General features: G+C 34.5%; 50 protein-coding genes and 1 CRISPR repeat array (1 of these 51 running past the window's edge). Of the genes, 27 read left to right on the top strand and 23 right to left on the bottom strand.

Features of this window, described 5'->3' with window-relative positions:
* Both fliE and J6569_RS04335 read left to right on the top strand, forming a co-directional pair.
* Positions 1-174, top strand: the 3' portion of a protein-coding gene (gene fliE / locus J6569_RS04340; RefSeq protein ID WP_296317780.1) for a flagellar hook-basal body complex protein FliE. 135 nt of this gene lie to the left of the window's left edge; the window shows 174 of its 309 coding nt (coding positions 136-309); its start codon lies off the left edge, out of view; it ends in the stop codon at positions 172-174.
* 283 nt (positions 175-457) lie between these two features.
* Positions 458-1,582, top strand: coding sequence for a hypothetical protein (locus J6569_RS04335; RefSeq protein ID WP_296317778.1), 1,125 nt, complete (start codon positions 458-460; stop codon positions 1,580-1,582).
* A 68-nt stretch (positions 1,583-1,650) separates the two neighbouring features.
* On the opposite strand, the gene fliT is transcribed toward J6569_RS04335, so the two are convergent.
* From fliT to fliD, 3 genes are read right to left on the bottom strand one after another with little or no spacing between them, the layout of a single operon-like run.
* Complete coding sequence (fliT, locus tag J6569_RS04330; RefSeq protein WP_296317777.1) at positions 1,651-1,998, bottom strand: flagellar protein FliT; 348 nt, start codon at positions 1,996-1,998, stop codon at positions 1,651-1,653.
* A 12-nt stretch (positions 1,999-2,010) separates the two neighbouring features.
* On the bottom strand, positions 2,011-2,391 hold the full coding sequence (fliS, locus tag J6569_RS04325; protein ID WP_034909484.1) for a flagellar export chaperone FliS: 381 nt from the start codon (positions 2,389-2,391) through the stop codon (positions 2,011-2,013).
* 9 nt (positions 2,392-2,400) lie between these two features.
* Positions 2,401-3,834 (bottom strand): flagellar filament capping protein FliD, encoded by a 1,434-nt coding sequence (gene fliD, locus J6569_RS04320; protein ID WP_296317776.1) that lies wholly within the window; start codon positions 3,832-3,834, stop codon positions 2,401-2,403.
* Between the two features lie 329 nt (positions 3,835-4,163).
* Here fliD and J6569_RS04315 point away from each other — a divergent pair, with 329 nt between their 5' ends.
* From J6569_RS04315 to flgL, 8 genes are all read left to right on the top strand, one after another.
* On the top strand, positions 4,164-4,976 hold the full coding sequence (locus tag J6569_RS04315; RefSeq protein WP_065609921.1) for a flagellin: 813 nt from the start codon (positions 4,164-4,166) through the stop codon (positions 4,974-4,976).
* A gap of 181 nt (positions 4,977-5,157) precedes the next feature.
* Positions 5,158-5,874: an RNA polymerase sigma factor FliA gene (locus J6569_RS04310; RefSeq protein WP_296317774.1), complete on the top strand. Its 717-nt coding sequence runs from the start codon at positions 5,158-5,160 to the stop codon at positions 5,872-5,874.
* 181 nt (positions 5,875-6,055) lie between these two features.
* Positions 6,056-6,385 (top strand): flagellar transcriptional regulator FlhD, encoded by a 330-nt coding sequence (gene flhD / locus J6569_RS04305; RefSeq protein ID WP_034909475.1) that lies wholly within the window; start codon positions 6,056-6,058, stop codon positions 6,383-6,385.
* A 13-nt stretch (positions 6,386-6,398) separates the two neighbouring features.
* Positions 6,399-7,007 (top strand): flagellar transcriptional regulator FlhC, encoded by a 609-nt coding sequence (flhC, locus tag J6569_RS04300; protein ID WP_296317772.1) that lies wholly within the window; start codon positions 6,399-6,401, stop codon positions 7,005-7,007.
* Between the two features lie 51 nt (positions 7,008-7,058).
* A complete protein-coding gene (gene motA / locus J6569_RS04295; protein ID WP_065590619.1) occupies positions 7,059-7,946 on the top strand; it encodes a flagellar motor stator protein MotA in 888 nt (295 codons plus the stop codon).
* On the top strand, positions 7,946-8,839 hold the full coding sequence (motB, locus tag J6569_RS04290; protein WP_065590618.1) for a flagellar motor protein MotB: 894 nt from the start codon (positions 7,946-7,948) through the stop codon (positions 8,837-8,839). Before motA ends, motB begins: the two co-directional genes overlap by 1 nt.
* A gap of 142 nt (positions 8,840-8,981) precedes the next feature.
* Positions 8,982-10,625: a flagellar hook-associated protein FlgK gene (flgK, locus tag J6569_RS04285; RefSeq protein WP_296317771.1), complete on the top strand. Its 1,644-nt coding sequence runs from the start codon at positions 8,982-8,984 to the stop codon at positions 10,623-10,625.
* Between the two features lie 14 nt (positions 10,626-10,639).
* Positions 10,640-11,596 carry a flagellar hook-associated protein FlgL gene (flgL, locus tag J6569_RS04280; RefSeq protein WP_085164723.1) on the top strand — a complete coding sequence of 319 codons (957 nt, stop codon included), beginning with the start codon at positions 10,640-10,642 and terminating at the stop codon, positions 11,594-11,596.
* Between the two features lie 331 nt (positions 11,597-11,927).
* Here flgL and flgJ read toward each other — a convergent pair whose 3' ends face one another.
* Genes flgJ through flgB form a run of 9 tightly spaced genes read right to left on the bottom strand, consistent with a single transcriptional unit; the run spans position 11,928 to position 19,149 of the window.
* Positions 11,928-12,953 carry a flagellar assembly peptidoglycan hydrolase FlgJ gene (gene flgJ / locus J6569_RS04275; protein WP_296317768.1) on the bottom strand — a complete coding sequence of 342 codons (1,026 nt, stop codon included), beginning with the start codon at positions 12,951-12,953 and terminating at the stop codon, positions 11,928-11,930.
* 11 nt (positions 12,954-12,964) lie between these two features.
* On the bottom strand, positions 12,965-14,074 hold the full coding sequence (locus J6569_RS04270; RefSeq protein WP_296317766.1) for a flagellar basal body P-ring protein FlgI: 1,110 nt from the start codon (positions 14,072-14,074) through the stop codon (positions 12,965-12,967).
* A gap of 11 nt (positions 14,075-14,085) precedes the next feature.
* Positions 14,086-14,763 carry a flagellar basal body L-ring protein FlgH gene (locus J6569_RS04265; protein WP_081296853.1) on the bottom strand — a complete coding sequence of 226 codons (678 nt, stop codon included), beginning with the start codon at positions 14,761-14,763 and terminating at the stop codon, positions 14,086-14,088.
* A gap of 22 nt (positions 14,764-14,785) precedes the next feature.
* On the bottom strand, positions 14,786-15,568 hold the full coding sequence (flgG, locus tag J6569_RS04260; RefSeq protein WP_065590612.1) for a flagellar basal-body rod protein FlgG: 783 nt from the start codon (positions 15,566-15,568) through the stop codon (positions 14,786-14,788).
* Positions 15,569-15,597: 29 nt separating this feature from the next.
* Positions 15,598-16,353, bottom strand: a complete 756-nt coding sequence (locus J6569_RS04255) for a flagellar basal body rod protein FlgF (protein WP_065590611.1) — start codon at positions 16,351-16,353, stop codon at positions 15,598-15,600.
* 14 nt (positions 16,354-16,367) lie between these two features.
* Positions 16,368-17,579: a flagellar hook protein FlgE gene (gene flgE, locus J6569_RS04250; RefSeq protein ID WP_296317764.1), complete on the bottom strand. Its 1,212-nt coding sequence runs from the start codon at positions 17,577-17,579 to the stop codon at positions 16,368-16,370.
* A 16-nt stretch (positions 17,580-17,595) separates the two neighbouring features.
* Complete coding sequence (locus J6569_RS04245; RefSeq protein ID WP_034909450.1) at positions 17,596-18,315, bottom strand: flagellar hook assembly protein FlgD; 720 nt, start codon at positions 18,313-18,315, stop codon at positions 17,596-17,598.
* A gap of 13 nt (positions 18,316-18,328) precedes the next feature.
* Positions 18,329-18,736 (bottom strand): flagellar basal body rod protein FlgC, encoded by a 408-nt coding sequence (gene flgC, locus J6569_RS04240; protein ID WP_034909448.1) that lies wholly within the window; start codon positions 18,734-18,736, stop codon positions 18,329-18,331.
* A gap of 2 nt (positions 18,737-18,738) precedes the next feature.
* Positions 18,739-19,149, bottom strand: coding sequence for a flagellar basal body rod protein FlgB (flgB, locus tag J6569_RS04235; protein ID WP_034909444.1), 411 nt, complete (start codon positions 19,147-19,149; stop codon positions 18,739-18,741).
* A 152-nt stretch (positions 19,150-19,301) separates the two neighbouring features.
* Between flgB and flgA the strand changes: the two genes are divergently transcribed.
* The 5 genes from flgA (at position 19,302) to flhA (ending at position 24,173) form a co-directional block, all read left to right on the top strand.
* The gene (gene flgA, locus J6569_RS04230; protein ID WP_296317762.1) at positions 19,302-19,961 is read left to right on the top strand and encodes a flagellar basal body P-ring formation chaperone FlgA; all 660 of its coding nucleotides are present in this window, start codon (positions 19,302-19,304) and stop codon (positions 19,959-19,961) included.
* A 78-nt stretch (positions 19,962-20,039) separates the two neighbouring features.
* Entirely contained in the window at positions 20,040-20,333 is a 294-nt protein-coding gene (flgM, locus tag J6569_RS04225; protein WP_296302133.1) for a flagellar biosynthesis anti-sigma factor FlgM, read from the top strand.
* A 28-nt stretch (positions 20,334-20,361) separates the two neighbouring features.
* Positions 20,362-20,796 (top strand): flagellar export chaperone FlgN, encoded by a 435-nt coding sequence (flgN, locus tag J6569_RS04220; RefSeq protein WP_034909433.1) that lies wholly within the window; start codon positions 20,362-20,364, stop codon positions 20,794-20,796.
* A gap of 141 nt (positions 20,797-20,937) precedes the next feature.
* Complete coding sequence (gene flhB, locus J6569_RS04215; protein ID WP_296317761.1) at positions 20,938-22,068, top strand: flagellar biosynthesis protein FlhB; 1,131 nt, start codon at positions 20,938-20,940, stop codon at positions 22,066-22,068.
* A 17-nt stretch (positions 22,069-22,085) separates the two neighbouring features.
* The gene (flhA, locus tag J6569_RS04210) at positions 22,086-24,173 is read left to right on the top strand and encodes a flagellar biosynthesis protein FlhA (protein WP_296317759.1); all 2,088 of its coding nucleotides are present in this window, start codon (positions 22,086-22,088) and stop codon (positions 24,171-24,173) included.
* A gap of 222 nt (positions 24,174-24,395) precedes the next feature.
* On the opposite strand, the gene J6569_RS04205 is transcribed toward flhA, so the two are convergent.
* Positions 24,396-25,775, bottom strand: a complete 1,380-nt coding sequence (locus J6569_RS04205; protein WP_296317757.1) for a hypothetical protein — start codon at positions 25,773-25,775, stop codon at positions 24,396-24,398.
* Between the two features lie 615 nt (positions 25,776-26,390).
* Positions 26,391-26,719: direct repeats of the CRISPR family, unit length 29 nt; unit sequence TTTTCTAAACCGCCTACACGGCGGTAAAC.
* A 321-nt stretch (positions 26,720-27,040) separates the two neighbouring features.
* On the opposite strand from J6569_RS04205, the gene J6569_RS04200 reads away from it, so the two are divergent.
* Both J6569_RS04200 and J6569_RS04195 read left to right on the top strand, forming a co-directional pair.
* On the top strand, positions 27,041-27,535 hold the full coding sequence (locus J6569_RS04200; RefSeq protein ID WP_085163926.1) for a GNAT family N-acetyltransferase: 495 nt from the start codon (positions 27,041-27,043) through the stop codon (positions 27,533-27,535).
* A gap of 43 nt (positions 27,536-27,578) precedes the next feature.
* Complete coding sequence (locus tag J6569_RS04195; RefSeq protein ID WP_065609006.1) at positions 27,579-28,310, top strand: rhomboid family intramembrane serine protease; 732 nt, start codon at positions 27,579-27,581, stop codon at positions 28,308-28,310.
* A gap of 54 nt (positions 28,311-28,364) precedes the next feature.
* Here J6569_RS04195 and lolE read toward each other — a convergent pair whose 3' ends face one another.
* Genes lolE through lolC form a run of 3 tightly spaced genes read right to left on the bottom strand, consistent with a single transcriptional unit; the run spans position 28,365 to position 31,515 of the window.
* The gene (lolE, locus tag J6569_RS04190) at positions 28,365-29,609 is read right to left on the bottom strand and encodes a lipoprotein-releasing ABC transporter permease subunit LolE (protein WP_366941241.1); all 1,245 of its coding nucleotides are present in this window, start codon (positions 29,607-29,609) and stop codon (positions 28,365-28,367) included.
* A gap of 6 nt (positions 29,610-29,615) precedes the next feature.
* Positions 29,616-30,320 carry a lipoprotein-releasing ABC transporter ATP-binding protein LolD gene (lolD, locus tag J6569_RS04185; RefSeq protein ID WP_296301139.1) on the bottom strand — a complete coding sequence of 235 codons (705 nt, stop codon included), beginning with the start codon at positions 30,318-30,320 and terminating at the stop codon, positions 29,616-29,618.
* Positions 30,313-31,515, bottom strand: coding sequence for a lipoprotein-releasing ABC transporter permease subunit LolC (gene lolC / locus J6569_RS04180; protein ID WP_366940463.1), 1,203 nt, complete (start codon positions 31,513-31,515; stop codon positions 30,313-30,315). Before lolC ends, lolD begins: the two co-directional genes overlap by 8 nt.
* 158 nt (positions 31,516-31,673) lie before the next feature.
* Between lolC and mfd the strand changes: the two genes are divergently transcribed.
* The 5 genes from mfd (at position 31,674) to mmuM (ending at position 40,704) form a co-directional block, all read left to right on the top strand.
* Positions 31,674-35,132 (top strand): transcription-repair coupling factor, encoded by a 3,459-nt coding sequence (gene mfd, locus J6569_RS04175; protein ID WP_296317749.1) that lies wholly within the window; start codon positions 31,674-31,676, stop codon positions 35,130-35,132.
* Positions 35,133-35,168: 36 nt separating this feature from the next.
* On the top strand, positions 35,169-36,677 hold the full coding sequence (locus J6569_RS04170) for a YdgA family protein (protein WP_296317747.1): 1,509 nt from the start codon (positions 35,169-35,171) through the stop codon (positions 36,675-36,677).
* 313 nt (positions 36,678-36,990) lie between these two features.
* On the top strand, positions 36,991-38,283 hold the full coding sequence (locus tag J6569_RS04165; protein ID WP_296317746.1) for a DUF945 family protein: 1,293 nt from the start codon (positions 36,991-36,993) through the stop codon (positions 38,281-38,283).
* 89 nt (positions 38,284-38,372) lie between these two features.
* Positions 38,373-39,776, top strand: coding sequence for an S-methylmethionine permease (gene mmuP, locus J6569_RS04160; protein ID WP_085163920.1), 1,404 nt, complete (start codon positions 38,373-38,375; stop codon positions 39,774-39,776).
* On the top strand, positions 39,763-40,704 hold the full coding sequence (gene mmuM, locus J6569_RS04155; RefSeq protein ID WP_296317744.1) for a homocysteine S-methyltransferase: 942 nt from the start codon (positions 39,763-39,765) through the stop codon (positions 40,702-40,704). The genes mmuP and mmuM overlap by 14 nt, the downstream gene beginning before the upstream one ends.
* A 520-nt stretch (positions 40,705-41,224) precedes the next feature.
* Here mmuM and J6569_RS04150 read toward each other — a convergent pair.
* Positions 41,225-43,195, bottom strand: coding sequence for a TonB-dependent receptor (locus J6569_RS04150; RefSeq protein ID WP_034911754.1), 1,971 nt, complete (start codon positions 43,193-43,195; stop codon positions 41,225-41,227).
* 168 nt (positions 43,196-43,363) lie between these two features.
* On the opposite strand from J6569_RS04150, the gene J6569_RS04145 reads away from it, so the two are divergent.
* The 4 genes from J6569_RS04145 to J6569_RS04130 all read left to right on the top strand — a co-directional run bounded on the left by J6569_RS04145 (position 43,364) and on the right by J6569_RS04130 (position 49,221).
* A complete protein-coding gene (locus J6569_RS04145) occupies positions 43,364-44,290 on the top strand; it encodes an ABC transporter substrate-binding protein (RefSeq protein ID WP_296317742.1) in 927 nt (308 codons plus the stop codon).
* A 314-nt stretch (positions 44,291-44,604) separates the two neighbouring features.
* Positions 44,605-45,936, top strand: coding sequence for a 30S ribosomal protein S12 methylthiotransferase RimO (gene rimO / locus J6569_RS04140; RefSeq protein WP_366941240.1), 1,332 nt, complete (start codon positions 44,605-44,607; stop codon positions 45,934-45,936).
* Positions 45,937-45,944: 8 nt separating this feature from the next.
* Complete coding sequence (locus J6569_RS04135) at positions 45,945-47,333, top strand: MATE family efflux transporter (protein WP_065608778.1); 1,389 nt, start codon at positions 45,945-45,947, stop codon at positions 47,331-47,333.
* A 316-nt stretch (positions 47,334-47,649) separates the two neighbouring features.
* Positions 47,650-49,221: a phosphoethanolamine transferase gene (locus J6569_RS04130; RefSeq protein WP_296317737.1), complete on the top strand. Its 1,572-nt coding sequence runs from the start codon at positions 47,650-47,652 to the stop codon at positions 49,219-49,221.
* A 72-nt stretch (positions 49,222-49,293) separates the two neighbouring features.
* Here J6569_RS04130 and tkt read toward each other — a convergent pair whose 3' ends face one another.
* The 5 genes from tkt to J6569_RS04105 all read right to left on the bottom strand — a co-directional run bounded on the left by tkt (position 49,294) and on the right by J6569_RS04105 (position 55,596).
* Positions 49,294-51,300 carry a transketolase gene (gene tkt, locus J6569_RS04125; protein ID WP_296317735.1) on the bottom strand — a complete coding sequence of 669 codons (2,007 nt, stop codon included), beginning with the start codon at positions 51,298-51,300 and terminating at the stop codon, positions 49,294-49,296.
* Between the two features lie 137 nt (positions 51,301-51,437).
* Positions 51,438-52,388 (bottom strand): transaldolase, encoded by a 951-nt coding sequence (gene tal / locus J6569_RS04120; protein ID WP_296317733.1) that lies wholly within the window; start codon positions 52,386-52,388, stop codon positions 51,438-51,440.
* 321 nt (positions 52,389-52,709) lie between these two features.
* Entirely contained in the window at positions 52,710-52,946 is a 237-nt protein-coding gene (locus J6569_RS04115; RefSeq protein ID WP_065575337.1) for a FeoC-like transcriptional regulator, read from the bottom strand.
* 83 nt (positions 52,947-53,029) lie between these two features.
* Positions 53,030-55,357: a Fe(2+) transporter permease subunit FeoB gene (gene feoB, locus J6569_RS04110; protein ID WP_065589914.1), complete on the bottom strand. Its 2,328-nt coding sequence runs from the start codon at positions 55,355-55,357 to the stop codon at positions 53,030-53,032.
* Entirely contained in the window at positions 55,354-55,596 is a 243-nt protein-coding gene (locus tag J6569_RS04105; RefSeq protein WP_065589913.1) for a FeoA family protein, read from the bottom strand. The genes feoB and J6569_RS04105 overlap by 4 nt, the downstream gene beginning before the upstream one ends.
* Before the next feature lie 776 nt (positions 55,597-56,372).
* Here J6569_RS04105 and J6569_RS11230 point away from each other — a divergent pair.
* Positions 56,373-56,528 carry an integrase core domain-containing protein gene (locus J6569_RS11230; protein WP_366941238.1) on the top strand — a complete coding sequence of 52 codons (156 nt, stop codon included), beginning with the start codon at positions 56,373-56,375 and terminating at the stop codon, positions 56,526-56,528.
* A 44-nt stretch (positions 56,529-56,572) separates the two neighbouring features.
* Here J6569_RS11230 and J6569_RS04100 read toward each other — a convergent pair.
* A partial coding sequence (locus tag J6569_RS04100) for a hypothetical protein (protein ID WP_296317731.1) occupies positions 56,573-57,671 on the bottom strand: 1,099 nt, incomplete at its 5' end.

The raw sequence follows: 57,671 nt of genomic DNA, 5'->3' as shown, positions 1-57,671 counted from the left end.
ATACAAATACAGGCAAATAATGAAGCAAAAGCTTTTGAAATGGGAGATGCAAATATTTCATTGAATGAAGTCATGGTTAATATGCAAAAATCATCGGTTTCATTGCAGTTTGGTATTCAAGTACGCAATAAACTAGTTGCTGCTTATCAAGAAATTATGAATATGAATGTTTAATTAATGACATCGAATACAATTCCTATATTCTAAATTTTGCATTTTACTTTTACAGATAACCATTCATTCTGGTCTAAATGCGATAATCAACTCATCACACGATTCAAGTTTAAAATAAGCATCGGTCATATTTTTGATGCTTGTTTCCCTACTAAATATATTATTTTTGTTATCAACTGATGGTAAAAAAACTTTACCATTTTTACTGTACTATTAAAAAAAATAACGACATAATGCCGTCATTTAATAAAAAATAATCAATTAAATACATAAGGGATTCAAAGTGATAACACTAAAAAAGACCAATATTTCTTTAAATGAACAGCGTCTCAATTACCCAACATTAGGGCAACTCATTGTTCTGACAACATCGCTTGATGGTTTTTCTATAACTGAGGCTATTTGTTATCAAAAGAAGCTTGTGATTTCTGCTAAATTTTATCCTCAAAACAAGTACGATTATAAAGTTATATATGTCGTAATTGATCTGGATAAAAAAAACACGCATTATTATCATGAATCAGATGGAATTAACCCCCAATTTTTTGTCAGCCCTACTGGTAAGTATTATGTGTCTATTGATGTATACCATCCAGATAAAGATTTAGGTATTATGCTTCCATTATTTGATAGAGAAAATATCACCTATCCAAAGCCCAAACGTCCTATTGTCGGCGATTTTAAGGGAATATGTCATGATTTTTCTATTTTCCATTATGTTGATCTTTTTTCAGAGACAAAACCAGATAAATTGATTGCAGTTGAATTTAAAAATGATGATATAAAAAAAACCTATACCAATAAAATTCCGCTTCCAAAACATAACAAACTTTTTATTGATTCTTTGAATAATCAAATACATCTACTTGCTTGTGTTGACAATGGTTGGTTACATCGTCAAATTGATGAAATGGGGAGCGATTTACAATCAAGAAATATAAACATAGGAAAACGTTTTTATCTAACTTGCGTATTGAATTTAAGTTTTACTTATACATCAAGTATCTTAGGTATTGATGAAGAAGGTAAGTTTTATTTAATCAATATTTCACCCGAAGGAGAAATCGAACAAAATCTATTGCTTGATATGGAAAGACAAATTTATTCTATTTGGGAACCAATAAAAATCGCCGCAGAAACGTTTGTTATTCGATTCACTGATGAAATCGGTAATGGTTGGATTACAATTCAAAATAATCAGGTGATCGAAGCCTTTTCTCAAGAAACCGTAGGTTGTTATATAAACTTGCACACAAAAGAAGTTTTTAAATTATCTACAAAAGAATTAATCATTAGTGAGATCGTCAAAACCAAAGATGCCAATTATACTGTTGTTTTTTACGGAAAAGAAGAAGACAATCACTCAAAAACCAAAGAGTTAATTATTTTAAATCGCAATATTGATTAAGGTTGTTTAACGGGATGCTTTCTTGGTTCCTATCGATAAATAAGATTCAAGCAAAGCAATCCACAAACTTACATTAAACAGGCCATTTTTTGATAGCTACCAATTTTAGTTTGATAATTGGCATGCTTACCAATCAACTCTCTAAGCTGAGAATGACGAGTAATCATTAATTGGGTTAACTGCTGCTGATAGCTAAGTATATTTTTGATATACATTCGAATCAGGTCTTGATGTTGCAATGGTAAGTTTTCAATTTTTGCAAAATCATCAACCAACATAATACCTTTCGATAATTGAAGGTATTTTGCCTGCCAACTCAACAATAAGTCCCATTTTCCATTCTGTGCATTAACCAACATTTGTTCCACAACATAGTTGAATTGTTCGTATTGTTCTAATAAGTTATTTCCTTGCATAATCATCCTTTTTTACTTAGCTATCTCACGCCACGACTCAGCAATATTGTTAAGTAAATCGAAACAAGTCTGTAATTTTTCTTGATCATTATGTAAATTAGCCAATAACAATTGTTGGCTAATATAGTGATATAAACGATCTAAATTTTCGGCAATTTCACCGCCTTTTTCTAAATCTAGACAGCTTTTAAGACCATTATCAACAATATTAATCGCTTTAGAAATTGCGTTACCTTTACCAACAATATTGCCTTTTTGAATATATAAGCTAGCCAATTTAATGGCGTTAAGTGCACCATCAAATAATAAGACAATCAATTGATGGGGAGACGCTTGACTAATACGTGTTTCTAAATTCACTTGCTCGTAAGCATGAGATCCCATTTTATACATTACTATTCTCTATTTTTTTAAATTTGCCATCATATCAAATTGGGTAGTTAAATAATTACTCATACTATCTAATGAGTTGATTAAAATATCCAATTTAGTAAATTGAACTCGGTAACGCTCAATAGTTTGCTCAATAGAACTGCTTACTTGTTCATGCCGTTTATCTAATGATTTTAAGGTAGAATTTAAGCCATTGGTTGCTGAATCAATCATGCCATCACTATCAATAAACCCTCTCACTTTGGAAAAAATTTCATTAGCAATACCCGTTGTTTTACCATCACCAGTAAATAATATTGCCACCGCTTCACTGTTTTCACTGAGTGCTTTTTGTAGCTCGCTTTCTTTAATCGTTAACATGCCATTTTTGTCCATGTTAATGCCGATTTGAGCTAAAACAGAAAATTCTCCGTCTTGCCCTTTGGCAAATATTGAGCGGATACTTTGATCTATATTACGTAATGTTGAATCCCCAATAAGTGGACCATTATTGCTATTTAGTTCTTTTGAATTTGTCTCTTCTGCGGTGAATTTTGTTAATGTTGATATTGTTGTTTGTAATTGATTAAATGCCTCGACCCATTCTTTAATGGCTTCTTCCACTTTTTCATTATCCGCTGTTATAGCAAGATTCTGACTAATTGTTGTGGTCTGTTTTAATGTAATATCCACACCTTGAACCACATCTTTAACAGTATTAGAATTACTAGTTATGGCAATACCATTAAACGAAAATTTAGCATCTTGCGCTTTTGCAACTTCATTCATATGACTATTGCTAGGTTGATTAATATCAAATCCAATAACATTATTTAACATTTCGTCATCTGATGAAATAGACGTAATACTTTGCTGTTCACCTGTTTCTTTAGATGTGATGACTAATTGATAACCATCTGCTCCAGAACGAATAATGGCAGCATTCATTGTTGAAGGGCTGGTTGTTCCATCTTCATTAGTAACTTTGGCATTATTAATGGCATTTGCTATTGATTGCAAAGATGTCTCATCCTGAGATAAGGTTACATCAAGTTTTTGACCATTAGCTTGTTCAATCGTAATAGTTCGTGTTTGGTTATCATTACCTAACTTAGCATTTTTATCATTGATCGTCGATGTAGCAATACCATGAGATGTCGCTAATTGATCAACTGTCACTGTATAATTACCTAATGCTGCTTTGCTATTTGCTTTTACCAAAAAATAATTGTCATTTCCTGTTGCTATTCGGCTTTGAAAAAGCTCTTTTTTTTGAAGTTTTTCCGTTGCAGTATTAAATGTTGTTAATGCACTTTTTAATTTACCAAAACCACTAATTTTCGCATTAATTGCTTTTTGTTGCGTTGTAATTGGGGTTAAACGTGTTTTTTCAGCCACTTCTAGTTGATCTAAAATACCATTAAGATCGATTCCAGAACCAATGCCTAATGCGCTCATTGCCATGATTTAATCTACCTATAACAATTATTCAATATTGTTTATATCGGCTGACAATTAAAAAAATTTAGTCTTCTTTTAAATATTTATTTAATAAATTGATAACAATCTATTTTTTTGAATAAAAAATCATTGGGAAATTTTAAAAAAAAATAACAATATGATTTATTTAATAATATTATTTTAATTTGCAACTAAACTGCTACTATAAAAAAATAATCATCAAAAATATTAAAGTTCCCTGTTTTGTTACCGATAAGTTATTTGTCAGCAAGAATATTGAATTAAATTTAAATATCTTGTTGATTTTAATATTTATATTATTGGAGATAAAAATGGCACAAGTAATTAATACAAATACAATGTCTTTAATGGCAAAAAATAACCTTAACAATTCTCAAAGCGTTCTTAGTACTTCTATTGAGCGCCTTTCATCAGGTATGCGTATTAATAGCGCTAAAGATGATGCAGCAGGTCAAGCAATTGCTAACCGTTTTTCATCAAACATCAAAGGATTAACACAAGCTGCTCGTAATGCAAATGATGGTATTTCACTTGCACAAACTACTGAAGGTGCATTAAACGAAATCAACAACAACGTACAACGTATTCGTGAATTAACTGTTCAAGCGGCAAATGGTACCAACTCTGAAAGTGATTTAGTATCAATTCAAAATGAAATTGATCAACGTCTAGATGAGATTGATCGTGTTTCTAACCAAACTGATTTCAATGGTTCTAAAGTATTATCTGAAGATAAAACACTTAAAATTCAAGTAGGTGCAAATGACGGCGAAACCATTGAAATCAATTTGAAAAAAATTGATAGCACTGAACTTGGTTTAAATGGATTTAACGTATCTGATTCACCAACAGAAGATCCATTAAAAACAATTGATACTGCATTATCAAAAATTGATGCATTACGAGGACAACTTGGTGCGGTGCAAAATCGTTTCGAATCAACAGTAACCAACATTAACAATACTGTAAATAACCTAAGTTCTGCACGTAGCCGTATTGAAGATGCGGATTATGCAACAGAAGTATCAAACATGACTCGTGGTCAAATTTTACAACAAGCAGGTACATCTGTATTAGCACAAGCGAACCAAGTACCACAATCTGTACTTTCTTTATTACAATAATTCTATTTTGATTTTTAGTTATTTTAACTCTGTCATATAGTCATGATAGCCATAACGGCATTTTATAATGCTGTTATGGCTAATAATGATAATTAGCTATTTTTAGCCCTTTATTCAACCCATTAAATTTGCTAACCATCGTCATAATAATGTTAGATATTTTTTTAACATTGATTCAAAAATGGATGATAGCTTATATAACTCACGCGGTGTAATACACCAAATCGATTGGCAACAATATATTCATTTGGTGCGTAATGAAGCTTTAAAATTAGCTGTCCGTTTACCAGCAACGGTCGAACTTGATGATTTATTACAAGTTGGATATATCGGTTTATTAGACACTATAAAACGTTATGACTCATCTCAAGGCAACGCTTTTGCTACATTTGCCATACCAAGAATTAAAGGAGCAATGCTTGATGAACTACGTAGCCGTGATTGGTTACCAAGACAAACTCGTAAAAAAATTAGAGATGTTACAACCGCAATTAATGAATTAGAACAGAAGTTAGGTGCACCCCCTAATGATTATCAGATTGCTAAATACTTAGAATTACCTATAAGCGAATACCGAAAAATTTTATTAGATTCAAATAATAGCCAAATATGCTCGTATGATGAAATTCATAAAAAACTGGGTGATAACATTGATACCATTATTAAATGTGATGAAGATAATAATCCTTTTTCAGCGCTAATAGATGAGGAAATTCGTAACACAATTATTCAACAAATAGAAACACTACCAGAAAAGGAAAAACTTGTTTTATCACTTTATTACCAAGAAGATCTCAATTTAAAAGAGATTGGTAAAGTAATGAATATCAGTGAATCAAGAGTAAGCCAATTACATAGCCAAGCGATCAAAAGAATACAAAGTAAAGTTAATTTTTAGAAAATATAAAAAGGCAATTAAAATAAAGTGTAATTAAAAGAAAAAATAATTGAAATTATTTTTTTATTGACCTTTTGCATTTAAAAATGTAATTTTAAGCAAAAAAAAACTAATACTATTTAATTTTACTAGTTATTCGTTTTTTTATGCGAAACAAAACAAATATGAATTGGTGACTAAATTGGGAAATTTATTAGATGACGATATTCTTAAATGTATACATCATTTGAATCTATCAACACTACTATTAAGCCAGAAAATGATTGAAAAAGATAAAGTTATGGCAATGTATCGATTAGGTATTGACGAAGAAACTGCTGACATACTTAGCCGTTTAAACACATCTCAAATGTTGATTCTATCAGAAACAAATCAATTAACTTTTCAGTTACGATTTGAAAATGCTGAAATGATGAAAAAACTTACTGAAGAATCTCGCATTGGTGATATTAAACAGATGCATACAGGAATTCTTTTATCAAGTTTGCTATTAGATTCAATCAATAAGTAGCTAAGGAACTAAGATGACAAGTACAAGTATTATTCAAAAATATGAGGAAACTCAACTCGCTATCAAATTGATTTCCCTAGGTGGAAGAATTCAAATGCTGGAAAGTGAAACCAACTTAAGTCGAAATAAACTTATCAAGCTTTATAAAGAGATTCAAGGTTGTCCTCCACCTAAAGGTCTATTACCATTTTCAACCTCGTGGTTTATGACATGGGAACCGAATATCCATGCGAGTATTTTTTATAACGCATACTCTTATTTAGTTAAAAATGGTCTAAAATCAGGCATTCAAACTATCTTAAAAGCTTATCAACTTTATTTAGAGCAATGCCAATTTTCATCACATAAGGATAAACCTGTTTTAGGTTTAACCAGAGCGTGGATATTAGTCAAATTTGTCGAAAAGAAAATAATGCAACAATCATGTTGTAACACATGTTGTGGACGTTTTATTACACACGCTTATCATCCGCAAAATACTTTTACTTGCAGTTTATGTCAGCCTCCATCAAGGGCAGATAAGAATAATAAAACACAAAAAGAAAACGACGAAAAATGCATGAAAGTGTTATCGAAACCAAGTTATTTAAATTTATCAGTTGCCAAACAGATCACTGCTTAAATAAATATTAAAGCAATTCAGCCGTTATTTTATGGAGAAAGAAGAAAGTCAATGCTAATAGTTATAGGATATATCGTAGTGATCGCTTCGGCGCTACTTGGCTATGTACTCAGTGGTGGTTATTTAGCCGTACTATTTCAGCCACTCGAATTGCTAATTATTGGTGGTGCTGCTATAGGCGCTTTTATTGTTAGTAATGAACAAAAAACAATAAAAGCCACACTTAAGTCTTTAGGTCAATTGTTTAAAACATCCAAATATAATAAGAATCTATATTTAACACTCATTAATTTTATGTATACCATTTTGACGAAGATTCGCCAAAGTGGAGGGCTATCCATTGAATCAGATATTGATAATCCGCATGAAAGTGAATTATTTAAACAATATCCACTTATTTTAGCTAATCCAAGAATTTGTGATTTTATCACTGATTACTTACGTCTTATGATTAGTGGCAATATGGATGTATTTGAAATAGAAACACTGATGAGTGAAGAAATTGAAACATTTGTCCACGAACTTGAAAAACCTGTAGATGCCATTTCAGGAATTGGTGATGGCCTACCTGCATTTGGGATCGTCGCTGCTGTAATGGGCGTAATTAATACACTTGCTCAAGCTGATAGACCAGCAAGTGAACTCGGTGAGCTTATCGCTCATGCTATGGTAGGAACTTTTTTAGGAATTTTGCTTGCTTATGGTTTTGTTTCGCCATTAGCTGCTTTATTAAAACAAAGAAACGCCGATACAGTGAAAGTTCTAGAATGTACCAAAGTAATACTTATTGCCAGCATGCATGATTATGCGCCACAAATTTGTATTGAATTTGGGCGAAAAACGTTATTTTCTCATGAAAGGCCATCATTCTTTGAATTAGAAAAATACATACAAGAAGTTAAAGACAAAAAATCTAATCCAAATGAAAATAAAGAATAATGAAAGATAAATCTGTAAGAATAATTATAAAGAAAAAATCAGGGCATGGTGGTGGACATCATGGCGGTTCGTGGAAAATCGCTTATGCCGACTTTATGACCGCAATGATGGCGTTATTTTTAGTCATGTGGTTAATTTCTACATCTACCCCTCAAGAATTGAAAGGGATTGCTGAATACTTTAGAACCCCTTTAATTCTTGGCTACAATGGTGGTAAAAATATTAGCGATAGTGAAAGTCCGATTCCTGGTGGTGGTGATGATGTTAGTAAACAACTTGGTGAAGAAAAGAGCTATCATTCTACCCTATCACAGAATGAAGTTGAGAAACAGCAACTTGAAAAAATACAGATGATTGAAGCGGCACGTAAAATTTATGATATTTTTGAAATTGATGAACGTCTAAAGAAATTAGCTCCTAATCTTATTATTGAATTAACTGAAATGGGGTTACGGATTCAAATTTTAGCTTCAGATGATAAACCCATGTTTGATGTTGGTAGTACAACCATTGATCCTAATATGCAAGAAATTCTGCATGCATTAGCGCCAATTATCAATTCTTTACCAAATAAAATCACTTTGTCAGGCCATACTGATGAACGCCAATATACAACAGGTGATAGAGGATATAGCAATTGGGAACTATCTGCAGATAGAGCTAATTCGTCAAGAAGAGAGCTTATAGCTGGTGGGTTAGACTCAAATAAAATTATTCGAATTATTGCACTTGCCGATACAGTGAATTTAAACAATCCTAACTATAGTAAAGATGCTAATCGTCGTATCAGTATCTTAATTTTGAATAAAATAGCACAGCAATATATTGAAGAAGAAAATAACATGACCGGAACCGATTTTCTAAGACAATCACAACGGACTAAATCAGAATAAATTTATTTTTGAAAAAATGTATTTATTTGAAAACTTTTTTAAAACACGCATAACAATTATTAAAGTTTTGTGAATTTAACCCGATATAAAAAAGACTTATTTTAATTGATATTATGAACTCAAACTATATTGAGAGGATTTTATGGCGAATTCATTAATGAATACTGGTATTAGTGGGTTAAATGCAGCACAAAATATGCTGAATGTAATAAGTAATAATATTAGTAATGCTCATACAACTGGTTACAATCGTCAACAACAAATTTTACGCCAAGCAAATGGAACTCAGCATAGTTTTGGGTTTGTCGGTAACGGTGTTTGTGTATCATCTGTTAATCGCGCCTTTAATAATTTTGTTGTAGGACAACTGCGACAATCACAATCACAAAATGGTTCTATCAAGGCTTATTATAATGAATTATCTAAAGTAGATAATCTGTTAGCAGAGAATGACAATAGTATTTCATCTCAAATCAATAATCTTTTTGCCAGTTTAAATAAACTTGCATCAAATGCTAGTGATGCATCTACAAAACAAACTGTTATTAGTGATCTGACATCTTTAACTAGCCAATTTAATAAAACAGAAACAAATTTAAAGAACCAAATTGCCAACGTTAATACTGAATTAAATAGTAATGTTGATAAAGTTAATACCTATACTCAACAAATTGCCGAACTTAATCAAAAAATATCACAACTACAATCGGTAGGAGGCGGAAACGAACCTAATGCATTACTTGACCAACGCGATCAGTTAGTCAATGAATTAAGCGAAATCATTGATATTACCGTTACTGAACAAAATGGACAATATAATCTTTCGCTCGCTAATGGTTTAAATTTAGTTCAAGGCTCTTCTATTAACTTATTATCGGTACAACCTTCAACAGATGATCCTTCTTTAAATACTATTATTTATACTCACCCTTCAGGTGCAACACAAGAATTGACAAGCCAAAACATTACATCAGGTACATTACACGGCTTATTAACCTTTCGTGATGGACCATTAACCGAAGCCCGCAATCAACTAGGCTTAATTGCATTAAATTTAGCAGAACGTTTTAATGAAGTGCATATGTCGGGTATTGATATTAATGGTAATCAAGGTGAAAAGTTGTTTGATTACAATCATCCTAGTTGTGTCACAAATACTAAAAACCAAGGTAATGCTTCAGCCAAAATTGAGTTTAATGCTTTGAATGAAGTAAAAGCTTCTGATTATAAAATAGAATTTGATGGTAATAATTGGATCGCCACAAGATTATCTGATCATCAGCTAATTACTCCTGAAATCAAAGATGGTAAATTGTTTTTTGATGGACTGACCATTGAGATAAGTGGTAATGCGGTTAATGGAGATTCGTTTATCATAAAACCTGTTGCCGATATTGCTTCGTCATTACAACTGCTAGTGAAAGATGTAAATAAACTAGCAACAGGTATTAACGATGAAGAAAATGGTGCTGGTGATAATCGCAATGTAACCAAATTATTAGAAATCCAACATGAAAAACTTGTTAATGGTACAACAACATTAAAAAGTGCTTATACCCGCTTAACTAACTATATTGGTAGTGAAACTCAAACAGCAAAAATTTCTGCTCAATCAAGCAAAAATATAACTCAGCAAATTTATGAACAAAATCAATCGATTTCAGGGGTTAATATTGAAGAAGAGTATATCTCTATGCAGGTTTATATGCAGTATTACCAAGCAAATGCCAAAGTGATTGATGCGGCAACAACACTATTTGATACCATTTTAGGTTTAACTAAATGATTAAAGGATAAAAAATGCGCCTTAGCACAAACTCAATTTATCAAAAAAACTTAAACAGTATTTTAAACACCAACAGCAAATGGCAAAAATCAGGGTTGCATTTGGCAACAGGTAAAAAGATTTTAACTCCTTCTGATGATCCAATGGGAGCTTCACAATCATTAATAATAAAGCAAGCGCAAGCACAAAATGAACAGTTTCAAGCAACACGCGAAAATGCCGATAAATCACTTAGTCGCCAAGATACGATCTTATCGGAAGCCAATACTGTTATCCAAGCAATTCAGGAAACATTGGTCTATGCATCAAATGAAACCTTAAATGAAGAAAATAGACTCGATCTTGCTAATAAATTACAAAGTTTGAAAGATCAACTTTTATCATTAGCTAATGCAAAAGACACTAATGGTAACTATCTTTTTGCTGGTAAGAAAAACGATACACCTCCTTTTGTTATGAATGAATCAGGTGAAGTGAGTTACGTAGGCGGTACAACTTCTATCAATGTATTAATCGATGACTCGCGAGAAATATCGCTAAGTTTTACAGGTATTCAAGTATTTATGACTGGCTCAAATGTTAAAGAATCTGATGGTTCACCAGCAGAAAGTAACATATTTGCAAGTATTGATTATGCAATTGAGGCATTAAAAATAGATCTAGATTATGATAATGATGATACCGTTGAACAATTTAGATCTGGGTTATCAAAAGCACGTCATGGAGTAGACAATTCTTTTAATAATATTTCGACACTTAGAGCAGAAGGTGGCTCGGTATTATCCGAAATTGACAGATTAACCACATTGGGTAAAACATTAGATATTGAATTTCAAACTCAAATCAGCCAACTTGAAGATGTCGATTGGTACGAAGCCATTTCAGAATATGTAATGCTACAAGCTAATTTACAAGCTGCACAATATACCTTTATGACAATGCAAAGTATGTCACTGTTTCAAATGAAATAAGGTTTTGTAATCTAATTTTACTTAAGCAATGTTTTTTTACTCTAAGTCGTGAATCGCCTCAAACTATTCATCCCATCCAAAGGAGGTTTACCGCCTCCTTTTTTATTATTGCTAAAAAGTTTCAAAAACAATGTCATTATGCAATATAAACCATCAATTTAAACGAGTGACGCTTAATTGTAAAAAATTCAATAAAATCAATACTCTACCTGAAAGTTTTTTGTTGATTTATTTCTTATTTAATCCATAATTATTTGTTTTTAAAATTAATTTTATGATATTTTTACTAGCAAAATATTGGGCATTGTATTCAAACCGAGTGATCCTATTATTAATTAAACGCAATTTTCCTAAATCCTGATACAGTGGTTAACTGATTATTTTTTGCAATTTTTTCAATACGACCAATGATTTGAATAAGCTTATCACTATAATTTGGATCAGTTGCGTAATGTGCAGCTTGTAATTCTTTAGCAGCTGTTCTGGCATCAGGAGCTTTAATAACTGCATGATAACGAGGACTTTTAGTTAATAAATTGAGGTAGTCGGTTAATGCATGATGTTTACTATTATAGACTCTAAAATTATCTTCAATTTTCATCATTTTATTATTAACAAATTCATGTGTGGTTAAACGAGTTGAATTGCCATTCCATGCTGATGTTGCTTTGACACCAAAGTAATTGTGGCTTGATTGATTATTAGCGGTTTTAATTTGCTTTTGCCCCCACCCAGTTTCTAGTGCTGCTTGCGCGATAATAACCTCATACGGAATACCAGATTTTTTAGCAGCTTGCCTAGCTGGCTCTAGCCATTCCATAACAAATTTTGTGACATAATCTTCGTTTACATTATCAAGTTGTGTTTTTGATATTGCTTCGTTATGTTTAATTTCAGCTGCTTTGTTAGCATTATAGTTACGATATAGTATTTGCCCTAGTGCTTCAGGCGATAAATTAGGTGATGCATTACTAAATAAAGATTGAGCTAATTGCAGATTTTGCTGAGTATTGTTTGTATTAGATTGTAGGTTAACATTAATTGATGGTGAAACTTTATTAGTTAACTGTTTAATAAGCATATCTGCTAATCCAAACCCTTTACCCGCTGCTTGCTGTGTAATTTGTTGGTCAAACATTGAAGTAAATAGTTGTGTAGCAGACTGGCTAAATAAACCACTTTCAGGTACAGCTTTTCGCATACTTTGCATCATCATATTAATAAATAATGACTCAAACTGCTGAGCAACTTGCTTAATGCCTTCAGCAGAGCCATTAACTACATTTCGCTTTAATTGATTAATATCCGAAAAATCATAAGCGAAACGATTCAAAGATTGTCCAATTTTATTATTCATAAAGTCTTTTTTTAGATAGTTTCTAAGGAGGCATGTAAACAACCAGCTGTTTTTAGCGCTTCAAGTATTGACATTAATTCTGTAGGATTAGCACCTAATACATTTAGCGAATTAATAACATGATTTAAATCAGCGCTAGAGGATATATTGTGTAAAGCCCCTCCTTCTTGTGCAACGCTAACTTGATTATCTGGTGTAACGGTTGTTGCACCACCTGCTAATGGAGTGTTGGGTTGACTTACCTTTAATTTGTTATTTACCACAACAGATAAATTACCATGTGCAACCGCACAATTATCTAATTTAACCTTTTGATTCATAACTACAACACCGGTTCTAGTATTTATAACGACTTTTGCTGAAACTGGCGTAGCACTAATTTCAAGATTTTGTATTCGTGAAAGCAGTTGTACTCGTGCACTACTTTCTTTTGGCATATGTAATGCTATCGTTGTACCATCTAATGCTACTGCAGTATTTTTTTGTAACCTATTAATTGCATTAGATATTTTCAATGCTTGAGTGAAATCAAATTGATTAAGGTGTAAATGGATAATATTTTGTTCATCTAAACGAGTTGCAAGCTCTCTTTCTATGGTTGCACCATTAGGTATGGTTGCCCCTGCAGTTTGATTCACACTTACACTGCTACCTTTACTACTTGCACCCATTCCACCTACAAAAAGGTTACCTTGCGCAATAGCATATACTTGATTATCGACACCTTTTAGTGGCGTCATAATCAATGTGCCTCCACGCAAGCTTTTTGCATTACCGAGCGAGGATACCACCACATCAATTTGTTGCCCTACTCGAGAATAAGAAGGTAATTTAGCCGTAACCATAACAGCAGCAACATTTTTTAATTGCATATTGCTCCCAGACGGTACAGTAATACCTAATTGAGATAACATGTTAGTAATACTTTGAATGGTAAAAGGTGTTTGTGATGTTTGATCACCTGTACCATCAAGACCGACAACAATACCATATCCAACCAAGGCATTTTCTCTTACACCTTGAATGGTGACTAAATCGCGGATACGTTCAGCATGGCTCGCTGGTATCACTAATACCATCATAAAGACAAAATAAACAAAAATACGCAATTTTTTTAACATAATGATACTCGTTAAAAAGGGGAAAGATTTAAAAATAGGCGCTGTAACCAACCCATCGTTTGGGCTTCATCAATATATCCATTACCAACATACTCAATTCGAGCGTCAGCAACTTGCGTTGAGATAACAGTGTTATTTCCACTAATTGTTCTTGGATTAACTACCCCAAAAAAACGGATAAACTCGGTACCTTGATTAATCGCAATCTGTTTTTCACCAATCACTTTTAAATTACCATTGATCATGACATCCTGAACCGTGACGGTGATTGTGCCACTAAAGGTATTTTTAGCGTTAGCCCCGCCTGATCCCTTAAAATCATTATTTCCAGACATTTCAGTACTAGCTTTACCTCGACCGACTAACCCATCAAGAAATTTAGGTATCGTTTTTACCCCTAGATCCACCGAACCATTTCGTCCTGCATTAATCGATGAACTTTTACTAGCACTGACATTTTCTTGTAAAACAATGGTTAATACATCGCCAACATTACGCGGGCGACGATCTTCAAACATTGGTTGGTAACCATAGCTACTAGGCTGAGCAGCTTGATAAATTGAACCTGTCGTATTTACATTGTCTGGCAATTTGGGGACAACACTTGTTTCACCTTCAACTAAAGGCTTTTTAGGCAATTGTGCACAGCCACTGAAAAAAAATGCTATTAAAATATAAAAATATCTCATTACCTTTAGCATATTGTTAACTTTACAGTTGATTTAAACGTTGTAGCATTTGATCAGAGGTTGATATTGCTTTGCTGTTAATTTCGTAAGCACGTTGAACTTGAATCATATTCACTAGTTCTTCAGCAACATTAACGTTAGATGTTTCGGTATAGCCTTGATATAAAAGCCCTGCACCGTTTAATCCTGGCGTATTTTCCGTTGGCGCACCTGAACTTTCGGTTTCTAAGTAAAGATTTTCCCCCATACTTTCAAGTCCAGCATCATTAATGAAAGTATGTAAAGTTAGTTGCCCAACTTGGACTTGGGTTGATTGATTAGCTAATGTCACATTTACTACACCATCGCGCGCTACCGTCATTTTGATTGCATTGGATGGAATACTAATTGTTGGTTGAATTTCGTATCCTGCTGCAGTCACCAATTGACCATTTTGATTGACTTGAAAAGCACCACTACGAGTATAAGCTTGTGTACCATCGGGTAATAAAACTTGGAAAAAACCTTGCCCATTAATAGCAATATCACTACTGTTATCAGTTGCCTCTAAATTACCTTGGCTATGAATTCGTTCTGTCGCAACAGGGCGAACTCCTGTACCAATTTGTAACCCAGAAGGTAATGTTGTTTGCTCAGATGATTGTGCTCCAGGTTGGCGAACAGTTTGGTATAATAAGTCTTCAAATACCGCTCTTTGTTTTTTAAAACCATTGGTACTAACATTGGCTAAATTATTGGAAATAATATCCATATTCATTTGTTGTGCCGTTAAGCCTGTTTTGGCAATCCATAATGATTTAATCATTGTTATTCCTGTCTAATGTATTGATAAATTTAAGTTAAAGATAAAATTTGGTTTGCTTTTTGTGCATTTTCATCAGCAGTAATAATTTCTTTCATTTGCATTTCAAACTGGCGAGCATGACTAATTAAATCAACCATAGCCGTAACAGGGTTCACATTACTCCCTTCTAATACACCTGACATAAGCTTAGCTTTTGGATTGTCTGGCATATTCTCACCACGTTCATTACGTGTTTCTTCCGTTAGTCGAAAAAAACCATCATCACCACGTATAATTTCATTATGCTCAAGATGGACTTTTTTTATTTTACCTACTTGAGCAATGGTCGTAGGTTTATCACCTGCACCTAATGCGGAAAGTGTTCCATCACTACTAATACTGATTTGAGATCGTTGAGGCACCGTCAAAACACCATTATCACCAATTAATGGATTACCTTGTATGTTAAGAGTACCATTTTCATCAATTTGAATTGCTCCATTTCGTGTATAAGCTTCGCTACCATCAACTAATTGTACAGCTAGCCAGTGATCCTCAGTTAAAGCAACATCCAAGTTTCGGCCTGTGTAATTAAATGCCCCCATTGTTGAATCAAAAGTGGGAGTTGTTGCTGTTACCATGGTTCGTGTAGGTGTATCATTCCCCACAACAGGAACTGCTTTCATCGTCGTTAACTGTGCACGAAACCCCACTGTGGATACATTAGCTAAGTTATTAGTAGTAATTGATTGCCGATTTAATGTCTGGCTAGCTGCTGACATTGCTGTATAAATAACACGATCCATAAATAACCTTTAAATTAACGCAAATTGACTAATGTATTTAGAATTTGATCCTGCGTTTTAATTGTTTGTGAATTAGACTGGTAATTGCGCTGAGCAACAATCATATTCACTAATTCCTGACTCATATCAACATTTGACGACTCTAGTGCACCGCTCGCTAACGAACCAAAAGTACCAGAATTTGCACTGCCCAATACTTCTATACCAGAATTAATAGTTGTCCTCCAGTTATTGTTGCCAGCAGGTTCTAGCCCATTAACATTGGCAAAATCAGCCATTGCTATCTGACCTAATAACATTGTTTGTTGGTTAGAATAGACACCATAAATAGAACCATCATCATTAATGCTATACCCGACCAAATCTCCAGGAGCATATCCATTCACAACAGGGTTTTTAATACTACCCAATTCTTTTCCCATATTTTGTTGAGAACTTTTGGCTAATGATAAAGTAAAGCTATTATCAGCAGATCCATTTATCCCATTAATATTGATGGTCATTTCGGGATCACTAATCAATTTACCAGAAGAATCAAATTCCATTTCTCCCGCTTTTTGCAAACTTCCATTAGGATCACTGCTATCAAGATAATGAACATCCCATTGGTTATCAGCGGTTTTAACGTAAAAGAGCTGAATATTGCGTTGATTACCAAGCGAGTCATAAGTAGTAATGGTCGTAGAATAATTAAATGTATCGGCATCAAGAGCATTGACAGGTTGTTTTGCCGGAACTTTACTATTGGAATTTAAGTTTGTTTGCAAAGAAGCCTTGGTTGTCGCTGATGCATTTAGCATTTCTTGCGAAATTTTTAATGTACCTGGAGCTGCACCTTGCTGCACTTGAGGTGGAGTTCCGGTTGCAAGATAGCCAGTCAGATAAAGACCATCAGCAGAAATAATATTTCGTTCGGAATCTAATTGAAACTGTCCATTGCGGGTATAATAGGCTTGCCCATTACTATCCACTAAACGGAAAAATCCATTGCCAGAAATAGCCACATCTAAACTATTGTTGGTTGTTGTAGCTATCCCATCATTAAAGTTTTGCATAATCGCAGCCACTTTAACCCCCATACCAACTTTTGAGCCAGCATAGATATCAGCAAATGAGATACTAGCACTCTTAAATCCTACTGTTGCTGAATTGGCAATATTATTCCCAATAACATCTAATTGCTTTGATGCAGCATTCATACCACTCACTGCTTGAGAAAATCCCATCTGAACTTTATCTCCTTTAAAGAATTTGACGTACTTCGTCAATACTAATTGAACCAAGTATTCCTAAATCAAGTAATACTTTATTATTAACTTTACTATTGATAACACCATATACTACTGAATAAGATAATGATGTTGATGATACTTTTTTCCCGTCATAACTTGCATTAACTGAAAAAGTATAACTGCCATCTAGTGCATTCGTTCCATCATTTAGCACACCATCCCAAGTGAAAGAACTAACGCCTGCTGGAATTGCGCCTAAATCAACTTCACGAACTACATTGCCATTTTCATCTTGAATAGTAATAATTACTGAGTCAGCTTCATGTACCAACTCAAAACCAAATGGCGTGGTAACGGTTTCTTCTTTTGAGTCTGAACTTTCAGATTCTGAGGTTGCAACTAAAATTTTATTGCCAGGAACCATCACTCCCTTGCCAATCATATTACTGGCATTGACTGATAAACTATCATCAATCTGACCAGAAACCATTCCTAACGTTGTATTAAGACGTTCTATACCTGCTAAAGTATTGATTTGAGCTAGCTGTGATGTTAGCTGACTATTATCCATTGGATTAGTTGGATCTTGGTTCTTCATTTGTGCAATTAATAACGTTAAGAAATTATCTTGTAATTCTTTACTTGAGTTACCATCAGATGCCGTTTTTTGTGTCGTTTGAGGTTTTGTTATCCCCGATGATTCTGAAACAAGAACATTAGCTATACCCATCAACCACTCCTTTTTATTGCCCTAATGCCAGTGTTTTTAACATTAAATTTTTGGCGGTATTAATTACTTCTATATTTGCTTGATAACTTCGTGATGCTGAAATGGTATTAACCATTTCGGCAACCACATCGACATTAGGTTTCTGAATATATCCTTTAGCATCGGCCAATGGATGATTAGGTTCATAAACCAAATTCATTGGTGAAGGATCTTCAATAACTTGTGACACTTTAACCCCTGCAATTGGGTTAAGTTCACCATTATCATCCACTTGAAAAATAACCTGCTTAGCTCGATAAGCTTTGCCTGAAGTACTGGTAATACTGTCTGCGTTAGCTAAATTACTAGCACTTACATTCATTCGTTGTGTTTGTGCCAATAATGCCGAGCCTGAAATTGCAAAAATAGAAAAACTCATCATGATTATCCTTGCTGTAATACCGCCATAATATTTTTAAATTTTTCACCTAAAAACGTTAAATTACTTTGGTAGTGAATACTATTATCAATAAAAGCTGTACGTTCTTGATCCATCTCGACCGTATTACCATCTGCTGCAGCCTGATAAGGTATACGATAAAGTACATCATGATTTGTCATGATTGGTGCTTTTATCTGAATATGATGATTTGAAGTGATATTAAGCCCAACGTTATTAATCTTATTCTGATTGTTAAGTGCTTTGCTTAACTCAGCATTAAAATCAATATCTCGAGCCTGATAGTTAGGCGTATCGCTATTTGCAATATTTGCAGCTAATATATTTTGTCGTATTTCACGTATATTTAATGCTTGCTGATGAAAATTAACCCATGTATCTAATTTATCAAACATAAAATCATCTCATTTTTTTTGATAATGAGAATTTTAAGCGAATAAAAAAAAAGTTATTGCGCAAATAACGATAAAAATTGCCCTTATTTCAAGATTCATTTCTTGCAATCATAAAGTAAAATCAGCTTATGAATAATTTAGAATAAATAAGCATGATTAAAATCGCAAAATTGATACTCGCTATTTTTATACTATTTAGTTGGAATACTGTTTTAGCAAATTCGCTTGATAAACAGATTAACAATTTAATATCACAGCAATTTGGTCATAAAGCGGACGACATTTTAATTACTTATCTTACTGCTAAACCGCAATTAAATTGTAAGACTCCAACACTCTCTTTATTAAATAAAAAAAAACAGTGGGGCAACATGACTATCAGTGCCCAATGCAATAATAAAAAAAATTTTATCCAGATTAATGTTGCTGTCAAAGGGAACTATATTGTAGCTAAACAAGCAATAAGTGCAGGGACGGTAATCAACGAAGATTATATACAGATACAATCAGGTTGGTTGGATAAACTACCTTCGACTGTTATTTTGGATAGAGTTGACGCAATTAATCATATAGCTTTACGAAATATTAATTTGGGTGAACCAATAAAAACAATAATGCTTCAAAAAAATTGGCAGGTGAAAGCAGGACAAATAATTAAAGTAATAATAAATGGAGAAGGTTATGAGATAACAACTAATGGCAAAACACTTAACAATGCTATATTAAACGATAAAATAAAAGTTAAACTAAATTCTGATAAAATTGTTGAAGGCACGTTAACTCACCAAGGTGTAATAATTTTCAATAAATAATATTAATGATTTTTTTATTATTGCCGATAATAAAATTATACAAATCACTTAAATCTTAAATTTGATTAAAGGTATTTTATGACTATAGATGCAACTAAATCCGTTACAGCCATAACAGGGCTAGTAAGCCGCGATGTAATTAACGAACAACAAAATACTCACAATGCATCTGTACAAACTAAAAACAATACTAATGTAAGTACTAACGTGAGTATAAATCAAAATTCAATACACCTTTTACATTCAACCAACAAAGATATCGATGTAGAAAAAATTGAAAAAATAAAACAGTCCATATCCAACGGAACATTGGTTATTGATACACATAAAATTGCAGATAAATTAATTAAACAATTACTAGAAGATTTTTAAAAATAAGACAGAATTATAAGGATAAAAAATGTTAGCACTTAATGACATCCTAAATAAAATAGCTGAGATGTTACAAACAATTTCAGAAATTCTACAATCAGAGCAAAAAATATTAATTGAAAATAGTTCAACAAACCAGTTAAGTGAAACTATTAACAAAAAAAGCCAATTACTAATTCAACTAAAGCTACTGGATGAAGAACGCATAAAACTAAGTGAACAATTTAATATTCAACCACCCTATAAAGAAAATCCTACAATCGAAGCTCTTTGGCTATCAATTACTGATACAACAAAATTATTAGCAGATATAAATCGTGATAATGGGCTAATTATTCAAAACCGCATGAATCTAACCCAGCAATCAATCAACTATCTTAAAAGTATTAAAAGTCCTGCTGTTTATACTAATAGTGGCTATCAACAAACTGAAATTATTTCGTCAAAACGAGCCAAAGTTTAAATAATTAATATTTATTGACGGTAAACGCCATAAATACCCCCTAAAATGCCCTCTTATTAAGCCAACAACCCAGTAGTAATTAGTTCATACTGTTAGTATTGTAAATCTTTATTAAACTATAGCGTTTTATTTAACTTCATCATGGCTGACGATAGTGATCTAGATAAAAGCGAACACCCCACCGATAGCAAAATAAAAAAAGCTAGAGAAAAAGGGCAGATCCCTCGTTCTCGTGAATTAACTTCGTTATTAATTTTGTTAATAGGTATTATTTTATTTGGATTAATGGGATCACACTTAGTTAACCAGTTAACTACGATCATTAAAACAGCAATGAAGTTTTCGTATAAAATAGAGGATGATAAGTTAATCGTCTTCAATTTAGTTAACTTATTAACCGATGGTTTTTGGGCAATTGTACCCATTTTTTTTAGTCTAGTTATCGTTGCTATATTTGCACCACTTTGTGTTGGCGGTTTACTATTTAGCCTGCAATCAATTAAGCCTAATTTTCAAAAACTAAATCCGATATCTGGATTTGGTAGAATATTTAGTATTAGAGTTTTTTCTGAATTACTAAAAAGCATACTTAAAGTTATTTTTATTTCTATAGCTTCAACATTGTTTGTAATGCACCATTTTCCCCACATGCTTTCGTTACCCAATATGCATTTAAATAGCGCATTAACTAAAGCAATACAGCTAGTGATTCTTTGTGGAATTTTTAGTGTTATATCTTTAATACCCATGGTTGGTTTTGATATTTTCTATCAAATATGGAGTAATTTAAAGAAACTGAAAATGACAAAACAAGAAATTAAAGATGAATTTAAAGAACAAGAGGGAAACCCACAAATCAAAGGGCGCATTCGTCAAATGCAACAGACTATTGCTAGACGCCGTATGATGAAAGATGTACCTAAAGCCAATGTGATTATTACCAACCCAACGCATTATGCCGTCGCTCTGCAATATGATGAAAAAACAATGATTGCTCCAAAATTATTAGCAAAAGGAACAAATAAAATTGCATTACGCATCAAAGAAATTGCTAATGAACATAATATCCCCCAGTTAGAAGCACCACCACTTGCCCGTGCTTTATACCGTCATGGTGAAATAGGCGAAACAATACCAACCGAATTATATACCGCGGTTGCCCAAATTCTAGCGTGGGTTTATCAATTGAAACATTGGTATAAATATGGTGGCGATAAACCAATAGCGCCAAATAATTTACCCATACCTGAGTCATTATCCGTAAATAAATAAAGGTAATAACTAGTCTTATGATTAAATCTAAACTACTTAATTTATTATCAACCAATACATTAAAAAATGGGCATTATCAAGTCTTAGCTGGACCATTGCTAATTTTATTGATTCTTTCGATGATGGTATTACCACTACCTGCATTTATTTTGGATCTGTTTTTTACTTTTAATATTACATTATCAATTATCATCTTGATAGTAGCATTGTTTACTAAAAGAGTGCTTGATTTTGCAGCATTCCCGACCGTTTTATTATTTGCAACTTTATTAAGATTATCGTTAAACGTTGCTTCTACGCGGGTCGTTTTATTAAAAGGTCACACTGGTAGTGCTGCTGCTGGGCGGGTTATTGAGGCTTTTGGACACTTTTTGGTTGGTGGTAATTTTGCTATTGGTATTGTGGTATTTATTATTTTAGTCATTATCAACTTTATGGTCATCACCAAAGGAGCAGGTAGAATAGCTGAAGTGGGCGCACGCTTTGCGTTAGATGGCATGCCCGGAAAACAAATGGCTATTGATGCTGATCTGAATGCGGGTTTAATTGGTGAAGATGAAGCTAAAGCCCGCCGAGCCGAAGTTTCTCAAGAAGCCGATTTTTATGGGTCAATGGATGGTGCCAGTAAATTTGTACGTGGTGATGCGATTGCGGGATTATTAATAATGGGTATAACCATTATTGGGGGGTTATTAGTTGGAGTTGTTCAACACGGTATGGCTTTTTCTGATGCTAGCGAAACCTACGTTTTACTAACTATTGGTGATGGTTTGGTAGCACAAATACCATCACTCATTATTTCAACCGCAGCTGGCGTTATTGTTACTCGAGTCACATCACAAGATAACATCAGTGATCAAATGATTACACAGCTTTTTAATAATCCACAAGTATTGATTTTAACAGCTGTCGTCATTGGTTTACTTGGACTAATTCCGGGTATGCCAAATTTAGTTTTTCTACTCTTTACTGTTATTTTATTAATCATATCTTGGTGGCTAACTAAACAGAAAAAGACTGAACAAAAAGTAGCACCCAAACAAGCTAATGTACAAGCAACCACGCCAGCTAATATAGAAGCAACATGGTCAGATGTTAATATTGAAGATATATTGGCAATGGAAGTTGGTTATGGACTAATTCCCATGGTAGATCAAACTCAAAATGGTGAGTTGTTAGGGCGAATTCGTAGTTTACGCAAAAAATTTGCTCAAACACTGGGTTTTTTACCACCTCAAGTTCATATAAGAGACAATCTTTCATTAGCACCTTATCAATATAAGATATTTATAAAAGGTGGTGAAATTGGCAAAGGTGAAATTGTTAATAATAAATGGTTAGCGATCAATCCCGGTAATGTAACTGAAACCATTGAGGGCATTCCAACAACCGAACCTGCCTTTGGATTACCAGCGATATGGATAGATGAAAGTAATAAAGAAAATGCACAAATATTGGGGTATACCGTTGTTGATACAAGTACCATGATTGCTACTCATTTTAATCATTTATTACAGCAATTTGCTAGCGACTTATTAGGACGTTTAGAAACTCAAGAACTGCTCGACAGAATAAAACAAGATATGCCGAAATTAGTGGAGGACTTTATTCCTGGTGTTGTTACACTAACCACATTTCATAAAATATTGCAAAACTTGATCGCTGAAAAAGTGTCAATCCGTGATATGCGTACCATTATTGAAACCATCTGTGAGTACGCACCAACCCAAAATGATGCTTATCAGCTACTAAGTATGGTAAGAATTGCTTTAGGAAGAGTCATCACACAACAATGGTTTCCTGGATCTGAGCCAATCAATGTAATAGGATTAAATATCAATTTAGAACGTTTGTTATTACAAGCACTCCAAAATACCAGCAATGTTGAACCAGGGCTAGCCGAACACATTGTCGAGCAAATTAAACAAGCCATTCATCAACAAGAAGCTATCGGTGCACCACCAGTGTTATTAGTGAACCATTCATTAAGACCTATGCTTTCACAATTTCTAAGACCAAACTTTCCTCAATTAGTGGTGCTATCGAATTTAGAAATCACCGATAATCGAGAGATAAAAATGAGCACGCAAATTGGCACAGAATAGTTACTTTATAATACTAATAATGAAGTGTTTCAGTTAATAAAAACTAGAAACACTCATTTCTAAATTACCTACACGGCATTGAAGTCTGCGATCCCTTTTATTGTTTTTACGTCATATTTCTAAACCGCCTACACGGCGGTAAACAATTTTATGATAGTTAAAGTATCAAAATAGGTGTTTCTAAATATTGGCCTCGGCGACCTAATGACTAAGAAATAAGAACTAAGGTTTAAGGTTTGAGACGCAAGCAACACCTGCTTCGGTTTTCGGGGGGCGGCTACCGATGCTGCCATCCTTCAAGTTCACAGTGAACTGCTCGTGCCCCGCCACATCGCTCGTCCAATAGTAGGTGTGAAGAAAGCCAGCACCATCACCAATACCACCAATGACGTAAATGAACAAGTGGCCCCACTCGGAAGAAAGACCTGCATCAATATGACGCATGTAATGATTACCTGGTGAAAATGGGCTGGCGCCTACAGGTGGAGGACTAATACCTGAACTAACCCCGTTAGTTAAATCCCTGATCCTTGGCATCTGGTAGCCTATACTATTACACCAAGATTGTGAATCAGGATTGGTGTACACACCAGTACCCCGGTTGACGAACCACTGCTTTAACCTGAATCCATACTTGATAACTGCATTACCACTACTATCTCGACCAACTAACTCAAAAGTCACTGGCAAAGCGGGATTAGGTATATTACCTGGAGAAGAAGAATTCCACTGCGATGAAGTGGCGGCAGGACCCGTTAATGTGACGCGCACGCTTGTACTAGAATTTGGTTTCATGGTAGCAGTAATATCACTATGAGTGACGGGAGACCAAGTTAACTGATTTGCATTTACACCATCTATATCTAAGTCAAAGTATAAGTTATTAGCGCCTGTAGTAGGAAAGTTTCTATGATAACCTGATGGGACTGTAGACTGGGTAAGGAAACCCTTAGCTGAATTCCAGATGTTTGATGGGCCATCGTACCCAGACCCAGAATTACCAAATGATAGATTAGGCCTCACAAAACAAACCACCGGCGTTGCCTTAGGGGTGATATAATAAGTTGCACTACTAGCACTAAAACTAAGACTACTAGGAACACCGTAACGCGTACTTAATGTTCCCTCTGAACTGGACAATGTGACTTTATATGGTGCATTACAAATCGTTAACGTGTCTTGTCGGTCGACGGCATTACCCGCTTTATTAACAATAGATAATGTTAAACTCCCTGTAGCGCTAATACCGCCACTACCTTGTCCATCTCCATCATCATCCCTCCAATAATTATATAGCGGACCAATAAGTGTACTTAATGTGACTGAACTTGTATTTGTTGGCACAAACATGCCTATGTGAGTGAAATTTATATTAGCATCTTGCAACTGAATGGGATTTGCTGCGCTAGATGTGTTAGAACTTGGTGTAACACGAATACCACTAGGCAACGTTATTGACAACAACTCGTCAACATTAGTCGCCCGAGTTCGACCTCCATCAAAAGTCAAATACGGCGCACTACCGTTGATAACACTAGTTGTTCGAGCCGTTAAAGCTTCGCTGCTGAAAACAGAGAACAACAATAACGCTGATGATAACACCGGCACGATCCGACGACAGGGCAAATTTGATCGCCAAGATGATCCGGCGAAAATTTTCGCTCCTAAAGCTCGGCGGAAAAATAAGAATTGACCAAGAAACGAATAACCGCACTCGCTATTGGCTATGTTTAAGTTATAGTTTGTCCAGGTGGACTGTGAAAAATTATAAGGCATCTGGAATTCCTTGTCAGTCTATTTTACTGTTTTATTTCACTTTCTGTTTTTTTGATCTTGTTTTGATCTCCCTGTACAAAAACTAACTCAGTACATTATTAAAAAGTATAAAATCACCAAAAAATTACCGCAACTTTTTTGTAAGCTTTTTTGTAAACTTTTCTAAACTTTTGTAAATTTTTGTAAAGGTCTAAACTACCACATTGGGTTTTCTTGTTTGCCGTAGTGATCTTGCTCAAACACTTCCTCATTACAATTCGGGAATGAGGCTCTTGGCTTAAACTTCAGCAAAAAACAAAGTTTTTTGCTAGTTTTACCCCTCAAAACGCCCTTTTCTTACCTTTTCTCTAATTGATTCGGTTGTTTTTTATTCTTGTGGTTATGTTAAAACCGATTACTCAGCGTTAAGGCTGGCTTAGTTAGTAATTCTAAATGTGTTATTTTTCTAAACCACCTACACGGCGGTAAACTATCAACGACAACGATTAAGAGAATTGGCAAATTTCTAAACCACCTACACGGCGGTAAACAGGTAAACCGATTGACATAACTGAGGGACGTTTTTCTAAACCACCTACACGGCGGTAAACATGGTCGAATAAAAAATTAAAACACTCGCACTTTTCTAAACCGCCTACACGGCGGTAAACAAAAATGTCAATTAAAAAACGTGGCGACGTCTTTTCTAAACCGCCTACACGGCGGTAAACCTTGCATAGAAATGCGTTGGGTGGTTTCGATTTTTCTAAACCGCCTACACGGCGGTAAACTAGAAGCCAATATACTATAATTCCATTTAGCAAAAGGCAAACAGGATTTTTTCTGTCAAAAACCCTTTTTTACAAGATATTATTAACCTTTTGTTTTTATTGATTTTAATTTATTTAAAAAAAAAGGGTTAGCTAAATTTTATATTTTGAGGCAATTTTTAAATTGTATTTTCAAAAAATCCATCTAGTGAATTGATTTTATTTTAAATGTGAAATATTACTACCTAGATTATTTTTCTCACTATAAAAAATATGCTTTATTGCCAATAAACAATAATAAAATTACAATAATTTCACTTTAAACCACTTAAAGCAAAAAACATGATTACTTACCACGATGCTACATTAGAAGATTTACCATTTATTGTTGATGTTTATAATTCAACAATTGCTGGTCGACAAGTTACTGCCGATACAGTACCTGTTTCTGTTGAAAGTCGATTGGAATGGTTTTACCAGCATAACCCTAACAATCGTCCACTTTGGTTAATTAAATATCAAGATAAACCTTGTGGTTGGATTAGTTTATCTTCGTTTTATGGTCGCCCCGCTTTTTATAAAACCGTTGAGATTAGCTTATATCTTCATCAAGATTTTCGTGGCAAAAAAATTGGTCAATTTATGGTGGATAAAATTGAACAATTTGCTAAACAGGCTGGAATTGAGGCAATTTTTAGCTATGTGTTTCGACATAACTTACCTAGTGTTAATTTATTTAAAAAAATGCAGTATCAACAATGGGGACTTCTTCCAAAAATTGCTGAATTAGATAATGTTCAGCGTGATTTAGTGATATTAGGTAAACGGTTAGATTAACTGACCTCTATCGATAAAATTTACCTATTCAAAAGGATTTTTAATGAGCACCTTTAATGATATTAAATATTACGCTAGTCAATCTAAAATCACCACAACGCTAGTAGTAATCAATATTCTGTGTTTTTTTGCATTTCGGCTAGTTGATAGCCGTGGGTTTTCGCCATTATATGAAAATCATTTTTTGATTGATTGGGGAGCCGATGTTGCGGAGTTAACTTTTTCTGGCCAATATTGGCGCATGTTTACTAATTTATTTATGCATGTCAGTTTTACTCATTTAGCTATGAATATGCTGGCATTATGGAGCATTGGTCCTATTTTAGAACAGCGCATTCCTTGCCTTGCTTTTGTTGGCATTTACTTTTTTTCAGGGCTAGTAGGAAGCTTATCAAGCGATATTGCCACCATCAATCAAAATGTGATTAGCTGTGGTGCCTCGGGTGCTATTTTGGGTATTATTACCGCATTGTTGGCTTATTGTTTGGTGTTTAAAACCAATATACAAGAAATGCCAGTCAAAGCAATGCTGGTGAGTTTAGTATTAACTGCTGGGTTAGGGTTATTGCCATCTATCGATAATATGGCGCATATTGGTGGTGCTTGTGCTGGTTTTGTACTTGGTGGGGTTGTTTCGTTATGTATTAAAATGTTCAAATACCCAAGTAAGTTAACTCTGCTTATTATTGGTCTTGTATTTATTGTGACTGCATTGGGGATCTATGTGCAATATATGCACTATGCTTTACCTAATGGTTATTATGTCTATTATTAATAATAAAAAGGCGCTGATTATCATTAAACAGCGCCTTATTTATACAAAAGCTATTTAAAAGCTATTTAAAATCCGTGCAGGCTCAATCTTACAAGCACGTTTAGCTGGATAATAGCTAGCAATTAAGCTAAGTAACATGGCGGTTATAAACACTATCACCACATCAAATAGATGAATTTCGGATGGTAAAAAATCGATAAAATAGATATTGCTATTTAAGATTTTATGCCCCATTAATGACTCAATAAAGCCCATGATGTTAGAAAGTTGCCATGACAATATTACGCCTAAAATAACTCCAATTAGACTGCCAATTAACCCTGAAATCACCCCATACCATATAAAAATATGTTTGATTAAACGATTAGTTGCGCCTAGGGTCTTTAATATGGCAATATCACGCTGTTTATCTTTTACGGCAATGACTAAAGTGGATACAATATTAAAACAAGCCACGCCAATGACCACAATCATGGCCAGATACATGATTTGCCTAATCATTTGAATATCACGATACATAAAGCCAAACGTCTGTTCCCAGCTATTAAATAACAGATCTTCGTCAAGCCTTAATGCTGCTTGACCAATAAGGTTATTGGATTGATAAACGTCTTTTACATTTACCATAATACCTGTAACGCTATCGCCCATATTTAGTAATTTCTGTGCATCTGTTAATGGAATTATTGCCATATTATTACTCAAGCTGCCACTTAATTCTAAAATCCCTACTACTTGCAAACGGACTCTTTTAGGTGGTTTGAGTTGATTTGGACTACTCGAAACAGGAATTAATAAAGAAACCCATCCCCCTTCACTCACTGATAAATTTTTAGCAAGCCCAGCACCAATAATAATTTGTTGACTATCGGGCTTAAAATCTTGCCATTTTTTATTCAGTACATAATTCGGTAGTGAACTAAATTGCATTTCTTGTTCAGGGTCAAGACCTTGTACTTGTACTGCACCAAGCTTACTACCGTTTTCAATCAATCCAGTAAAATTAACAAATGGCAAGGCTGATACAATATTATTATTGTTTTTAAGTTCTTGTTGAACGTGTTGCCAATTATCTAAATTGCCGTATTTGGGATAGAATTGTCCATGTGGCACTACCGATAACACTCGATTGTGTAATTCACGTTCAAAGCCATTCATGGCACTTAAACCAATAATTAATGCCGCAATACCAATAGCAATGCTGAGTGTTGAGATAATCGAAATTAACGACACCATACCACTTTTACGACGCCCTTTTCGAAATTTTATGGCGGTAATTAAAGATAAATTCATATTAATTATCCATTAATTGTTATCTGATGATGCGCTATCAGAAAGTTGACCATCTCTCATCACCATTTGTTTATCAAGTTTATTGGCAAGCTCAAGATCATGTGTAACAACCAAAAACGCGGTTCCGTGTTCACGATTTAATTTAATCAGTAGCTCAAAAATAGAATCGGCTGTTGATTTATCAAGGTTACCCGTTGGCTCATCAGCCATTACTAAAGCGGGGTTATTAATTAATGCACGCCCTATTGCCACTCGTTGGCGTTCTCCACCAGAAAGCTCGGAAGGGCGATGATTTGCTCGTTTGACTAAATTAACCGACTCTAGCATTGCCATAGCCCGTTTTTTAGCTTCGTTGGGTAAAACGCCGCCAATTAATAGTGGCATGGCTACATTTTCAAGCGCGGTAAAGTCAGGCAATAGGTGGTGAAATTGGTAAACAAAGCCAATTTCTTGATTACGTAGACGTGCCTTTTCTTGTTCAGATAATTGATTTAACTGATGTGATTTAAAAATAATTTCGCCAGATGTGGGATTATCTAAGCCACCAAGCAAATGCAATAAAGTGCTTTTACCTGATCCTGAACTACCTATAATGGCGAGTAATGATTGTGAATGAATATCAAACGAGACATTTTTTAAAACCTCGGTCACCATTTTGCCTTCGTTATAAGTTTTATAAAGATTTTTGGCACTTAGTAATATTTGTGAATTATTCATAACGTAAAGCCTCGGCAGGTTGAATATTGGCTGCACGATATGCAGGATAAAGTGTTGAAATTAGCGATAACATAAGCAATCCAATAATAATTAAAATAATTTGCGATGGTTCAACCAATGAAGGTAGCAAGATACCAGCTAAAGATAAACCTAACAATTGCATGATTTCGTTTAAGTTAATAGCAAGTAGCAGTCCTAAGGCGCTACCTAATAACGTGCCAATTATTCCTGAACTTGCACCTTGAATAATAAAAATTAACATAATTTTAAAGCGAGACAGACCTTGTGTTTTTAAAATAGCGACTTCGCCTTGCTTTTCCATCACCAGCAAGCTTAATGAAGTAATAATGTTAAAAGCCGCAACAATCACAATCAGGCTAATAAGTAATCCCATGACATTTTTTTCCATTTTAATGGCTTGAAATAATTCACCGCGTTTAGCTCGCCAATCTTTAAAGACTAATCCTTCAGGTAATGGGGTATTGGTTATCGAGGCAATATCCAGTGGTTTATCTAAAAATAGACGCCAACTGCTAATCATATTAGGAGGATAACGTAATAAGTTTCTAGCGTCAGATTGATTGACATAAATAAGCGTTTGATTGATATCGTGGTTAACCGTAAACAGTCCTACAATATTAAATAAACGCTGGGAAGGTATACGTCCAACTGGGGTAATTTGACTTGCATCTGTTACCATTAAACGTATTTTATCGCCAACGGTTACACCTAATTGATTAGCTAACGTTTGCCCTATGATAACATTGTACTGCCCTGCTTGAAGATCTAAGAGCGATCCACTATAGATATAATCATTAATAGGATCATCATCTTCTGGGTTAATGCCCATTAGTGTGCTTACAGTGATACTTTGCTCACTTTGCAAAACCACATCACTCGACACCAAAGAACTAATACGATTAACACCTTGAATCTGATTAAATTGCTCACGAGTAATGACCTTAGGATCTATCCTACCTTGTGGTGTTGTGATCTGGGCTTGAGGTAAAAACTTTAAAATACTACTTTGCATCTGATCTTCAAGCCCGTTCATGACTGATAAGACCACAATTAGACCAATTGAACCTAACATAATCCCAATCATCGACAACCATGATACAAAGCGACCAAACCCATCCGTTTTTTGCCCGTATACATAGCGCAAACCAATAAAAAATACTAATGGACGAAATATTTTTGACATAAACGTATATATTACCTGAAACTTTTTTACAAAGTTTTGCTAGTTAAATGCAAGGTGCTTATCATACAGGATTAAACAGTTATAGAAAACAACCTCATACTTACGTTATAATCTGACAATAAATTTTCAGCGACATCAACGAACTCATCATGTCTAAAACAGTTAATATTTCAAACTTAATTCCTCAAAAATCAGGTGAAGTAAAGCAAATTGGGCAGCTAGTTGGCTCTTCCTTATCACAATTTTGCGCTCAAGCTATAGATGCACATGAAGGTATAGTTGTGATTGTCACTGATGATATGCAACAAACTTCGCGCATTCATGAAGAACTAAAGCAGTTTACATCCTTCCCTTCTATTATCTTTCCAGATTGGGAAACATTGCCTTATGACAGCTTTTCTCCTCATCAAGATATCGTATCAGAACGCTTATCTTGCCTTTATCATCTTGGACATTTAACCAAAGGGGCGTTAATTTTACCCATTAATACCTTAATGCAAAAAGTCTGCCCACAAAGTTATTTGGGTGGACATGTTTTTATGATGAAAAAAGGCTTACAAATTAGCCGAGAACATTTACGCCTTCAACTTGAAAATGCTGGCTATCGTTCAGTCAGCCAAGTTATGGAGCATGGCGAATATGCTACTCGTGGAGCACTTTTTGATATCTACCCCATGGGCAGTGATAAGCCTTATCGCATCGATTTTTTTGATGATGAAATCGACAGTATCCGTACTTTTGATGTCGAAACTCAACGTACCTTTGGTGAAATTGCTGAAATACAATTGCTACCAGCCCATGAGTTTCCTTTCGATAAAACAGCTATTGAGTTGTTTCGTAGTCAATGGCGAGAACAATTTGAGGTTAGATTAGACTCAGAAAGCATCTATCAACAAGTTAGTAAAAATATTTTGCCAACCGGTATTGAATATTGGCAAGCACTGTTTTTTAACGAACCATTAACACCTCTATTTTCTTATTTTTTAACAAATAGCTTAATTATCAATACAGTTAATATTGAGCAATATGCTAACAAATATTGGCAAGATATTACCCAACGTTATGAAAGTCGCAAAGTCGATCCTATGCGACCATTACTTGCACCAAATGTTATTTGGTCTAAAACTGACGAGATTTTTGCCAATTTCAAAAACTACCCAAGAATGGTTTTATCGCATGCAATAACGACTGAATCAAATAAAAACGTTAATTTGCCTTATGTAGTATTACCTAATATTGCTATTGAGATCCAACAAAAAGATCCTTATTTGCAATTTCAAAAATTTGTTGAAAATTTTGCAGGAACAATCATCTTTTCGGTTGAATCAGAAGGACGCAAAGAGGCTTTACAAGAAATTCTTGGACGAATTCGTATTCATCCCACTACCATCAATTTACTTGATGAACGAAAAAACAGTGATAGCCGATTTTATTTAATCGTTGGAGCTAGTGAACAAGGCTTTATCAATCAGCAAGATAATTTTGCCTTTATTACTGAAAATGAGCTATTAGGACGACGAGTAGTTCGTCGTAAAAAAGAAAATAAACAAGCTATCAATACTGATTCACTTATTCGTAGTTTAGCTGAGCTAACACCCGGCAAACCCGTTGTCCATTTAGAACATGGCGTTGGTCGATATGCAGGACTTACCACATTAGAAACAGGTGGGATTACGGCTGAATATCTTATTCTATTATATGCCAATGATACCAAGCTTTATGTTCCTGTTTCATCATTAAATCTAATTAGCCGTTATTCTGGTGGCGATGAAGAGAACGCACCACTCAATAAATTAGGTACTGATGCTTGGAGTAAAGCACGGCAAAAAGCGGCCGAAAAAGTACGAGATGTTGCAGCTGAATTATTAGATATTTACGCTGAACGTGAAAGTAAACCCGGATTTGAATTTAAACAAGACCGAGAGCAGTATGAACTATTTTGCCAAGGGTTTCCTTATCAAGAAACTGATGATCAACAAAATGCCATTGGGGCAGTAATTGGCGATATGTGCTCTCCTTATGCCATGGATAGATTAGTCTGTGGTGATGTTGGATTTGGTAAAACAGAAGTAGCGATCCGAGCTGCTTTTTTAGCTGTTATTAATCATAAACAAACAGCAGTTTTAGTTCCTACAACTTTACTTGCAGAACAACATTACGAAAGCTTTTGTGATCGCTTTGCAAACTGGCCAATTCGCATAGAAAGCCTGTCTCGATTCAAAACCGCCAAACAACAAAAAAGTATTATAGAAGCTCTTGGTGAAGGCAAAATTGATATTGTAATTGGCACACATAAATTGTTACAAGAAGATATCAAATGGAAAGATTTAGGCTTGTTGATTGTTGATGAAGAACATCGTTTTGGCGTCCGCCAAAAAGAACGAATTAAAGCAATGCGAGCAAACATTGATATTCTAACACTAACCGCAACGCCAATTCCAAGAACCCTCAACATGGCAATGAGTGGTATGCGGGATCTTTCTATTATTGCGACTCCTCCAGCTCGCCGTTTAGCAGTGAAAACCTTTGTTAGAGAATATGATGATCTCGTGATTAGAGAAGCCATTTTGCGTGAAATTTTACGTGGTGGTCAGATTTATTACTTACACAATGATATTTCTGATATCGAAAAAGTAAGCGAAAAACTGGCAGAGCTGGTGCCCGAAGCACGCATTACCATTGGACATGGGCAAATGCATGAACGCGATTTAGAACGTGTGATGAATGACTTTCATCATCAACGTTTTAACATACTTGTTTGTACAACCATTGTTGAAACTGGTATCGACATTCCTAATGCCAATACCATTATCATTGATCGTGCCGATAAATTTGGTTTAGCCCAGTTACATCAGCTCAGAGGACGAGTTGGACGTTCTTATCATCAGGCTTACGCTTATCTATTAACCCCACACCCTAAATTACTCACTAAAGATGCCAAAAAACGCCTAGAAGCAATTGCCTCACTTGAAGATTTAGGTGCAGGTTTTGCTCTAGCCACACACGATCTTGAAATTCGGGGTGCAGGCGAGCTATTGGGTAGTGATCAAAGTGGGCAAATTGAAACTATTGGTTTTAACCTTTATATTGAGCTACTTGATGAGGCCGTCAAATCACTAAAAGAAGGCAAAGAGCCAACACTTGAATCATTAATCAATAATCAACAAACAGAAATTGAGTTACGCTTACCAACACTTATTCCTGATGATTTTATTCCCGATGTTAATACACGTTTATCACTATATAAACGTATTGCGAGTATCACCGATCTTATCGAACTCACCGATATTCAAGTTGAAATGCGTGATCGTTTTGGTAAATTGCCCGATGCAGTGCTTTTTTTACTAGAAACTACCAAAATCCGTTATCACGCAACTCAATTAGGCATTACTAAGATTGAATTTGGTGAAAAAGGCGGTTATATTGAATTCGGTAATAATAATAAGGTGTCAGTCGATTACTTAATTGAAATAATTCAAAAAGAACCAAAAAATTATCGCTTAGAAAGTTCAAATCGATTAAAATTACAAAAATCAGAATTGCAACGAATCGATCGCATTGAATATATTAAAAATTTGTTGTCTGATTTTGCAAGTCATCAAGAATGATAACTATAATTACAATAAACGACTAAGAGAGCCACAATGAAAAAAAGCACACTTACTATAGGAATAATTGCTGTATTAGGTATGGCTTATGCAGGTACATCATGGTACAGCGGTAATATGATTGAAGAGCATATTGATGACCAATTAGCACTAATCACAAACAAAGTTAACCTGTCCCAAGATCTTTTCACATTTTCCGTTACTAAAAACCATTATGACAAAGGTATTTTTTCAACAAAAGTACATCTAACAGTGACCGTATCACCACGTGAATCGACTATTCAAGGTAGTTATCCAAAAAACTTATTTGATGACGATGTCACTATCCATCATGGTCCTTTTCCTATTGCTGCGCTTGCAAAAGGGACTTTTTCCCCACAATTGGCTTGGTTACAATATGAAATGAGTCAACAAGCAAATCCAACACTTTGGAAACTAGCGGGCAATCGACCGTTTATTAGTGGACATACAAGCGTGAGTTATGACGAATATATTACCGTTAAACTAGCAAGCAAAGCGATTAAAATGACCCAAGCAGAAATCCCTGCCATTGATGATAGTATCTTGGATATTAGCCATGGCAGCTATACATTTAGTTGCTATGCCGATGGTTCTGACGGCAAGGCTAAAGTGCATCTGGATAAATTGTTTTTTCTTTCTGACGGTAATAATTTTAACTTTGATGACATTAATATGTCATTAAGACCACTTAACACCATAGAAGACTTCGATTATGAATTTAACATTAGAAAGGTTAAATACAATTTTGATAGCTATCTTTCAAAAGGGAATTTTAATATTGACAACTTAAAATCAAAAGGTCGTGCTAACTACAAAAATCGAAATATTGATGAGCAAAGCAGTATTGATAAAATTACATTAAATTTCAAATCATCCACTCCGAAAAACGAATCAGTGATTATTGACAAAATTGTGATGAGTCAAAAAAATATCTTAAATGACAGCAATAATACAATTGAAGGTTCGCTTGTAAGTCGTATTGGTTCGATTATTTATGGTCAACAAAATCTAGGTAGTGGATCATTTGATATTAACTTCAAAGGGGTTGGTAGACAATTTTTCGATCCTCACTTTGAAACAACTGATCCTGACATAAGTGAGAGCGACAAACACAATATTGAATTTTCGTTAAATAAATTGAATTGGCACAATGCTAGTGGCGACATTAATGTTAACTTATTGTTTAATATATCAGAAATAAATAGCTCAAATACTGATGTAGAAAACTATGACAAAATAAATACACTTAAATTCAATCTCGAAGCTCCGTTTGATGTTTTAGCTAGTTTGTCCGCACAAATCCAAAACCCTAACACTAAGCAAGTTACATCAGAACAAATTGCAAAAGAAAGCGCTGTAATAAAAAACAATGCCAAAATGTTTTTTAGTAGATCACCATTTTTTATCTTTAATAAAGATCAAACAGAAGGTATCTATTCTAATGTGGAGTATACAAAAGGCAATCAAAGCGTAAAGGTAAATGGACAATTACTAGATAAAAAAGATTTTTTTGGAAATTTCTAATTTATTTTAGCGACACTAAAAAAATTATAAAATGTTTCAATGATATTGGTTAATTTGGCGATTATTTTAGATTCAAGCGTAGTAGTTAACAATATATGCACCATAATATGCTAGGGTACTTATTTAAACTTGTATAGGTGCATTTTACAAAAAATCAAAAAACTATCGCCTAGAAAGCTCAAATCGATTAAAATTATAACAACTAGGATTACAATTAATTTATCACTTTGAATATATTAAAAGTTTGCTGGTTGATTTTATAAATCATCAGGAATGATAATTTAAAATATAATAAATAACTAAGAGAACTATAATGAAAAAAACCACACTTGCTATAGGAATATTTGCTGTATTAGGGGTTGCTTACGTAGGCACTGCATGGCATACAGGCAACATGATCGAAAATAACATCGATAATGAATTGGTACAAATTACAAACAAAATTAATCAAACTCAAAACGATTTCACGTTTAATATTATAAAAAGTAATTATGAAAAGAATATCTTTTCAACTAAATTGCATTTAACTATTACAGCATCACTCCAAAATGCTACAGGCGACGATGCTCAACCAAAAACCTTATTTTCTGATGATATTACTATTCATCATGGTCCATTCCCTATCGCTGCACTCGCCAAAGGAAGTTTTGCGCCTAAAATGGCTTGGTTAGAATATGAAATGAGCGAAAAAACTAATCCGACACTTTGGAAGCTAGCGGGCAATCAGCCTTTTATTACAGGACATGCAGGTATAAGTTATGGTGAATATATCACCGTTAAACTAGCAAGCAAAGCAATAAAAGTTACCCAAAATGAAGTTCCATTCTTTCCAAGAATTGATAGTGCATTAGAACTTGGTGAAGGCAAGTACACCTTTGGTAGTTATACTACTGGCTCTGACATATCAACTAAAATTGAAATTGATAAAATTTTATTAACCTACCCTGCATCATTTAATTCAAAACCAGTTTCGGTTGTTATTAATAAATTCGTTATGGACGAAAAAAATGTCCTAAATGACGTCACCAATACTGTCGATGGATCATTTTCAAGTAGTGTAGATTCAATTATTTATGGACAACAAAATCTAGGTTATGGCTCGATAGATATTGATTTTAAAGGACTTGATAAGCATCTATTCACTAATCAATTGGGAATAGGTTATCCTGACTCAGATGATACAGAACAAAAGCATTATATTAATTTTTCGTTAAATAAATTGAATTGGCACAATCCTGCAGGCGATATTAATCTTAACCTAATTTTCAGTATGTCTGATGTAGATAGTACAGCTATTGATGAAGCTGATTACGATAAAATTGACTCACTAAAATTAAAACTTGAAGCACCATTTGATGTATTAGCGTATACGTCCGCACAGATCGAAAATCCTAACTCTAACACGGTAACACCAGAACAAATTGCTAAAGCAAATCAAAACCTACAAATGATGTCCGCATTTTTCATTAGTAGCTCTCAATATTTTACTTCAAGCAATGGTAAAACCAAAGGTATCTATTCTGATATAAGCCTAACCAAAGATAGTGATGAAGTTAACGTAAATGGTAAAAAAGTAACAAAAGAAGAATTCTTTGAACAATTATAATTAGCTAATTTATTATTCAAATTAACCTATTTAGTTCCGCCACTAATTTTGGCGGAATTTTATTATTTTTAACTTAAGCAAAAAAATTTATGAATACAAATTCATCATCCACAACAGAAAACCAATTTAAACGAACCATGAAAACCCGTCATTTAATTATGTTGTCACTGGGTGGCGTTATTGGCACAGGTTTATTTTTTAATACTGGTTATATTATTGCTACTGCTGGGGCTATTGGCGCTATTATTGCTTATTTAATTGGTGCATTAGTTGTTTATTTAGTGATGTTGTGCTTAGGCGAACTGGCTGTCGCTATGCCTGAAACAGGTGCATTTCACACTTATGCTTCTCGCTTTATTAGTCCTGGCACTGGTTATACCGTTGCTTGGCTGTATTGGTTAACTTGGACAGTGGCACTTGGTTCAAGTCTAACCGCAGCTGGATTATGTATGAAGTATTGGTTCCCTACTGTTTCGGTCTGGATTTGGTGTTTAATTTTTTGTATCGTAATCTTTGCATTAAACATTATAACCGCTCAATTCTTTGCCGAAAGTGAATTTTGGTTTTCAATCATTAAAGTCATCACTATTATTATTTTTATTGTTGCTGGAGCTGCTGCTATCTTTGGTTTTGTTCCTATGAAAAATGACATGCCAGCACCTTTTTTACACAATATTACCGATAATGGCTGGTTTCCTAATGGTATAACACCAATTATCATGACGATGGTTTCAGTTAATTTTGCCTTTTCTGGTACCGAGTTAATTGGTATTGCTGCGGGCGAAACTCATAATCCCGAAAAATCGATTCCACTTGCCATTAAAACAACAATTTTAAGATTGATTCTCTTTTTTATTGGAACCATTATTGTGTTAGCCTCTCTACTACCTATGGATCAAGCTGGCGTTATTACTAGTCCATTTGTAATGGTATTTGAAAATATCGGTATTCCATATGCTGCTGATATATTTAATTTTGTTATTGTAACCGCTATTTTATCAGCCGCTAATTCAGGACTTTATGCCTCTGGGCGTATGATGTGGTCGTTGTCTAATCAAGGTACACTACCAAAGTGCTTTGCTAAATTAACCAATAAAGGTATTCCAATGATCGCTATTGCAGTAAGTATGCTTGGTGGATTGTTAGCGTTATTTTCAAGCGTGATAGCTCCTGATACTGTATTTGTAGCATTAACCGCTATTTCTGGCTTCGCCGTGGTAGCAGTTTGGTTAAGTATTTGCATTTCACATTACTTTTTTAGAAAGCAACTATCCGAAAATCAAAAAAATGCCTTAAAATATAAAGCACCATTTTACCCTTTTGTGCCAATTTTAGGGTTTATTCTGTGTTTGATTGCTTGCATTGGTTTAGCATTCGATCCAGAACAACGCATTGCGCTTTATTGCGGTATTCCTTTTGTAATTGTCTGTTTTATTGCGCATCACTTTACCCAATCTTATCAAAAACGAGCAGTAAAAAATGACAAGTTATAATCCAATTAGTGCACTATTCAAACAAAAAAGTCACATTATTATTGATGGTGCACTAGCCAGTGAACTACAACGCCGTGGATGCGATCTTAATGATAGTCTATGGTCGGCAAAAGTATTAATTGAAAAGCCCGAACTGATCTATCAAGTTCATTATGACTATTTTAAAGCTGGCGCCGATTGCGCTATCACCGCCAGCTATCAAGCCACACCAGTAGGGTTTGAAAAAAAAGGAATTACGTTTGATGAATCTATCAAATTAATAAAAAAAAGCGTTGAACTTGCACAGCAAGCTAAACAGCAGTATTTGAATGAAACAAAGCAAAATAAAACATTATTGATTGCTGGGTCAGTTGGTCCCTATGGAGCATATCTTGCTAATGGGTCAGAATATACTGGCGACTATCAACTAACTGAAGCTGAATTTATTGATTTTCACCGTGATCGCATTCAAGCCTTGATTAATGCCCAAGTTGATATCCTTGCTTGTGAAACTCTACCTTCTTTTGCTGAAATTAAAGCGTTAGTTAAATTGATACAGCAGTTTCCAACTATCAATGCATGGTTTTCGTTTACATTAAAAGATGCCCAGCATCTTAGCGATGGCACACCATTATCACAAGTAATAGATTATTTAAACAACTTCGAGCAAATTGTAAGCCTTGGTATTAACTGCATTGCGTTAGAAAGTGTTACTCCAGCATTAGAAGTGCTAAATAAGCTTACAACCAAACCATTAATTGTTTATCCAAATTCAGGTGAACAATATGATCCAATAACAAAACAGTGGCACAAGAACCATCAACATGATTGCACCTTCAAAAATCAACTACCAATCTGGACAAAATTAGGTGCAAAATTAATTGGCGGTTGCTGCCAAACAACACCAAATGATATTAAAGAGATTGTGAGATTATTAAAGGATTATTAATTTTATTGTGATTGGATTTTGAGCATGAAGAGCTATTATAGTTTTGCGATAATATCTTAAACGGCTTCAAATCCAATCAAATTAAACCAACAAAACCATCAGTTAAACACTTGATTTTTTTCTTCTATCAAGTTAAAGCCTGATAGTCCAGTCAATAATTCCCTAGTACAATGAAAAGCTACTGAACAATTAATTATTGAACTTAATTCATTTGATTATAAATCGCAATTAATAGCACTACAAATAAGTGCAATGTTCCATCCTAAATTTTTACTATCTATCATTTGAAGGAAGCAATTAACTTTTCTAAAATAAACCGACTCGTTTCACTTTTCTTGTTTTGGATAAATATGTTCATTTTTTAATAAATTACCGTATTAAGCAATTCATAAATAAATGAATACACAAATTTAATTGCAGGATCAGATTAAATAATATTTAATTGAATAATATCATTAAAAAGGCAGCTATATTAAAAAGCTGCCTTAAAATTATAGACAAAATTAAATTTACTTAATGATTAAAAATTAACCTCAGTCCCAACAAAGTATCGTCTACCTTCTAAGGTTTTACCAAAATCATCGTTAGTTACATTTTTATCAAATAGATTATAAACACCAGCATAAACCTTAGCTTGTTTATGTATTTGATAAGATGCACCGATGTCCCAGAAAGTATAACCAGGATATTCAACTTTTGTGCCATCACGGTTATTAGACGATTCCATGCCATAATAGGCCATTTTTGTCCATAAATCCCATTGTTGGGTGACATACCAATCTAATTGAGTATTGAATTTTTGTTTAGGGGTTCGATTTAAAGATCGTCCTTTAAATTGCCCACTTTTTTGTTCTGTTTTTGTCCAAGAATAGTTAGATGTTAATAGGAAATCAGTAAATAAAGGCGTTTTAAATGAAAATTCAAAGCCTTTAAGATCAGCTTTGCCAACATTTTCACGGCCTTGTATAAAGTCAAACTTTTTACTATAACCATTCAACAAGCACTTGCTTCCTTTTTTACGATTACAAATATAATATGATTGAATTTTGTCTTTATATTTTGTGTAAAATGCAGTTGCAGAGGCATCAATACCATAATCATTGGTATAACCTATACCAATTTCGAAATTATTTGTTTTTTCTGGTTTTAAATCTGGATTTCCAATGATTACACCATCAGAATATCCACCACCAGTAACTTGCCCCCAATCTGTCACCACATAACGTAATTGTGGTGTAGCATAACCAGTAGAATAACCGCCTTTTAACGTAAAGTTATCATCAATATTCCACACACTGTAAACTCTTGGGTTCCAGTTGCTACCATAATTTTCATCTTTGTTATAACGTAATCCTAATGTTAAACTCCAATTTTCTAAAATACGTAACTCATCTTCTCCAAATAACGCATAATTCCAACGATCAATTTTAGATAATGTCGTTTTTAGTTGATTTCCTTCGTCATGCAACTCTTGATAATTATATTTTCCGCCTAAAGTCAGCATGTTAATACTAAAAGGAATAGTAACACGTGTATCTACATCCGTATTACGAATTTTCATGTTCCTTTTTGGGTTATTATTTCCTTCATAAGAGACAAATGAAGTTGTAGAAACATCACCAAACAAACCATTATGTGTTAAAGCAAACGTATTTCGTCTATTATCTCTATTAAAATCACTTCTAGATTTATCTCTTGTTTTTCCTGCAGTTGCATTACTATTTTGTAAAGCTCGGCCAAAATCGAGATCAAATTTTTGTGTGTCTGTAGCATTTAAAGATAATTTACCATTTAAACTACGTAATTTTTGTCCTGCATGGCCAGCAAGAAATTTATCTTCATGGCGATTTGAATACTGCCCATAAAGTTGTATACCTAAAACGTCATCAATAATCGGTCCCATGGTCGAAAAACTGCCAGTATATGTATCTTTTTCTTTTGAACGATAAGGAATAACCGATTCTAAACGTATACCACTTTGCCATTTATTTGACACTTTTTTGGTAATAATATTAACAACCCCTCCCATCGCATCAGAACCATATAATGACGACATAGGGCCTCGCACAACCTCAATACGTTCAATTGCCGTTAATGGTGGTAACCATCCTTGTTCAAATCCTGAATTATCACTATTTGGTCTTGTTTCGCGGGTACTAACCTTTTTGCCATCTACTAATATTAGGGTATATTTGGCATCCATGCCTCGAATACTAATATCAGTAGAATCACCACCACCAGTAATATTTACTCCAGGAATATCCTTCAACGCATCTGTGACATCACGATAAGGTTTTTTTTCAATTTCTTCTGGTGTAATTACCGAAATGGTAGCTGGTGCTTCTTTGACTTGTTGAGAAAACCCCGATGCAGTAACAACCATGGTGTCAGTATCTGAATTGCTAGCTGCTATAGCAGCTGTCGATAATGACAACAAAATACTAGTATTAATGACATTTGTAGCCAATTTAATCTTCTTTTTTGCTTTCATTGTTATAACCCTATTATTTATAATGACATTTATAGATTTATAAGATATATGAAGACTACACTATATGAGAATGATTATCAATATCTTTAAAAAATTATTTATAGCTAGACAAATCCTTTTTGTTAAATGATAATAATTATCATTTATATAAACACAGGAAAATTTGAGATGAATAAAAAGAAAAAGATATTTTTAAGTAGTATTGCATCGATTATATTAAGTTTAACTGGTTGCCAATCAACGACAACAATGAGTGTAACTGCCAACAACCAAACGGTACAAGTTCCTAAGTCGCCCGAAAAAGTTGTTGTCATGAACTATGGGGCATTAGATACTTTAGATGCGTTAGGTAAAGGTTCGATAGTTGTTGCAACTCCACTATCAGTTATCCCTTCTTATTTGCAACAATTTAACAAAACATCAATTACCGATACAGGCAATATGAAAGAACCCAATATTGATGCAATCAGACAAGTTAAGCCAGATTTAATTATTATTGATGGCCGTCAAGCTAGTAAAACTGAAGATCTATCTAAAATTGCACCTGTCATTAATTTAAGTGTTAACGCCCAAAATTATGTTGAATCAACCAAAAATCATATCCACCTACTGGCAAATATTACAGGCACAGAGAGTAAAGCTGATAATATTATTCAGTCATTAGATGAAAAAATTCAACATGCCCGAGCAGTAGCCGAAGCTAGTTCTAAAAAAGCTGTTGTTGCTATTCATAACGATGGGAAGATGATTCTTATCAATTCAAGTTCCAGCGCGGCATTGATTCACGATGTACTAGATGTTAAACGAGCGGTACCACTCACCGTTATGCCCGCAAATAACTTAATAGGCAAACCAAAACCAATTTTTATTGATGATAATTACATTAAATCAGTCAAACCTGATATTATTTTTGTTGTTGATCGTAGCAAAGCAATCGGCAATCAAGGTATGGCTGAGCACTTTTTTTCACAAAAAGTATTAAACAAAAGCAAAACACAGGTTGTTTATTTAACTCCTGATCTTTGGTATTTGTCTGGTGGTGGTGCTGAAAGCATAGATCGTCAAATTGACGAAATCATTAATGCATTAAAATAATATAACTTGATTGTTAACTTTTTATTTTTTTAATAGCCTTTATTGTCAATAAAGGCTTTATTTTATACTGATAAATATCAGAGAAATACTTAATAAATAATTCTTTTTATTCAAACGAACTACTTTCCGAGTTATTACTAATACTTAATAGATAAGCTAAAGCATTGTTAATGTAAATTTGAAATTAGAAAATCGGTATATTAACTATGATGAAATGTGATAAAATGCCGACTTTATTTTGATTTGTAAACGATAATTAACAAATATAGTTTATTGAATTCTCAAACAATACCTCTTTAATATAACACACTATTATAAATACTATGAATATGTTACCCCCTACAATTGGATTTGTGAGCCTTGGCTGTCCTAAAAATTTAGTTGACTCTGAACGAATTTTAACCGAACTGCGTACACAAGGTTATCAAGTCGTACCTAGCTATGACAATGCCGATCTGGTCATTGTAAACACTTGTGGATTTATTGACAGTGCAGTGCAAGAATCTCTAGAAGCAATCGGCGAAGCTCTTAATGAAAACGGCAAAGTCATTGTAACTGGATGCCTTGGTGCCAAAGAAGATCAAATTAGGACTGTACACCCAAAAGTACTTGAAATATCAGGTCCACACAGCTATGAAGCGGTACTAAATCATGTTAATAAATATGCACCAAAACCTGCTTATAATCCATTTACCAGTCTAGTCCCCCAACAAGGTATAAAACTAACACCAAAACATTATGCTTACCTAAAAATTTCTGAAGGTTGTAATCATAGTTGTACATTTTGCATTATTCCATCATTACGAGGTAAAATGATTAGTCGCCCTATTGGTAACGTACTTGATGAAGCAAAACGACTAGCCGACAGTGGTGTTAAAGAATTATTAGTTATTGCACAAGACACTTCAGCTTACGGCGTTGATATCAAAAACAGGACCAGTTTCTGGAATGGAATGCCATTAAAAACTGATATTCAAACGCTTTGCGAACAGTTATCAAATTTGGGTATTTGGGTCAGATTGCATTATATGTATCCTTATCCAAGTGTCGATAATCTAATTCCATTAATGGCGGATGGTAAAATTTTGCCTTATTTAGATGTGCCATTACAACACGCAAGTCCAACAATTTTAAAATCAATGAAACGACCTGGAACCATTGAAAGAACCTTAGAACGTATCCATAAATGGCGAGAAATCTGTCCTGATATCACGTTACGTTCAACTTTTATTGTTGGTTACCCTGGTGAAACAGAACAAGATTTTGAATTACTGCTCGACTTTTTATCACAAGCGCAATTAGATCGCGTTGGCTGCTTTCCATACAGTCCTATAGAAGGTGCTGAAGCCAATAAACTTGCCGATCAAATTCCTGAAGCAATAAAACAAGAACGTTTTGATCGCTTTATGCAATTACAACAAAAAATCTCAACGCAAAAATTACAAGCCAAAATTGGCAAAACGCTAGCTGTCATTATTGATGAAGTTGATGAAGAAGGCGCAATTGGTCGTAGTATGGCTGATGCCCCTGAAATCGACGGCGTTGTTTATTTAAACGAAGAAAACCAAGTCAAAGTCGGTGATATTGTTCAGGTTAACATTGAGCATTCCGATGAGTACGATCTATGGGGAACGGTTAAACGTTAATTAACACCATGAAACAACATTATAAACACGAAGTAAAAAATCTGGTTAAATTGGCAGTTCCGGTGCTAATTGCGCAAGTATCGCAAACCGCAATCACTTTTGTCGATACCATTATGGCAGGAAATTATAGTAAAACCGCCCTGTCTGGAGTGGCTATTGCAGTTTCAATTTGGTTACCAACAATTTTATTTGGGCAAGGCTTACTCACCGTTTTAACGCCAATTATTTCAAACCTAAATGGTGCAGCTAAACGAAACCAAGTTGCCGATCATACTCGGCAAGGCGTTGTCATCGCATTGGTATTATCAGTGCTTATGATGTTAGTTCTCTATCATTCCGACCTAATAATAAACTTAAGAAGCTCGGACGATCACCCTATTGATCCAGAAATGATGGACGTGGCAACCAAATTTTTACGTGCCATAATGTGGGGTGTGCCAGCATTCTTGCTTTTCTTGGTCTACCGCAATCAATGTGAAGGGCTATCAAACACAAAGCCAGCCATGGTGATTATATTCATTGCCCTTCTTGCCAACATTCCAATTAATTACGTTTTAATCTATGGAAAATTAGGCTTACCTGCTTTTGGTGGGGTCGGCTGTGGCATTACAGCGACAATCATCTTTTGGCTCATGTTTATATTAATACGCTTATATACACTCACTAGCGCAAGCCAACGCGACATTCGCCTAACACCAATCACCAAACTAGTTGATTTTGCTATAATCAAAAAAATTGTTGTGCTTGGTACTCCTCTTGCTCTCGCTTACTTTTTTGAAATGAGCTTATTTGCTGTGATTGCATTATTAATTGCCCCATTAGGTCAAATAACCGTTGCTGCACATCAAATTATATTCACCATCAGCAGTTTAACCTTCGCTATTCCATTATCTCTTGGGGTTGCTACTAGTATTCGTGTCGGTTATTTACTGGGCAAAAGAAAACCAGTTTTAGCCAAACAAACTTCTTACATTAGTTTAGCCATATCCTTAGCAATCGCCATTATAGTTGCATTAATTTTAGTTATTTTTAGTTCACAAATCATCACCATATTTACACAAGAAAATGCTGTAATTGCTATTTGTATGCAACTTATTATTTTACTCGCTATTTATCAAGCGTCTGACTATTTACAAGTAGTAGCTAGTAATGTGCTTCGAGGTTATAAAGACACTAAAAGCATTTTTTTTATTACTCTACTTTCTTATTGGGTAGTCGGATTGCCGGTTGGTTATGTTCTAGGATTAACCGACCTAATCATTCAGCCAATTGGCGCAGCTGGTTTTTGGATAGGTATTATATCAGGACTTGCTGTTGCGGCATTACTATTAATAGCTAGGATGATCTATATTCAAAAACAACCTGTTGAAGTTATTTTAGAGCAGGCATCAAGATAAAGTTATTTATTAAAGACATTCAATAAAATAAAAAAGATTAACCTCATTTTATTAATAACAACTTATTGATTATTCAATAAATAAACATAAATAGGTTAATCTTTCAATAATTATGGACAAGCAACCATCCCATCGAAGTTCTAACATTAGTCCATGGTGGTAAACCCTAGACATAAGAAACTTCATCACTTTCTCCTCGTCGATACTAATACTCACAATTAAAATATTGGATATTTTTTATCAAAACCTATTGTCAAATATTTGAATAAATTTATAATTCTTGAAACCAAAAATTGATATAATAAATATAGTTACTATGATAAAAAAAGAAAATATACTTTCACATGGAGTGTGTCTTTGTCTTTCTATTTTGCTTGTTTACTTATTAGGTTACGAGCAAAGATTTGATCGCATATTTCTAACTTACTTTTCTCTTACTTTTTTAGCTCGACTTACTTTTTTTCGAATCTTTTTCTGCATTTGGTTTGTAATAGCTGCTATCTATTTTCCTATTGGATTTTATTATGGTCCACCTAATGTTGCCGTAATTAGTGCTATTGCTGAAACAGATTTTGATGAAATGACGGAATTCTGTTCACAACTATCAGTTTATTTTTATTTTGCTCCTCTAATCTTAGCATTAATTTTTATTATATTATTTAAAAGATTTTCATTTCCAAAAATTAACAATTTCTATTTACTTATTTTTGTATTAGGGCTATGTTTTTATAGACCAATTAAAGCTGTAATAAAACATAATCCAAATTCTTTCAATACAATATCAACTACTTTATTGAATAACTTAAAGTATCCTATTTTTGAGTTTTCTCTCTCATTTTACGATAGTGCAAAACTTTATTTTCAAGAAAAACAAGAACAATTAAAACAAATTGAGCAAACAAATACTATCCCAATTTTATCTATTAATCCTCAAAAAAAGAACTATATTATTATTATTGGCGAAAGTGTTCGTAAAGACTATATGAGCGCTTATGGTTTTAAACTTGACAATACTCCCTTTGCTCGCACCCAAGCCAGCATTATTTGGGATGGATTAATAACACCTGCACCAAATACCCAATCATCAATTCCACATTTAATTAGTCAATCAATCTTTTTAGACGACAAAAAAGTCAATGCACAACTAAATAATAATATTGTTAGCATTGCTAATGAGGCAGGATTTGAAACTTATTGGCTTTCAAATCAAGGTAAGTTAGGCACAATTGAAATTACGGTACCTCGTATTGCCTCTTATGCACAACATTCATTTTACACTAAAAAAGGTGAATATAATGGTAAATCATCGAGAGGAAAACATGATACTTTATTATTACCTGAATTAGATAATATTTTATCGACAGAAAATAGCAAACCAAAACTTATTGTTATGCACCTAATTGGTTCACACTCTAACTTTTGTAAGCGATTAGAATTTAATGTGCAGTTTGATCTGAATAATAAAAATATATCATGTTATGTTAGTAGTATTAAAGAAACAGATGATCTTATTGCACAAACTATCAGTATACTAAAAAAATATAATCAAGATTATTCAGTTGTTTACTTTGCAGATCATGGGCTTGCGCATGCAGATCAACATAATGACTTAAGACACAATTCAGAATATCAAGATAGTTATCGTGTCCCATTTATCTTTTTTGATTCAGATAAAACACCCCAGCAAAAAATTAATAAACAAGTATCGGGATTCCAATTAGTTTATCTATTGAGTAACTGGATGGGTATAAAATTAGACGTAAACCATAATTATATGGAAAACGAACTTTCTCAAATACCAGAACAACAAAATATCAAAGTTAAAGGCTGGGATAACAATAAATTATATCAATTTGATAAACTAAAAAAAGATCCTAATCCCTATTAGGTTTATAATCATAGACAGATATAAAATGCCATCATTAGATCAGATGGCATTTGATTGATAATTATTCTATTATTATTTTAATAAACTATTTGCCTGAGCTATTACATTTTCAACAGTAAAGCCGAATGCTTTAAATAGTTGATCAGCTGGACCTGACTCACCAAAGCTTGTCATGCCAACGACTTTGCCGTTAAGACCAACATATTTATACCAGTAATCGCTGATACCAGCTTCAATAGCTAGGCGAGCTGTCACTGATGATGGCAATACTGACTCTCTATAAGTGCTATCTTGTTTATCAAACGCATCAGTTGATGGCATTGACACAACTCGCACTTTTTTACCTGCTTGTGTGAGTTGATGATAAGCTTCAACTGCAAGTTCTACTTCTGAACCAGTAGCAATAATTATCAACTCTGGAGTACCAGTACAATCATTTAAGATATAACCGCCTCGATAGACATTGGCTAATTGTTCAGCTGTACGTTCTTGTTGTTTTAAATTCTGTCTTGAAAAGATTAATGCAGTTGGACCATCTTTGCGCTCAATACCATACTGCCAAGCAATAGCTGACTCCACTTGGTCACATGGGCGCCAAGTACTCACATTTGGTGTAACACGTAAGCTTGCCATTTGTTCAACAGGTTGATGCGTTGGGCCATCTTCACCCAAGCCAATTGAATCATGTGTATAAACAAATAATGAACGGATTTTCATTAACGCAGCCATACGAATAGCATTGCGTGCGTACTCCATAAACATTAAGAATGTTGCACCATAAGGAATAAATCCGCCATGTAAGGCAATACCGTTCATGATTGCTGACATACCAAACTCACGCACACCATAATGGATATAGTTACCATCAGCATTAGCTAAAATTTCTTTAGAGCCTGACCACATGGTTAAGTTACTTGGTGCTAAATCTGCTGAACCACCTAAAAACTCAGGTAATGCAGGAGCAAAGGCTTCGATAGCATTTTGAGATGCTTTACGAGTTGCAATAGTTGCTGGATTTGCTTGGAGTTTATTCACCACATCGTTAGCAATTTGTGACCAATTTGCAGGCAAATCACCATTAACACGACGCTTGAATTCTTTAGCTAAATCAGGGTAAGCCTTAGCATAAGCATCAAAACGAGCATTCCATTCATCTTCTACTTGTTTACCTTTTGCTTTCGCATCCCAAGCATCATAATAATCTTTAGGAATTTCAAAAGCTGGGTGATTCCAACCTAGTGCTTTACGGGTTGCTTCAATTTCGGCATCGCCTAATGGTGCGCCGTGACTTTCATGGCTACCTGCTTTATTTGGCGAACCAAAACCAATTACCGTTTTACACATTAATAAAGATGGTTTATCGGTTACGGCTTGCGCTTGTTCAATCGCTTCTTTTAAGGCTTTAGCATCATGGCCATCAATACCACGAATAACATGCCAACCATAAGATTCAAAACGTTTTGCGGTATCATCAGTAAACCAACCTTCTACCTCACCGTCGATTGAAATTCCATTATCGTCATAAAATGCAATTAGTTTACCTAGCTTTAGCGTACCTGCTAATGAACACACTTCGTGCGATATTCCTTCCATCATACAACCATCGCCCATAAACACATAAGTATGGTGATCAACAATAGTATGGCCTGCTTTATTAAATTGAGCTGCTAATGTTCTTTCAGCGATTGCCATACCTACAGCATTGGCAATACCTTGCCCAAGTGGGCCTGTGGTTGTTTCGACACCTGGCACATAACCATATTCAGGGTGTCCTGCAGTTTTTGAATGCAACTGACGGAAATTTTTAAGATCATCAATCGTCACATCATAACCAGTTAAATGCAATAGGCTATAAATCAACATAGATGCATGACCATTTGATAAAACAAAGCGGTCACGATCAGCCCATTTAGGATTGGTTGGATTGTGTTTTAAAAAGCCACGCCAAAGTACTTCGGCCATATCCGCCATACCCATAGGTGCACCAGGATGGCCTGATTTCGCTTTTTGCACGCCATCCATGCTTAATGCCCTTATCGCATTCGCCAGTTCGCGGTGAGATAGTGTGGTTGCATTCATGTCATCATCTCCAAAAAATTTTGAGTTTAAATTTGTTAATACCTGCAAGGTTAACATCACTTGCAAAATCGTTATTTAAATTAACGAAAGAAAATAGCATAAAAATGGGGAGCATACTCCCCAATTGTTTTATACGATTATAACAATGCGCTAATCATGTCTTCTAATTTGCCTTGGTCAACGGCAAAAGCACGAATCCCTTCGGCTAATTTTTCAACTGCCATAGCATCGCTATTATGTTGCCATCTAAATTCGGCCTCAGTCATTGGCGCAGGACGAGCAACTATGGTTTGATTTGGATTGAGCTTCTGTACAACAGGCGTATTTGATTGTTGCATTTCGGCCAGTAAGTTAGGCGAAATTGTCAATCTATCACAACCTGCTAATGCTAAAATCTGATCGACCTTACGGAAGCTAGCCCCCATAACAATAGTTTTATAACCGTGTTGTTTATAATAATTAAAGATATTACGCACAGAAATTACGCCCGGATCTTCATCCGCAACATAAGGTTCGATTGATTTTTTAGCTTGATACCAATCATAGATTCGGCCCACAAAAGGCGAAATTAAAAATGCATTTACTTCAGCACAAGCACGTGCTTGTGCGAACGAAAATAGCAAAGTTAAATTACAGTTTATCCCTTCTTTTTCTAGCACTTCAGCCGCTTTAATACCTTCCCAAGTTGAAGCAATTTTAATTAAGATACGTGACTTATCAATACCCTTTTCTTCATAAAGTGCAATAATTTTACGTGCCTTTTCAATACATCCTTGTTTATCAAAAGACAAACGAGCATCCACTTCGGTCGAAATACGACCAGGAACTGTTTTTAAAATTTCGGCGCCAATATTAACTGCAACCTGATCACACGCATTAACTAATTGTTGTTCTTTACTGCCACCAATTTTTTTCGCAGTTTCAACTGCAGAATCAATTAAATAACGATATTGAGGAAGTTGCGCTGCTTTCAAAACGAGGGAAGGATTGGTTGTTGCATCTTCGGGGGAAAACTGCTTAATAGAATCGATATCACCAGTATCGGCTACCACTACAGTTAATTTTTTAAATTCATCTAATTGACTCATACATTTTATCCTCATACAACGTTTTACTATAATGAAAGTATAATAACATTTATTCAACAATAAAACGACTTTGTCATGAGGTGGTCATTAATCTATCTTGTTGTCAAAAATCAGATAGGCTAAAAACATAAAATGTAGCCTCAGACTCTGATAATATAGAATCACTTATCCATGTTTGCTAGCTTATCCATACAAATAAAATTAATTTTGTGAATTTAATCACAAAATCAAATCAGCGTTAATTAGCATCATTTATCTATGATGCAACAAAATAATTGACAACACATTATAAATGTAAAAAGTTACTGATTCATGATTCAATTAAACCCAAACATATTCAACATTACCAGCTAAGTGACAGTTTGAACAAGAGTGACACTTATTAGTTTGGCAAAACAATAGCTGATCTTGTACTATGAGCTTTATCATCCCTTTTTTAATCCAAAACCCTAACATCTGCTCAGCTGCACTTTCAGGTAAACGAAAATGGCGTGCAACATCTTGCAATGGTACACGGCCTTTTAATTGTACATAATCACGAATCGACGTTATTAACATAGCAATAATCCGATAATTAAAGTTACAGAAAAATCACAAATCTTTTCTCTATCTATATTTTTACAAATTAGCTAGCCAGCTACTTACTGACAGCATGATGATTCTTTACACTGTTGTAGATTCGGTTCCGTTTGTTGGTTAAATGATGAATATCGCCCTAAAGTACGCATAAACAATAGTGCTACAACAATAAATACACTACATCCCAAAAGCCACCAACCTGCCATAGTAGAATGCCCAAGCAAAGTAAATTGATAATAAATCGTTGCTGTTAGCCATGCGATAGTAAAAGTCCAAATTGCCACAAATATCATCCATCTAAAACCAGCCTCTCGGTACACAGCTCCTAATGCAGCAGCACAAGGTGTATAAAGTAAAATGAAGATCAAATAACTCATCGCATTCGAAGACGAACCAAAAGCGCCCTTGATTTGAGAAATTGTTACCGAATTTACATCCAAATCAGACTGAAGTGAATCAATATTTTGTGAAACTGTATTAAACCCTAGTGGATCTAATACTGCATCTGATAGATCAACTAAATTCTTAGGAATCGTTGCCAACGCATCTACAATCCCTTGTGATAAATCAAATGACTTGGTTGCTTGCTCATTGTCATCGCCCATCGAATAAAGCGAATTAAGCGTTGCAATCACCGACTCCTTAGCAAAAATACCCGTAAAAATTCCCACCGTTGCGGGCCAATTATCGTGTTTAATCCCCATTGGTGCAAATGCTGGAGTGATTGTTTGGCTAACAACAGAAAGCATAGAGTCCTGCGAACTTTCGTGTCTAAACGAACCATCACTCCCCCATGAATTAAGCATACTTAATATTGTTACCATCAACACAATGGCTTTACCTGCTTTAAAAATAAACGACTTTAAACGTTGCCAAGTTAAACTAATTAGACTACTTAAAGTCGGAATACGATACACTGGCATTTCCATAATAAACGGTGTTAATGAACCTTTTAATAGCGTAAATTTAAGTATAAATCCGGTTATCATTGCCACAACTACACCAAGCAAATATAAGGCAAACACCACTAAAGAAGCATTTTTAGGGAAAAATATCACAGCGAATAAAGCATACACCGGCAATCTTGCTCCACATGACATAAAAGGAATCATACAGATCGACATAATACGATCACGTGTACTTTCTAACGTTCGCGTGCCCATAATGGCTGGCACACCACAACCGAATCCCACTAACATTGGCACAAATGCTTTTCCCGGCAAACCAATGCAACGCATCAGCCGATCGATTACCATTGCTGCTCGCGCCAAATAACCAGAATCTTCCAAAAAAGATAAACAAAAAAACATCGCCCCAATGACAGGAATAAAAGTTGAAACAGTTTGAATGCCGCGGCCAATCCCATTAGCTAAAACAGCCGTAAGCCAATTCGGTGCATTGATAGCATGAAGTAACTGCGTTGTGCCATCGACAAAGATAGTACCACACAGCACATCAAAAAAATCAATAAACACAGCCCCAAAATTAATTGCTAGCATAAACATGGCATACATTGCGAGTAAAAAGAACGGAATACCAGTAATACGCCCTAAAGTAATATTATCCAATATATCTGAAAATCGACGACTAAGTTCACGTGGTTTATCAATCACTTTCTTACAAATTGTATCAATCGTATCATAACGTGCACTAGCAAGCGCCACATCAATTTCATTATCACACCATTTTGCAAGCAATGAACGGCAGTTTGCAAACATCTCTTTTTCGCATTCGAGTAAGTTATAACGCGAATCATCTAATAACGCATCCATCAATTGCCAACGATTGAATTGATGCACAACACTATCATCTGGTAACTCACAAATACAACGATTAATCACCGCTTGCTGATCATCGCCAAGCAAATCAATCGACGGTTGAGCTACTTGTGGCGTGATTACCATGTTTTCGATTTGTTGATAAAAGCACGATAGCCCCATTTTTTGGGTTGATGATAATGCCACAACAGGGCAACCTAACAGTGTTGACAACATATCAACATTAATCTGTTCGCCCATGGCTTTAACTGCATCCATCATATTTAATACAACAATCATTGGCACTTGCAAATCAATTAACTGACAAGTTAAATACAGACTACGTTGCAAATTAGTTGCATCCATAATATTAATAATAACACTATCACTATCAGACAACACAAACTGACGTGCGATAAGCTCATCTTGTGAAACACTAAGTGGGTCTGGTTCGATCGAATATGTACCAGGCAAATCAACGACTTCATATTGTGCATTATGATAAGTAAAAACACCTGTCTTACGTTCAACAGTCACTCCAGGCCAATTTCCTACACGTTGCTTTGAGCCAGTTAATAAATTAAATAATGTCGTCTTACCACAGTTAGGGTTACCAATTAATGCTATCTTCATTTACTTACCTCCATAACTTCAATAGCTTGTGCTTCTTTACGACGCAAACAAAGCCAAAATCCACGCATTTTAATTTCAATCGGATCACCAAATGGTGCAACTCGCACAACCAGAACCTTACACCCTGGTGTAATCCCCATTGCAAGTAACTTTCGACGAAAAGGTAACGATTCGGGTAACAACCTAGTAATAACCGCCTCGTGGCCTAAAGGTAACTGGTTAAGAGTAAAAAATGACATTACGCTTCCTAAAAATGACAACAGTGCTGATATAAATAATCATATAAAATTAAAAATACATATTTTAGAAAGAAATGAAGTTATTTTTAGTGTAAAAATGCGAATTATTCTCAACAAAAATAAATAAACAGTAAAAAAATAGTAAATATAATTAAACAATAAAAAATACAAACTCAAACCTTCGCTGTGTTGTGTTTCTAAATAGGTAAAATAAATACTCACGATGTAAATACCCCAAACTTAGTACACTCTCACGTAGAAAATTAAGCTGCCTGTTTTCGTGTTTTTAATTCAATAGGCATCATATTATTTGATGTCTTATGTGTAGGATATTACTAATATTGTTTACGGTAATTTGAGAAACTACTGTAATAATTAGTCGTAAAAAACAAAATTAGCGCTTTATCACCAGCAAGCGATATGGCGTTTATATCATAAAGAAAAAACGACGGCCATTGATTTGGCTAAACGCTATTACAAAACCTATCCAAGCAAAATGCTACAGGTTGATACCAAAGGTTTATCTTTACTTATAAATCAAACGAAACAGCAAACTAGAAAAATTATTTTCTAGTATTAACATGATTTTTTTGTTTTTTTACTTAAACACGGTGTTTTCCTGAAACTTTTTGACAAAAATTGGACAGTCTTTGTTTGTTAGATAAATATTTGTTTAGATAAACTGCGTGATAATCGCTGTATCAAGCAAAAATGTACCAATCCAACCTGTCAAACCGATGTGAAAGCCGAAAGAGTGATACAAACTTTGAATTGCGATGTGGCATAATCGGCAAATATTTAGCAATTCAAAAGATAGAAAACAAAAACTGAAACGCTTTATTAATTTTTATAATACCATTAAACCCCATAAAGCGATTTCAGGCAAAACGCCTTATGAGTCTTTAGAGGATTATTTTAATTATGAAGTGTAAACAACTCGGCGTTTTCATACAGATTAAGAACTAAATGCTAAAAGCTAAGGCGCAATGCAAACAGCATAATTGGTGTGGCTAGCTGGGCGGACGCGGGCGTCGTCCGAGTCGACAGCGAACCGGGTGCTACCTGCCGCGTCGCCTGTCCAGTAGCCGTAAAAAACGAAGCCCGCACCAGCGTAGTCGTCCATGCGGCCCCACTCCGTAAAAAATCCTGCTCTTATGTGACGCTGGTAAAATAGAGTACCTGATGACGGCGTAGCACCATCTATGTTATTTATACATGGGAAATAATTATTATCTACACCACACTTCGAATTGGTTAAATCCCTTATCCTCGGCATTCGATACCCCAAACTATTACACCATGCTAACTGGTCACTATAAGTTTTCAATTGATCACCCCGATTGACGAACCACTGCTTTAACACAAATCCATATTTTACTACCTCATCAGCGGTACTAATATCCCTACCCACTAACTCAAACGTCTGCGGTAACCTTGGCTTAGCAATTGGGTTAGGATGTGGATTGTACCATTGATTTCTTGCCTCTGGACCTGTTAGCTTAACACGGGCGACAACTTGTCCCTTATCTTCATCAGGGATCCACCTATCATTAGCTACAACATTTGTCACTGTCGCAGTGATTCCCCCCAAAGTAACGGGTTCCCATGTCAATTTATTTATATTTACTCCAGTTATAAGTAAATCAAAATATAAATTATGCATACCTGTGGTCGGGAAATTGAGGTTGTATAATTCAGGATGAATTGATTCAAAATCAATTGATTGTACTAAAAAGCCCTTATCAGGATTCCATAAGCTAGCTTGGCCTGCATATTCGTCGTCACCAAAATTTAGATTTGGCCTTACATAATTGATAACTGGCGACGGTATTATTATTGCATCACTACGATTACCCGCTCTAACCTTTTTACCATTTGCCTGTACATTCCATGACGATGACAATAATAACAGTGCTGATACTAACAAAGCTGTTTTAGGTGATTTGAGCGATAATTTCGATAATTCGTTGAGAAATAATTTGGAAGGTATAAATAAGTTTCGTGAAAAAACTCGTCGAATAAGATTATTTGATAAACTTAAGACATAGGTTTGCCAGTGCTGGTGTCTGGTGTCT

The organism is Gilliamella sp., assembly GCF_024104075.1.
Classification (GTDB): Bacteria; Pseudomonadota; Gammaproteobacteria; order Enterobacterales; family Orbaceae; genus Gilliamella; species Gilliamella bombi.
This window is presented reverse-complemented; position numbering and strand designations above follow the sequence as displayed.

What these genes read in the sequence shown, in the direction of transcription:
- J6569_RS04265 (WP_081296853.1), bottom strand. Translation starts at nt 14,763, where the DNA reads ATGAGATATTTTTATATTTTAATAGCATTTTTTTTCAGTGGCTGTGCA.
- flhC (WP_296317772.1), top strand. Translation starts at nt 6,399, where the DNA reads ATGACAAGTACAAGTATTATTCAAAAATATGAGGAAACTCAACTCGCT.
- J6569_RS04195 (WP_065609006.1), top strand. Translation starts at nt 27,579, where the DNA reads ATGAGCACCTTTAATGATATTAAATATTACGCTAGTCAATCTAAAATC.
- J6569_RS04150 (WP_034911754.1), bottom strand. Translation starts at nt 43,195, where the DNA reads ATGAAAGCAAAAAAGAAGATTAAATTGGCTACAAATGTCATTAATACT.
- mmuP (WP_085163920.1), top strand. Translation starts at nt 38,373, where the DNA reads ATGAATACAAATTCATCATCCACAACAGAAAACCAATTTAAACGAACC.
- J6569_RS11230 (WP_366941238.1), top strand. Translation starts at nt 56,373, where the DNA reads ATGTGGCATAATCGGCAAATATTTAGCAATTCAAAAGATAGAAAACAA.
- J6569_RS04245 (WP_034909450.1), bottom strand. Translation starts at nt 18,315, where the DNA reads ATGGGTATAGCTAATGTTCTTGTTTCAGAATCATCGGGGATAACAAAA.
- flgA (WP_296317762.1), top strand. Translation starts at nt 19,302, where the DNA reads ATGATTAAAATCGCAAAATTGATACTCGCTATTTTTATACTATTTAGT.
- mfd (WP_296317749.1), top strand. Translation starts at nt 31,674, where the DNA reads ATGTCTAAAACAGTTAATATTTCAAACTTAATTCCTCAAAAATCAGGT.
- flhB (WP_296317761.1), top strand. Translation starts at nt 20,938, where the DNA reads ATGGCTGACGATAGTGATCTAGATAAAAGCGAACACCCCACCGATAGC.
- flgB (WP_034909444.1), bottom strand. Translation starts at nt 19,149, where the DNA reads ATGTTTGATAAATTAGATACATGGGTTAATTTTCATCAGCAAGCATTA.
- J6569_RS04255 (WP_065590611.1), bottom strand. Translation starts at nt 16,353, where the DNA reads ATGGATCGTGTTATTTATACAGCAATGTCAGCAGCTAGCCAGACATTA.
- lolD (WP_296301139.1), bottom strand. Translation starts at nt 30,320, where the DNA reads ATGAATAATTCACAAATATTACTAAGTGCCAAAAATCTTTATAAAACT.
- flhA (WP_296317759.1), top strand. Translation starts at nt 22,086, where the DNA reads ATGATTAAATCTAAACTACTTAATTTATTATCAACCAATACATTAAAA.
- J6569_RS04145 (WP_296317742.1), top strand. Translation starts at nt 43,364, where the DNA reads ATGAATAAAAAGAAAAAGATATTTTTAAGTAGTATTGCATCGATTATA.
- flgL (WP_085164723.1), top strand. Translation starts at nt 10,640, where the DNA reads ATGCGCCTTAGCACAAACTCAATTTATCAAAAAAACTTAAACAGTATT.
- J6569_RS04270 (WP_296317766.1), bottom strand. Translation starts at nt 14,074, where the DNA reads ATGTTAAAAAAATTGCGTATTTTTGTTTATTTTGTCTTTATGATGGTA.
- tal (WP_296317733.1), bottom strand. Translation starts at nt 52,388, where the DNA reads ATGAGTCAATTAGATGAATTTAAAAAATTAACTGTAGTGGTAGCCGAT.
- mmuM (WP_296317744.1), top strand. Translation starts at nt 39,763, where the DNA reads ATGACAAGTTATAATCCAATTAGTGCACTATTCAAACAAAAAAGTCAC.
- flgC (WP_034909448.1), bottom strand. Translation starts at nt 18,736, where the DNA reads ATGATGAGTTTTTCTATTTTTGCAATTTCAGGCTCGGCATTATTGGCA.
- J6569_RS04165 (WP_296317746.1), top strand. Translation starts at nt 36,991, where the DNA reads ATGAAAAAAACCACACTTGCTATAGGAATATTTGCTGTATTAGGGGTT.
- fliS (WP_034909484.1), bottom strand. Translation starts at nt 2,391, where the DNA reads ATGTATAAAATGGGATCTCATGCTTACGAGCAAGTGAATTTAGAAACA.
- fliT (WP_296317777.1), bottom strand. Translation starts at nt 1,998, where the DNA reads ATGCAAGGAAATAACTTATTAGAACAATACGAACAATTCAACTATGTT.
- feoB (WP_065589914.1), bottom strand. Translation starts at nt 55,357, where the DNA reads ATGAAGATAGCATTAATTGGTAACCCTAACTGTGGTAAGACGACATTA.
- J6569_RS04310 (WP_296317774.1), top strand. Translation starts at nt 5,158, where the DNA reads ATGGATGATAGCTTATATAACTCACGCGGTGTAATACACCAAATCGAT.
- flgN (WP_034909433.1), top strand. Translation starts at nt 20,362, where the DNA reads ATGTTAGCACTTAATGACATCCTAAATAAAATAGCTGAGATGTTACAA.
- J6569_RS04130 (WP_296317737.1), top strand. Translation starts at nt 47,650, where the DNA reads ATGATAAAAAAAGAAAATATACTTTCACATGGAGTGTGTCTTTGTCTT.
- flgJ (WP_296317768.1), bottom strand. Translation starts at nt 12,953, where the DNA reads ATGAATAATAAAATTGGACAATCTTTGAATCGTTTCGCTTATGATTTT.
- motA (WP_065590619.1), top strand. Translation starts at nt 7,059, where the DNA reads ATGCTAATAGTTATAGGATATATCGTAGTGATCGCTTCGGCGCTACTT.
- J6569_RS04115 (WP_065575337.1), bottom strand. Translation starts at nt 52,946, where the DNA reads ATGTTAATAACGTCGATTCGTGATTATGTACAATTAAAAGGCCGTGTA.
- J6569_RS04200 (WP_085163926.1), top strand. Translation starts at nt 27,041, where the DNA reads ATGATTACTTACCACGATGCTACATTAGAAGATTTACCATTTATTGTT.
- J6569_RS04170 (WP_296317747.1), top strand. Translation starts at nt 35,169, where the DNA reads ATGAAAAAAAGCACACTTACTATAGGAATAATTGCTGTATTAGGTATG.
- J6569_RS04105 (WP_065589913.1), bottom strand. Translation starts at nt 55,596, where the DNA reads ATGTCATTTTTTACTCTTAACCAGTTACCTTTAGGCCACGAGGCGGTT.
- tkt (WP_296317735.1), bottom strand. Translation starts at nt 51,300, where the DNA reads ATGAATGCAACCACACTATCTCACCGCGAACTGGCGAATGCGATAAGG.
- motB (WP_065590618.1), top strand. Translation starts at nt 7,946, where the DNA reads ATGAAAGATAAATCTGTAAGAATAATTATAAAGAAAAAATCAGGGCAT.
- J6569_RS04315 (WP_065609921.1), top strand. Translation starts at nt 4,164, where the DNA reads ATGGCACAAGTAATTAATACAAATACAATGTCTTTAATGGCAAAAAAT.
- flgM (WP_296302133.1), top strand. Translation starts at nt 20,040, where the DNA reads ATGACTATAGATGCAACTAAATCCGTTACAGCCATAACAGGGCTAGTA.
- flgK (WP_296317771.1), top strand. Translation starts at nt 8,982, where the DNA reads ATGGCGAATTCATTAATGAATACTGGTATTAGTGGGTTAAATGCAGCA.
- J6569_RS04135 (WP_065608778.1), top strand. Translation starts at nt 45,945, where the DNA reads ATGAAACAACATTATAAACACGAAGTAAAAAATCTGGTTAAATTGGCA.
- fliD (WP_296317776.1), bottom strand. Translation starts at nt 3,834, where the DNA reads ATGGCAATGAGCGCATTAGGCATTGGTTCTGGAATCGATCTTAATGGT.
- flgE (WP_296317764.1), bottom strand. Translation starts at nt 17,579, where the DNA reads ATGGGATTTTCTCAAGCAGTGAGTGGTATGAATGCTGCATCAAAGCAA.
- flgG (WP_065590612.1), bottom strand. Translation starts at nt 15,568, where the DNA reads ATGATTAAATCATTATGGATTGCCAAAACAGGCTTAACGGCACAACAA.